The sequence below is a fragment of the Mycobacteriales bacterium genome (assembly GCA_040902655.1).
Taxonomy (GTDB): domain Bacteria; phylum Actinomycetota; class Actinomycetes; order Mycobacteriales; family SCTD01; genus SCTD01.
The window spans coordinates 131,810-189,480 of record JBBDWV010000005.1; the positions used below are offsets into that span (position 1 = coordinate 131,810).

The following is a 57,671-nucleotide window of genomic DNA, read 5'->3' on the forward strand; positions in this document are numbered from 1 at the left end:
GCCCGTCGTCGTGTCAGTCGACGTAAAGCCGGTCCGGGAAGACCTCGGTCACCACTGGCAGCGCTGCGTCCGTGACCTGCTCGAGCCACCGCCGCAGGGCGGGCTCGTCGGCCGCCTCGACCAGCCTGTCCAGCAGCAGCAGTCGTTCGGCCGTCTCGCGGCGCACGACGTTCAGCTCGCGGACGCGGTCGTCGATGCGTCTGGACAGGCTGGTGATCTGGGCGACCTCGCTCTCGATGCCCCACACGAGGCCGCGCAGGTCGAAGGTCAGCGTTGCCGCCGATCCCTCGCCTGGTGCCTCCGCCATGCGTCCACCGTTTCGCTCGTCGCCTGCATCCTCGTGGACCGTACGGCGGCAGTCGCGGCCGTACGGCCAGCGACACGGCTCGGCGGCGGGTGAGCGGGGTCGCACAGGCCCAGTGCAGCCCGGAGCGGAGGCGGGGAGATTTGAACTCCCGATGGGCTTGAGACCCAAACCGCATTAGCAGTGCGGCGCCATAGACCGGACTAGGCGACGCCTCCCCGACGGCCTCGCGACCGTCGGCAGGCACTCTACCGAACGGCGGCCGGGCTGCCGAAGGTCGCAGGGATCCGGACGCCCTCCGGCTGCGTCCCACCCCCAGCCGACTCCCGGGGGTTCCCATGCCAGCTCGTTCCCACTCCGCCGCGGCCGGCGTCGTCGCCGCGGTCCTCGCCGCCACCGGGGCGCTGACGCTGCTGCCCGGCGCCGCCCCGACCGCGTCGGCGCAGGACCTGGTGCCGTACGCCTCCTGCGCCGCGCTGCTGGAGCACTACCGCGGCGAGCTGGAGAAGACGGCGACGCCGTGGGGCTTCGGGGCGGGCGGAATCGGCCTGTTCGACTCGGCCCGCAGCAGCGACACCGCGGCTCCGGCCGCCGCGGCACCGCAGCCGGTCGGCGCGGAGGCCGGTTCCGCCACGGGCGGTGTGGTCGGCAGCGGACCGACCGGCACCAACGTGCAGGAGCGCGGCGTCGACGAGCCGGATCTCGCCAAGATCTCGGGGAACCTGCTGCTCGCCGTGGCCGAGAACCGCCTGCAGGTCCTGCACACGGGAGCCCGGCCTGAACTGCTCGGCAGCGCGCCGCTGGGCCGCGATGCGTGGGGCGCGGAGCTGCTGGTCGACGGCGACCGGGTGCTTGTGCTGGTCCCGCAGGGCGGCTGGTCCGGCCGCCGCGGCTTCTCCGGCGGCGTCGGTCCCCAGCCCGGCAGCACGACGGCGCTGCTGTTCGACCTGTCCGAGCCGGCCACACCCCGGCTGCTGGAGCAGCTGGAGCTGGACGGCCGCTACCTGTCGGCCCGGCTCTCGGACGGCGCCGTACGCCTGGTGACCACCTCGGCACCGGCCCCGGCCGCGACGCAGCCGGTCGCGCCGTACGGCCAGGAGCAGCAGGCCACCGCGCTGGCGGCCAATCGCCGAAAGGCCTTGCAGGTGGGGCTGTCCGAGGTGCTGCCTCAGATCGAGCGGCGCACCGCCGGCGGGATGGTGCTGACTTCCGGCAACGCCGTCGGCTGCGGGCAGGTCCGCCACGCGTCCTCACCACAGGGCTCCAGCACACTGCTCGTCACCACCCTGGACCTGCGTCGCGGCCTCGAGCCGCGGGACACCACCGGCGTCACCACCGACGGGGATCTGGTGTACGCGGCGGCGGACCGGCTGTATGTCGCGACCAGCCGGTGGGGGACCACGCCCCAGCCGGTCGAGGACACCCGGCCGGCGGACACCGCCACCGCGGGCGTCGAGCAGAAGGTGACCACCGAACTGCATGCCTTCGACACCACGTCTGCCGACCGCACCGCGTACACCGGCAGCGCCTCCGTCCCCGGCTATGTGATGGGCCGTTGGGCGCTGTCGTCCCACGACGGGCACCTGCGCGTCGCGACGACCAGTGCGCCGCCCTGGGGCGGTGGCGCCCCGACCGAGTCCGGCGTCACCGTGCTCGAGGAGCGCGACGACGGGCTCGTCCAGGTCGGCCGGCTGCTCGGTCTGGGAGTCGGCGAGCGGATCTACGCGGTGCGCTACTTCGGCGATCTCGCGACGGTGGTGACCTTCCGCCAGACCGACCCGCTCTACGTGCTGGACCTCGGCGACCCACGGGCGCCCAGGAAGCTGGGTGAGCTGAAGATCCCCGGCTTCTCGACCTACCTGCACCCGGTCGGCGACGACCTGCTGCTCGGCGTCGGGCAGGACGCGGACACCAGCGGCCGGGTCACCGGGATGCAGGTGTCGCTGTTCGACCTGTCCGACCGGAGCACGCCTGTCCAGGTGGACCGGCTGGGGCTGGGGCAGGCCTGGTCCCCCGCAGCGGAGGACAGCCGCGCCTTCGGCTTCGACACCGGCAGCGCGACGGCGCTGCTGCCGCTCAGCACCTGGGACGCGAGCCCGACCAGCGAGGCACTCGGCATCCGCGTCGACGGCCACCGCCTGAGGGAGGCCGGGCGGCTGGTGGTCCGGGCCGACGCGCCGGCGGAGCGGGTGCTGCACGACGGGGAGCACGTGTACGCCGTCAGCCGGCGCGGGGTCGTCGCCGGCGCGATCGCCGACTTCGCGCGCACCGGGGCCGTCGACTTCGCCCGGTAGAGGGGGCCGGTTACCGGCCGGTAGCAGCGGCGCGCGACCATGGACGGACGCGGGCGCGGTCCGCGCCCGCACACCATCCCCCGATCTCGCCAGGAGCACCTTCGTGTCCGACATCAGCTTCGACGGCCGGGTGGCCGTCGTCACCGGGGCCGGCGGCGGCCTCGGCCGCACCTACGCCCTCGAGCTCGCCCGCCGCGGTGCCGCCGTCGTGGTCAACGACCTCGGCGGCAGCGTCAACGGCCAGGGCGGCGACTCCACGGCCGCCCAGCTGGTCGTGGACGAGATCGCCGCCGCGGGCGGCGACGCCGTACCGAACTTCGACTCGGTCATGACGCCCGAGGGCGGCGCGAACGTCGTCAAGACCGCGGTCGACAACTTCGGCAAGGTCGACGTCGTGGTCAACAACGCCGGCTTCCTGCGGGACAAGAGCTTCCTCAAGCTCACCTGGGAGGACCTCGACGCGATTCTCGACGTCCACCTCAAGGCGGCGTTCTACGTGAGCCAGCCGGCCTTCGCGATCATGAAGGAGAACGGCTACGGCCGCTTCGTGTTCACCGCCTCCAATGCGACGTTCGGCAACTTCGGCCAGACCAACTACGCCGCCGCCAAGATGGGCCTGGTCGGCCTGTCCAACACGATCGCGGTCGAGGGCGCCCGCGCCGGCATCCTGTCGAACGTGATCATGCCGGTGGCGAAGACCCGGATGACGACGGAGCTGCTCGGCGACTTCGCCGACTACCTGGCGCCGGAGCTGGTCACGCCGATGGTGACCTACCTGTGCAGCGAGGCCTGCACCACGACGCACGGCGCGTACTCCGCGGCCGGCGGGCGCTATGCCGCGGTCAACTGGACGCTGGGCCAGGGCTGGTTCGCCGGCTCGGGGGTGACCCCGACGGCCGAGGACATCCAGGCCCACCTCGACCAGATCCAGGATCGCGAGGGCGCCACCGTCCCGAAGTCGACCACCGACGAGATCGTCGCGCTGAACGACATCTTCACCACGTAGGCCGGCGGGCACCCGGTCCCTTGCGTCCTGCAGGTGGGGCAGACCCAGCGCTCAGCTAGCAGGACGCAAGGGTTCAGGGCAGGAGTACGCCGGGGTTGAGGGTCCCGCGGGGGTCGAGCGCGTCCTTGATCGCCCGCATCGCGGCGATCTCGGTTGCGCTGCGGGACAGCGGCAGCCAGCGGACCTTGGCGCGGCCGACGCCGTGCTCCGAGCTGATCGACCCGGACAGCGAGGCGACCAGGCGCAGCACCGCATCGGTCACGTCCTCGTCCCGCGAGCCGGCGCCGAGGACGTTGACGTGCAGGTTGCCCTCGTGCACGTGTCCGAAGACGATCAGCTGTGTCTGCGGTGCGACGGCCGAGACCGTCGGCGCCAGCTGCGAGACGAGCGTCGGCAGCGACCGGAGCGGCACCGACACGTCCAGCTTGACCGGCACGCCCTCGGCGTTGATCGCCTCGGTGTGCTGCTCGCGGTAGGCCCACAACGCGCGCTGTCCGGCCACGTCGGTGGCGACTGTCGCGTCGAGCAGCCCCTCGGCCTCCCCGACCGCCTCGACCAGCGTGTCCGTGGGATCCACCCGGTCCGCGCACTCGAGCAGCAGGTACGCCGGGTGCTCCACATCGAACGGCGCCGGCAGACCGGAATGCTTGCGTACCAGAGCAATTCCCTCGGCGAACAGCAGCTCGGCGGCGGACAGCGAGGGCAGCCGGTCACGCAGGCCGGGCAGCAGGTCCACCGCCGCCTGGGTCGATTCCAGCGCCAGCAGCGCGACGCACCGCGCGACCGGCCGCGGCACCAGCCGCAACCGGACCTTCGTGACGATCCCGAGGGTGCCCTCGCTGCCGGCGAGCAGCCCCACCAGGTCGTAGCCGGTGCCGTCCTTGAGCAGCCCGGCCATCCGCGAGACCACCGAGCCGTCGGCGAGCACCGCCTCCGCCCCGAGCAGCTGGGCGCGCATCGAGCCGTAGCGCAGCACCCGGATCCCCCCCGCGTTGGTCGCCACCAGCCCGCCGACGGTGGCCGAGTCACGGGCGGCCAGGTCGACACCGACGTCCAGGCCCGCCGCGCGGGCCTGCGCCTGCAGCGCCGCCAGCGTCACGCCCGCGCCGGCGGTCACCTGCGCGGCCGCGACGTCCACCTCGTCGAGCTGGTCCAGCCGGGTCGTCGAGAGCAGCACCTCGCCGCCGGCGGGGACGCCGCCGCCGACCAGCCCGGTGTTCCCGCCCTGCACCACGACGGCGACGCCCGCGGCGGCGCAGGCGCGCACGACCTCGGCGACCTCGGCGGTGTCACGCGGCCGCACCACGCAGCCGGCCCGGCCCGAGAAACGGCCCGTCCAGTCCTTTTCGTACGACGCGGTCAGCTCGGGGTCGAGCAGCACGTGCTCCGCGCCCACCGCCTCCCGGAGCGCGTCGAGGGGCAGGTTCACGACAGGACGCGCAGGCGTACGGTCTCCGGCAGTGCCCGCAGCGCCCCCGCCAGCGGCTCGATGGCGGCGGCACCGACGTCGGTGACGACGTAGCCGAGCGAGCCGGCGGTGGCGAGCAGCTGGCCCTCGATGTTGATGCCGTGCTCGGCCAGCAGCGAGGTGACGGTGGCAAGGACGCCGGGGGTGTTGAGGTGCAGGTGCAGCAGCCGGGTGCCGCCCGCGCGGGGCAGCGCGACCTGCGGCAGGTTGACGCTCAGCGCGGTGGTGCCGTCGGCCGCATAGTCGCGCAGCTTGCCCGAGACGAACGCCCCGATGTCCTGCTGCGCCTCTTCGGTGGAGCCGCCGACGTGGGGGGTGAGGATGACGTTGGGCAGCCCCCTCAGGTCCGAGACGAACTCCTCTCCGGCCTTCTTCGGCTCCACCGGGAAGACGTCGACCGCCGCGCCGGCGATGTGGCCGCTCCCCATGTGCGCCCGCAGTGCCTTGTGGTCGACCACGAAGCCGCGGGACAGGTTGAGGAAGATGCTGCCGGCGCGCATCCGGGCGAACTGCTCCTCGCCGAACAGGCTGTTGTTCGAGACCCGCCCGTCGACGTGCAGCGTGACGACGTCGGACTCGGCCAGCAGCTCGTCGAGAGTGCCGCAGCGGCGGGCGTTGCCGAGCGCGAGCTTGTCGGTGGTGTCGAAGAACAGCACCGACATGCCGAGCGCCTCCGCGAGCACCGACAGCTGACTGCCGATGTTGCCGTAGCCGACGATGCCGAGCCGGCGGCCGCGCACCTCGTGGCTCCCGACTGCCGACTTGTCCCATCGGCCGGCGTGCATGTCGGCGTTCTTCACGGTCAGCCGACGGGTCAGCGCGATGATCTCCGAGAGGGCCAGTTCGACGACGCTGCGGGTGTTGGAGAACGGCGCGTTGAACACCGCCACCCCCCGCTCGGCGGCGGCGGCCAGGTCGATCTGGTTGGTGCCGATGCAGAAGGCACCGACCGCCAGCAGGTCGGGCGCGGCGTCGAGCACCTCAGCGGTCAGGGTCGTGTTGGAGCGGATGCCCAACAGCCGCACGCCGGCGACCCGCTCGGCCAGCTCGTCCGGGCCGAGCGCGCGGTCGAGCCGCTCGACGTCGTAACCGGCATCCTTGAGGGTCCAGGCGGCGTCGGAATGGATGTTCTCGAGCAGCAGGGCGCGCTCGGGCGCGGACACGTCACTCCAGGGGGTCAGGCGGCGGGCTCCCAGGCTACCGGCGCCCGGTTCCGCAGCCGGCTACCGCAGCGTGAAGTCCGCCGTCGTCGTCTGGCCGTCACTGACCGAGACGTTCTGCGACTTGGGCTTCAGGCCCGGGGCGGAGGCGGTGCAGGTGTAGCTGCCGACCGGGACGGAGCCGATCGCATAGGTGCCGTCGCCGGCCGTGGTCGCCGACCCGCCCGGGCCGCAGTCGACCGTGGCGCCGGAGACCGGAGACCTGTTCTTGCCGTTGCCGGAGGTGACCGTGCCGGCGATCGAGCCCGAGCCCACCGGCTCCGGGTCGCTCGTGCCGCCGCTGCCGCCGCCCATCGCGCTGCCGAGGTTGACGATGCCGACGTTGTTGCAGTTCCCGCTGCCCTGCGCCGTGTTCACGAGCGCGCTGCGCGCCTGCGAGGCGGACAGGGCCTTCTTCCAGATCAGCATCGCCGCGACCCCGGAGACGTGTGGGGTGGCCATCGAGGTGCCGCTGATCGAGCCGTAGGTGTTGCCCGGGAAGGTCGACCAGATGTGGCGGCCGGGAGCGGCGATCTCCACGTCGCTGTTGCAGGTGCTGAAGCTGGACCGCTTGCCGTCGGCGTCGATCGAGGACACCGACAGAACGTCCCGGTGGTACGCCGGCCAACTCGGGGTGCTGTCACCGTCGTTGCCGGCGGCCGCGACGAGCAGCGTGCCGCGCGCGTAGGCGTCGCTGAGCACCTTGTTCAGCGCATCGTCCTCGGGGCCGCCGATGCTCATGCTGATGATCCGTACGCCGGCCTTGTGCGTGCTGAGGTAGTCGACACCGGCGACGATGTCGGCGTAGAAGCCGACGCCCGCGGCATCCAGCCCCTTGAAGATCGCGAGCGGGGCGTTCGGGGCCACGCCCGCCACACCGATCCCGTTCGCGGTGTGCGCCGCGATCGTTCCGGCGACGTGGGTGCCGTGCAGGTTGTCGTCCGAGCAGGTGCCCTCGACGATGATCCCGGTGCCGCTGTTCGCGGTCGCGCAGACCTTCGTGCGGTCCAACAGGTCGATGTGGGTGCGGTCGATGCCGGTGTCGAGCACGCCGGTGAGGGTCCCGCCGGTCGTCTCGAGCAGGCCTACGCCGAAGGCGAGGTCCCAGCCCTCGGGGGCGTCGATGTCGACGTCCGCAACACCCTTGACGAGACTGCCGGTCACCGGCTGCCCCGTGTTGTGCAGCCCCCACTGGTCCGGGAACAGCGTGTCGTCGGTCTCGATGGAGAACCTGTGGTTGAAGTCGGTGTAGGCCACGTTGGGGTTGCCCTCGTAGCGGGCGGCGACCTCGACCGCGTCAGCGCCGTCGGGGAGCTTCACCACGTCGAGGTTCAGCCGCGGCATCGTGTTCTCGACCCGGGCGCCCTCGGCCCGGTGCGCGTGCTCGCGGGCCGCACCCGGCGTGCCGGGGTCGAAGGCGACCAGCAGCCGCGTCCCGTCGTAGGAGCCGGACGGCCGTTCCGGACCGGCGGCAGGCGGACCGGCGGCGAGCGCGGGTGTCACCGCCACCGCAAGGCTGAGCAGGCCGGCGAGCAGGCTGGTGCGGCGGGACAGCGTCATGCACGGGCTCCAGGAATCGGCGACAGCGGTCCCGCGGGAGATTCGACGCGCGGAGCCGACATCCTGCCCAGCCCGCCCGGTGGACCGCGACATGCCGGAACCGCCCGGAGCACCAGCAGCTCCGGGCGGTTCCGTGTGCAGAAGGTCAGGAGATCTTGATCTTCACCGGCACGACCGGGGTCTGCGTCTCGGTCGCGGTCGGCAGGTCGGCGACCACCTTGCCGACCTCGGTCACGACCGGGGCGAGCGACGGCACGGCGGGAACGCTCGGCACGGTCGGCACCGGCCGCGGCTGCGGGCTGGTGGTGGCCTTCGGCGACGGGCTCTGGGACGGCGCCGGGGCCGGCGAGGAGGCGGCCGGCGCGGGGTCGCTGAGGGTCGGGGCGAGGAAGGAGCTGCGGGCGACGTTCCAGTGCGTCTGCAGGTAGCTGCCCTTGGGGGCGGCGGTCGAGTAGTAGTCGTTGTTGCGGCAGTCGAGCAGGTGCGCCCGGTCCTTGGCGCAGACCGCCTTCTGGGTGCTGCCGGCGGTCCGGTCGTTGTAGCACATGACCTCGAGGCCGTCGTTGCAGTGGAAGCCGGCCGTGGCGTTCGGCGCCGTGCGCTGCACCCCACCCAGCATGTGCACGACCTCGTGCGCCTCGACCTTGCCCCAGCAGGAGCGGTCGACCCGGGCGTAGCTCGGCAGGCCGTTGTTGTTCAGGTTGTCCAGGCCGGGCTTGTCGTCGGCGTACGTCGTCGCGATGCCGCAGTAGCCGGTGGTGTCGGCCCAGATGAGGTACTTCGAGCCCTTGGCGTCCAGGCCACGGGCCTGCATCGCGTCGATGGTGGCGCGGAAGGAGCTGAAGGCGGAGTCGGGAAGCGCGATGTTGAGGACGGTCAGGCTGCACGAGGAGCCCGAGGTGGTGGCGAAGCGGACGTGCCGGCGACCACCGGTGACGGCGGCACTGGCGTCGAACGTGCTGCTCACGCCGGCCGCCCAGCTGCGGATCGAGCCGACCGAGGCGGAGTAGCGGTCTGCCGCGCTCTGCGGGCGGGCGTAGACGGCGCGGACCCGGTTACCGGAGGTGCCGTCGCCGTAGCAGCCGATCGTGCCGGTGCTGCCGGTCGACCCGCTCGAGGTGCCCTCGGCGGTCTCGCCGGCGTGGCCGTGGCTGGCGTGGTCGTGCGGGGCCGGCTCGGCGTCGGCGCCGTGCATGCAAAGCGGCACGTTGCGGGCGGAGAGTTCGCAGTCCAGGCCGGCGGCCTGCTGCGAGGTCAGCAGCTCGACGGCCGCGGCCGGCACGTCGGCAGGCAGGGCCCGCGCCTGCTGCACCGTGGCCGGCGCGGCGAGGGCGGCGGCGGAGGTGGAGGTGGAGGAGGTGGCGGTCGTCAGCGACGGGCTGCCGGACACCGGGGGGAGCAGGACGAGGGCGGCAACACCGGCCAGCGACGTCGTCAGGGAGAGCAGGGCAACACGGGCAGCGACACGGGACATCGGAAACTCCAGGAGATCGTTGGTAGCCCGGCTGCCGGAGGTGCGAATACACCGAAGACCCGTGGCTTTGCGGACCCGCCTCTCGACGGGGGTGCCTTTGTCTGATCCGGGGCGACCTGTCCGCCGGTTGCTGTGGCGGTGGGTGGTGGTCGTCCGTTGCAAGGTGTTTCGGCGGCAGGTGCCCTGTTCTGGAACCGGTGGAGCCCCGTCCGGAGGGGGTGGCGCCGGGACTGCTCCGTCACCCGATCGGGTGACGGAGCAGCGCCGGGCGCGGCCTGTGCACGTCCTCACGAGCCGGGCCGACTGCGCCGTCCGGCCTAGTCACCACGGCCGGAGCGGTCACCGGGTGGGTGGTGTCGGCGTCCGGAATCCACCCCCGCGACCTAGTCACCTTTCGGCCGTTCGGAGCAGTCCCGCTGCTGTGTTCGCCTCGTTTCCGGTGAGGTGGCAGGCTGCTCAGGGAAACCGGGGGAGAAAGGCTGGTCGTGGAGGATCTCGATGGGGCGCCGGCGGGGCCCTCAGGTGCACCGAAGGTGCCCTCGGTCGCGACGGCGCAGGACGGGGCGCGCGCCGTCCTGGACGCGCTGCGTGCGCCGGTGCTGTTGCTGGACGGACGCTGCCTGGTGACGGCCGCCAACGGCGCAGCGGGCGAGCTGCTGCAGCGTGAGGTGAGCGGGCAGCCCGTCGAGGAGGTCCTCGTCTCCCCCGACGCCCTGCGGGGGGCCCGCCGGGCCGTCGCGGAGGGGGCGTCCTCGAGCTGCACCGCCGAAGCCCTGCTGCCCGACGGGTCACGTCGCGCGGTGGCCCTCCACATCGCCCCGCTGCGCCTGTCCGGGGAGGTGGACGGCGCCGTCGTCACCGTCGAGCGGCTGGCCGGAGGCGAGCCGGCCTCCGACGCCGCCTCCGAGGCCGCAAGCGGGACCGGGAGCGGCGCCACTGCCGCAGCCGGGAGCGGCGCCACTGCCGACGCAGCCCGCGGGTCCGCAGCGGCGGCCACGACTCCGTCCCGGTCCGGGTCGGCCGCTGTACCGGCGCCCGCAGAGGTCGAGCTGGCCGAGGAGCTCCGGCAGGCGCTGAACGGCGACGAGATCGTCCTGCACTACCAGCCGATCGTCCGGCTGCACGACCGCAGGCCGATGGCGGCCGAGGCCCTGGTGCGGTGGGACCACCCGCGCCGCGGGCTGCTGCGGCCGGTGGACTTCCTGGACACCGCGGACAGCGCCGAACTCGCCGGGCCACTGGCGGCCTGCGTCCTGCGGCAGGCCGCCCACACCGCGACCACCTGGAGCCGCACGCTGCGCAGCACCCCGCCGATCCAGATCGCGGTGAACCTCTCCGAGCGCCAGCTCCTGCAGCCCGACATCGCGGCGCTCGTCCGCGAGGCGCTCACGGTGGCCGACTGCCCGGCGGAACGGATGCTGATCGAGGTGGCGGAGGGGGCGCTCCTGCAGGATCCCGAGGCCGCAGGAGCCGCCCTGCGTGCCATGAAGGAGCTGGGGGTCGAGATCGCGGTCGACGACCTCGGCACCGGCAGTTCGGCGCTGTCCTACCTCAAGCGGTTCCCGATCGACCTGGTCAAGGTGGACCGGTGGCTCGTGGCAGGACTCGGCACCGACCCCGAGCAGAGTGCCGTCGTGGCAGCCCTGGTGTCGCTCGCCCAGGCCATCGGCGTGCGGTGTGTGGCCGAGGGCGTCGAGACCAGCGACCAGCTCGACGTCCTGCGCCGGCTGGGTTGCGAGCTCGGCCAGGGCTACCTGTTCAGCCGGGCGATGAACGTGAACGCGGCCACCGACTGGCTGGCGCGTGCGGTGTCACCCCGCGAGACGTCGGCCCGCGCCAGGAGTGCAGTGGAACCGGCGACGGTGCAGCGGATCCTGGACCTGCAGTCCGACGGGGCCAGCCTGCACACCATCGCGGCCCGGATCAACGCCGAGGGGCACCGCAACACCGACGGCCGGCGCTGGCACCACACCTCGGTCGCGCAGCTCATCGCCGGGCACCGCTTCCCCGGCATGAACGTCTGACCGACTCCGCCGACGGCCCGGCCGACTGAGCCAGCCTGGTGATCCACGCGAGGTTCAAGGTGGATCCGGCGCGCGGAACCACCTCGAGGTTCGCGTGGATCACTACTCGGTCGACGCAGCCGGCGGAGACGAGCCGAGGCGGCCGCCGCGGCACGGCCTGCCGTCCGTACCGTCGGGGTCGATGCAGGAAGCCGGCCGGATCAGGACGTCCGGTGTGCAGGCGGGTGCTGGTCCGCCTGCGCCCGCAGCGCCACCTCCAGCTCGAACCGCGCCTGCGGGTCCTCCAGCACCTCCCCGAACATCTCCCGCAGCCGCCCGAGCCGGTAGCCCACCGTCTGCGGGTGCACGTGCAGCGCGGCGGCGACGTGCTGGCGCTCTCCCCGGTGCTGCAGCCAGGCCAGGAGCGTCTCGGCGAAGCGTTCCCGCGAGCTGTCCCGCAGCGCGTCCAGCGGCGTCAGCCGGGTCGCCACCAGCACGGCCACCAGGTCGGGATCGCGGTGCACCACCAGATCGGCGAGGTGCTCGTCGGCGAACACCGGCCCGTCCCGCACGAGCCCGCGGATCAGCAGCGCCGACGCCTGCTGCGCCAGCCGCAGGCTGACCGGCACCGCCACCCAGGGGCGGCTCGGGCCGACCCCGGCCCGCCAGCCGCGCAGCGCCGTACGCAGCGTCTCGCGCGCCGCGGGCCGCGCCGGCGCGGGGAGCAGAGCCACCACCTCCCCGCCGTACGGCGCCACCAGCGCGTCGGGACCGAGCCGGGTACGCAGGCCGGCTGCGTGTTCCTCCTCCACGACGACGGCCGCGAGCTGCTCGGGCAGCACCCATCCGGCGGCGGACGCGGCCGCAGCCGCCGACGGCGCGTCGCCGGTGCCGGAGAGCAGCAGCGTGAGCAGCTCGCCGCGACGGCGGTCGGACTCGCCGGCCCGGCGCGACTGCTCGGCGGCATATCCCTCCGCACTGACCGCCGAGAGCTCGTCGATGTAGGCGAACACCGACTCGGCCAGCGGCATCAGCAGGCCGGGGTCGATGTGGGCGGCGAGGTCGGCGAAGCGACGGAAGGCGACCCGCGCACCGACCCGGTAGGCGGCCAGCAGGGACTCCAGGCTGCGCCCCTGCAGCAGCTCACCGCGCCCGAGCGCGAGGTAGACGTCCCGGTCCTGCGGCGCGAGTGCCGGGCTGTCGGTGCCCGGCAGGTCGAGGAAGCGGCCCAGCGCCACCTCCACCCCGGTGCGCACGCCCTGCCCGAACCGGCCCTCCAGCGGCCGGGCATAGCTCGGCACCTCCGACGGGATGCTGGTGACGACCTCGTCGACCACCTCGGGCAGGAAGGGCCGGACGCTGTCGCCGAGCCCGGGCGGCAGGCTCGACCAGGGTGTGGAGACGGCCATCGTCCTCCTCCGGCAACAACAACGGCACGGACCGCGCGGGTGGCGACCCGGCAAAGCATGCCCTGGACGCCGGGGTTCCGGACGCTAGGGCCCGAGACGCTAGGAGAGCGGCAGCACCTCGACCTCGGCACCGGCCGGCAGGTCCGCGCCGGGGGGCACGACCGCGAGCGCGTCGGCCAGCGCGGCCCCCCGCAGCATCCCGGCGCCGGCGTGCGGCACCGGACGGGCGCACAGGCCTTCCAGCCGGACCGGGACCAACCGGGTGCCGGCCTCGGCCGCCGGCACCGCCTCGTCCAGGACCGCCGCACGGCGGACCAGCGTGCGCCCGCCGAGACCGGCCAGCAGCGGCGCGAGGACCGTCAGCGTCGCGACCAGCGCCGCGAGCGGATTGCCGGGCAGACCCACCACGAAACGGCCGTCGGACAACCGGGCCAGCAGCTGCGGATGGCCCGGCCGGCAGGCGACCCCGTCCACCAGCAGCCGGGCGCCCAGGTCCTGCACGACCCCGCGCAGGTGGTCGGCCGGGCCGACCGAGCTGGCCCCCGTGGTCACGACGACCTCCGCGTCCGCCGTCGACACCGCGTCCCGGAGCAGCGCCCGGTCGTCGCGCAGGTGGCTGCGCCCGACCAGCTCCCCGCCGTGGGCGGCGACCAGCAGCGGGAGCTGGAGCCCGAGCGCGTCACGCACCCGCCCGTTTCGCGGTCGCCCGTCCAGCAGCAGCTCGTCGCCGGTCACCAGGCCGACCACCCGCGGCCGCGGCCGAACTTCCAGGGTGTCGTGCCCGCAGGCCGCCGCAAGGCCCAGCACCGCCGCGGTCACTGCGGCCCCGGCCGGGAGCAGCGCCTCCCCCTGCCGGCACTCCTCGCCTGCCCGCCGGATGTGCCGGCCCGGCGCGACCACCCCGTGCAGCATGTCAGCGCGCGGGACATCACCGCGGGGAACGTCGCGGCGCAGCTCGGCCAGCTCGACCTGCAGCACGGCAGTCGTCCCGGGTGGGACCGCGGCGCCGGTACCGACCGCGACCGCCGTGCCGGACCGGAGCCGGTCCGCCGAGCGCTCGCCGGCGAGCACCTCCCCCACGACACGCCAGGGGCCGTCACCGGCCACCGCGAAGCCGTCCATCGCGGAGGTGTCCAGGGGCGGCAGCGGGCTGAGCGCCACCAGCGGAGCGGCCAGTGCCGTCCCGGCGCACGCCTCGAGTGGTCGGCGTACGGCCGGCAGCACCGGCCCGGCCTCGAAGGCGTGGCGTCGCGCGTCGTTCCAGGACAGCGCGGGCTCCGCGCCTGCCTGCCGCCGGTGCCCCGCCACGTCCCTCCTCGGTCGCCCGGCTGATCCGCGGAGTCTAATCCGCGCCCGGAGGACTACGCCGCCGGCGGCGTCGGTTGCCCCTGGACGACAGGCACGTCCGCGTACGGAGAGCGGAGGACGCATGAACCGTCGCAGGAAGGCCACCGGCCGGGGCTGGTTCGAGCGGTTCGTCTTCAGCGTCATGGGCCCGCCGCAGGTGGGGGACGTCAACGCCCCCGTGACGGTGCCGCCGGACCCCGGGGCGACGCTGTGCCACAAGTGCCGCCGGCCGTGGGACGATCACGAGATCGTGCGCACCGGGAGCATGACCTATGCCAGGTGCCCCTGACCCAGGGGCGTGGTCGTCTGCAGGTCCGTCCGGGCCGGGCAGGACCTCCTGCCGCCACCCCTGCACCGAGGAGATCGACGTGAACCGACTTCTGACCGCCGCCGCCCTCGCCGGCACCCTCGCCCTGGCCGCCTGTGGCGGGTCCGCCGAGGAGACCGCCTCCTCCCCCGAGACGCACGCGAGCGGCCACAGCGGCAGCGCGGCGGCGAGTGCGGACTTCAACGACGCCGACGTCAGCTTCGCCACCGGGATGCGCCCGCACCACGCGCAGGCGATCGTGATGAGCGACCTGGTGCTGGCGACCGACCCGCCCGCGGAGGTGGCCGAGCTCGCGCGGCAGATCAAGGCGGCGCAGGACCCGGAGATCGCCCAGCTCGACGAGATGCTCGTGACGTTCGGCTCACCGCCGGCCGGCGCCGGCCACGAGATGCACGGCGGCGGCCACATGGGGATGCTCAGCGACGAGCAGATGGCCGAGCTGCGGGCGGCCAAGGGCAACGACGCAGCGCGGCTTTTCCTGCAGGGGATGATCGCCCACCACGAGGGGGCCATCGAGGCCTCGGAGACCGAGCTGGCGGAGGGCAGATACGAGCCGGCCAAGGAGCTGGCGCGCAGCATCGCCGAGTCCCAGGCCGCGGAGATCGAGACGATGAAGCAGATGCTGGAGAAGCTTCCCGCCTGAGGTCGTGTCCCGCCGCTCAGCGTGCGGGCTCAGTTCTCGCAGGCGATGCCGTCACCGTCGCGGTCGGACTTGCTGTTGGCCTGGTAGAGCGCATCGTCGTAGTGCGGTGTGTGCCTGGTGGCGCCGCCCTGGTTGGTGGCGCCCTGCCGGGCGACGCCGCCGCGGTAGTCCCGGCGCAGCTCGGTGCAGTTGGCGTACGCCTTCGCCCCGGCCTGGTTCGCCGAAGGCGCGGGCGCGGCCGTCCGCGCCGGCTGCTGCGCCGGTGCCGCCGGTGCCGCGGGCTGCGCCGGTGCCATGGTCGGGTTCCCGCCCGCGGGGACGTCCTGGCCGGGACACCCGCCCAGGACGCGGGCGATGGCCTCCCGTTCGGCCGGCACGACCCACAGCCCGTACTTCGCCTTGACCGCGACCTGGCGCGCGACCATGGGGCAGCGGAAGCTCTTGTTCGGCGGCAGCCAGGTCGCCGCGTCGCCGTCACCCTTGCTCATGTTCGCCGGGCCATCGACGGCCAGCAGGTTGAGCGGGTCGTTGGCGAAGGCGAGCCGCTTGCCCGCCGGCCAGGACTGCGCGCCCTTCTGCCAGGCGTCCGACAGGGCGACGACGTGGTCGACGTGCACCTCGTCGGCGGCGGACCTGTCGAAGGCGATCGCGCGACCTGTCAGCGGATCCGCGAGCCGCCCGGTCAGGACGACACAGTCCCGCGTCCCGGCTTTGAAAATCGTCGCGGTCAGATCCCGGCCGAGGATGTCGTTACGGGTGTCGCACCCGTTGCGGTCGGTGTCGGCCCACCGCTGGCCGAACAGCGCCCGGTCGTAGCCGGTCCGGGGCGCCCGGCCCTGCACGGTCAGGCTGCCGAGCACGGCGAGCGCCGTGGCCCCGTCCCGTGCCCTCGCCTGGGCGACGAGCAGGTCCGTCGTCGGCGGCGTCGGCCCGGCGGCCGGCGACACCGGTAGGGCCGCCGGTGACACAGCCGCCGGTGACACGGCCGCCGGCGAGACGGCTGGTGGGGCAGCCGCGCGTCCGACGGACGAGACGTCGGCGGCCTCCCCGGCTGCGGTCACGCAGCCGCTCAGCAGCAGCGCCCCCACCGCGATGCGGGCGGAGGTCCAGTACAGGTCAGGCACGGCGGGGCCTACGGGCGTTCTCCGACGGGTCGTCGTACCTGATCATGCCCGTCCTTCGGGAGTCGGAGTGAGCCTTCGGGAGTCGGGGCGAGCCACCAGCACACCCCATCCCGGTCGGCTGCGGAGCCGTTCACCTGTAATCGTCCGTACCGGTGTCGTCCGGCCGGCACCCTTACTGCGCGTTGACCTTCCCGACCTGGCCGCGCTCGATGAGGATCACCTGCTCGTTCCCGGACAGCGCGGCGGTGTCCAGCGGCGCCGCCAGGGCAATGATCGCGGCAGCGACGACCGCGGGGCGGCGGACGGCCGCCGCCAGCCTCGCCCCGAGCGGCCAGGCCTCGGCAGTCGTGGAGTGACCGGCCTGCAGCCTGCGCGTGCCGGCCTCGATCAGGGGCACGAAGGCGCAGACCACGGTCAGGCTGGCCAGGATGGCAACCTTGATACCGAACTCGGCAGGCTGGAGGGCGATGAGCCCGGCTGCCACCGCGGCGACGGCGGCGCCGTAGACGACGCGGCCGGTCGGCGCCTTCGGGGCGGTCTGCGGGTCCGACATCATGAAGAACACGAAGACCAGCAACTCCGGCGACAGGGCGATGTTCAGCCAGTAGGACAGCCCGCCGATCGGTCCCTCGTGCCAGAGGGCGATGAAGCTGCTACCGGTCAGCGCCAGGACCGCGATCAGCAGGCCGAAGGTGACCAGGAAGGACGCCGCCATCGGGATCATCCGGACCGACCTCAGGATCCAGAAGGCGCCGAGCAGGATGACGCCGTAGGCCAGCACGACTCCGAGGACGTTCGGGCCCCACCACAGGTACTGCGCGAAGACGTGGTTCGGCCCGACCACCAGCAGGACCCAGACGATGCCGATGTTCGACGGGTTGAACAGATGGCGGCCCTGAGGCCGCAGCAGGTGCTTGGTGAGCAGCGCGATCAGCCCGGCGAGCAGGAACCACTCGATGCCGTTGAGGCTCCACCAGTCCCCGGGACGGGTGCCCGAGGCCCGCAGGATGAAGGCAATGCTGCTGCCGGTGAGGATGCCGCTGGCCGGCCAGGCCAGCGTGCGCAGGCTGCGGAAGGTGAGCACCGACTCCACGAGGCCGCAGGCGACGATGGTGATCACGATCTGCGCGATCGACACCTTGAAGTCCAGCAGCGTCTGCCCGAGGACGTGCAGCGTCAGAATGACGGCCGACAGCTTCAGGCGCGGATCCCGCCGGTTGGGCAGCACCACCGGGATCTGCTCGCCGCGCCAGGTGATCGACAGCGGCTCGAGCGTCCCGGCCGCGGTGCCGGCGGTGGCCGGCGCGGGGGCGGTGGTCACGCCGGCTGCAGCCGCGCCGCGGCGTAGGCGTTGCTGGTCAGCTCGCACCAGATGACCAGCGAGCGGTAGCGCGTCGGATCGAGCCCCGCCGGCAGCACGAAGTTGAGAGCGCCGGCCGTGACGTCCAGCGAGGCGAGGGTCGGTGACCTCGCGTCGCGGATCTGCTCGGTGGTGCGCGGTGCCTCCAGGGTGCTGAGCTGGAGCTCGAGGTCGACGTTGGCGGTCACGAAGAAGTCCTCGAGCCGCAGGGCATACCTGCCGTCGGGCAGCCGGTAGATGGTGGCGCTGCCCGTCCCGACCTGGTCGACCCGGTAGAACGATCCGCTGACCACAGCGGCTCCCGGGGCGCCCATCCCCGGCAGGGGCGGCTCGACCAGCGGGACCTCGACCTGCTGCTCGACGTGCAGCTCCCACGGTCCGTCGGCGCTCACCTCGAGCCGCACGCTGCCGGTGTCGATCCCGTAGCCGGGCTCACTGGACGGGCACGCGGTGTCGAGCACGGGCCGCTGCTGGCCCGGGGCGCGGACGAGCATGCGCCCCGTCGAGCAGCTCGCGGTGACCCGGTACTGGATCGCTTCGGCGTCGATGGTGACGGCCGGCGTGGTGGTCGAACCGTCCCCGCTGAGCGTGGTCACCCCCTGCCACCACGGCTGGGAGCGCAGCACCGACTGCGTCGCCACCGAGGCGCCGGGATCTCCCGCGTCGCTGCTCCGGCTCACCGCCGCCGGTCGCGGGGTCGGGGTCTCGGAACCGAAGACCTGCTCGCGCAGCCCGAGGACGTTCCCCCCGAACATCGCGCTGACGACCACCGCGAGCAGCCCGACCGAGGAGGCGACCCGACGGAGGCCGCCTGCCGGGGCACTCCCCGGAGCTGTCACCACCGGGGGCACGCTCTCGCGAAGGTCGCTGTCCTGGGCCACCCCCCGATGGTGTCACGATCCGGGCTCGGTACGGACCGCTCCGGCCGCCGTGACCGGTGGGTGGCAGCCCAACTCCTCCGCGGTGATCTCCTCCAGCTGACGACGCCGCGTCTCGACTCCGACGAAGACCAGGGCGAGGGCGCCGAGACCGAGGGGTACCGCACCGAGCAGCGCGGTCCTGGCAATGGACGGCGGTGTCGTGCCGGCGACGACCAGGGCGAGGATGCCGACCCCGCCGAGCTTGCTGGCACCGGCGGCGAGTCCCGTGCCGCGTGAGCGCACCCGGGTGGGAAAGCTCTCGGACGCGTACGCGAGCAGCGCCGCCAGAATCGAGCTGATCCCGGTGATCGGCAGGACGAGCAGGAGGTAGAGACGGAGCCGGTCGTCGGCCACCCCGTCACCGAGGACGACGAGGCACCCGAGCGATGCTGCGGTGAGCAGCCCGAGCAGGATCATCGTCTTCTTGGCGCTCCAGAACCCGTACATCCAGGCGATCACGAACGTCAACGGAAACCCGAGCAGAGCGGAATCGCGAAGGATCGTGGCGGACGTCACCTCGGAGAAGCCCAGCTGCTGCAGGTTGGACGGGATCCAGAGCTGGAACCCGAAGGTCACCAGCCCGACCCCCAGCCCGAACAGCACCACCACCGCCGACAGCCCGGTCAGGGGCGACCGGAACAGCTGCGTCCAGCCACCGCGCAGGCCGTCCTCGATCCCGAGCTCGGACCGGTCCTGCTGCACGACGGCGGCGCCGTACCGGACCAGCACCGCCCGGGCCTCGGCGTCCCGGCCGTTCTGGATGAGGAACCTCGGCGACTCGGGGATCCACCGGTTGAGCAGCAGGAGCAGCACCCCGGTGGGCAGCCCCAGCAGCCAGAGGATGCGCCAGCTGTAGGTCGGCGTGAGCTCGGCCGCGAGCCAGCTGACCACGATGTAGGCGCCGGCGACGTCACCGCCGATCAGCACCATGAGCCAACCGCGGTGCCGCGCCGGGATGGCCTCGGCCAGCAGGGCGAAGGTGATCGGGAGCATCCCGCCTGCCCCCAGTCCCATCACGAAGCACATGAGCAGGTTCCAGCCGAAGCCGGGCATCGAGCCGCAGACGGAGGTGGCGATGAACAGGATCGCGGCCAGCAGGATCGCCGGGCGACGGCCCACCCGGTCGCCCAGCCAGCCCCAGATCAGCGAGCCCAGGACGGTTCCGGTGATGCCCGCGAAGGGGAGCCAGGCGACCGGGACCGTGCCGGCCGGGTTCAGGGCCGAGCGGAGTCCGTACTCCGCACCCATGCCGGGGAGCACGAAGCCGAGCGTCACCGGCTTCATCACGTCGATGGTGACCGCTGCCGACAGCACCAGCAGCAGCGCGATGTGCGTGCGGGAGAGCGGGGCGTCGTCGAGCGGCTTCACCCGGAGCGAGGCAGCCGCCGGCCGCACCCGCGAGCGGGGCGGCAGCAGGCCGTACAGCGTGGCGGCCAGGCCGACCAGGATCAGCGCCATGCCGGCCTTCATCGGGCCGTCGAGCGGCATTCCGGCCAGCCGGTAACCCATGTCGGCGGCGCCGAGGTACATCGGCAGGTGCAGGAGCACACCGAGCGTGACGGCGGCGGCGCCCGCCCAGAAGGCGGCCGGGGAGGCGAAGGTGATGCCACCCTGGCGTGCTGGTGACCCGGCGCCCTTCATCCGGATTCCCCTCCTCGCCCGGGCAGCGTGCAGCGGCCGCCGTGTGACGGCAAGGTAGGAGTCTGCGCGGGAAAGGTCCACCGATCCGGCAGGGGGCACGCGGGTCCGTGGGCACGCAGGTCCGTGGGTCTCAGGACCCGCGCCGACAGCGCCGGACGTGCGACCCGAAGTCCCAGTCCGCGAGGAAGTCCGCAGCGGCGGCCCTGCCGGCGTGGTAGAGCCGGTCGGCCGTGCCCCTGTCGAGATCGAAGTCGACGACGGACACACCGTCGGTCGGCACGAAGACGGTCCGCTCCACCGTGCAGGGGTCCTCCAGGTACGAGCTGCCCTGGTCGGTGAGCAACGTGTCCAGCGCCGCCAGCCCGATCCCCACCGGCCCGTCCACCTCGCGGATCACCGAGGGGCTGGGCGGCTGGGTCGTCAGCCGTACGCCGAACGTCGGCCAGCGCGGGTCGATCGAGTCGGGCCGGTCGAACAGGTCGACGGGGAAGGTCGAGAGCAGCCCACCGTCCACCCAGGTCGCCTCGCCGCGTGACGTCGGCTGCCGCACCGGACGGAAGAAGAAGGGGATCGCGGCGCTGGCCCGCACGGCGCGCGCCACGGGCAGGTCGTCCACGCCGTACTCTGCCAGGTCCCACGGCAGGCGCACCAGGCGCTGGCGGGACAGGTCCGAGACGGTCACCACGAGCCGGTACGCCCGCTCGGCCGGCAGTCCTTCGGCGGCCGGGTCCGCCACGGGGATCCGCAGGTCGCCGAAGGTGCGGATGCCCAGCTCCCCCAGCACCCCGGTCAGGAAGTCCTCCAGGTAACGCCCCTCGTAGAGCCCGTCGTGCACGAGCAGGGACAGCGCCCGGCCCAGCAGGGGCAACCGGCCGAGCCCGCAGGGGTCGCGGAAGCGCCGGTAGTCCAGCGAGCGCACCAGGTCGGTGAGCCGGTCCACCGGCTCACCCGCCGACTGCAGTGCCGCTGTCAGCGCGGCGACGACCGCGCCCGCCGACGATCCGGCCAGTCGCGGGAAGGTGTAGCCGGCCTCGGCCAGCGTCGCCACCGCGCCCACCAGACCGATGCCCTTGACGCCGCCGCCCTCGAGGACCAGGTCTGCCTGCACGGTCCGCACACTATGGCTCCCAGCGGGAGCGTAGGCGCGGGAGGAGCGGGAAGGCCGGCGCCATGAGCACTGGAGATCTGCTGCTGGACCTGCGGTCGGACGAGGGGGCGGCGCTGCTGTTCGTGGCGCTGCGCGGCGACTTCTGACCCTTCTGCTGCGGCCAGGCGGTCCGTCTGGCGAACACCTTCCCCGAGCTCAGCCGGCTGGGGGCCGAGGTCGTGCTGGCCTCGGTGGACCCGCCGGCGGCGCAGTGGGCGATGAACCGGACCTGGCACCTGCCGTTCCGCTGGGTCAGCGATTCGGACGGCACCCGGCTCGCCATCCCGTTGGAGATCTGGAACCCCGACGAACGCAGCGGCCTGTTCCACCCGCTCGTCACCCTCGTCGCGCCCGACGGCCGGCGGCTGGTCGAGCACCGCTCACGTGACTTCGTGGACCGGGCCGACGACCAGGACGTGTTCGACGCGCTGCGCGAGCTCGAGCTTCCGGCCCGCGCCGAAGCCGCCCCCTGGGATCCGGGCCTGGTCCCGGAGCCGACCCCGAATGCGTTTCGCACCGACGCCTTCGGCGCGTACTTCCGCGGCATCCGGTCGGCCAGCCGGGCTCTGACCGGCCGGATGCGCGACGAGCAGGACGCCGGCGAGCTGCGGCGCACCGGCCGGATGGCGGAGTCCTTCCTCGAGTCGTGGCAGGAGCGACGCGACGCGCACGCCCCGCCGTAGGCGCGCAGACCGACGTAGCAGCGGCTGCCGCGCGGGCCGACCTTCCGTCACAGACCCCGGTCGGCCTCGAGCAGCCGCAGCCAGACCTCGCTGAGGGTGGGGAACGCGGGCACCGCGTGCCACAGGGTGGCGAGCGGGACCTGGGCGACGACGGCGATCGTCGCGGCGTGCAGCATCTCACCCACCTGCGGCCCGACGAAGGTGGCACCGACGATCACCCGCTGCTGCTGGTCGATCACCAGCTGGGCCTTGCCGCGGGAATCAGCCGCCACGAGGGCGCCGGCGGCCACGGCGGCGGTGCCGTACGTCACCACCTTGACGTCCAGACCCGCCTCACGGGCCTGTCGCTCGGTCAGCCCCACGGCGGCGATCTCGGGGTCGGTGAAGACCACCTGCGGCACTGCCCGGTGGTCGGCCCAGGCGGAGCCCTCCTTTCCGGCGAGGACATCGCCGACCTGACGGGCCTGGTACTTGCCCTGGTGGGTCAGGAGCGCACGGCCGTTGACGTCACCGGCGGCGTAGAGCCAGCCGTCCTCCACGGCGGTGACCCGCAGCTGGTCGTCCACCTCCAGCGGACCGCCCGGAGACAGGCCGACCGCCTCGAGGCCGATGTCGTCGGTGTTGTAGGCGCGGCCCGCCGCGACCAGCACCTCGTCGCCCACCAGCACCGTCCCGTCGTCGAGGGTGAGCCGCACCGGACCGTCGGCGCCCTCCCTCTCGGCGCGCTCCGCACGGCGCCCGGTCAGGACCCGGATGCCCTCGTCGGCGAAGACCTCGGCCAGCACCTCGCCCACCCAGGGCTCGTAGTTCGACAACAGCCGGTCGGCCATCTCGACCACGGTGACCTCCGCGGCCCCGAGCCGGCGGTAGGCCTGCGCCATCTCCGCGCCCACGACACCGCCGCCCAGGACCAGCAGCCGATTCGGGATCTGCTTGGCCGTGGTGACCTGCCGGTTGTCCCAGGAGGTGATCTCGCGCAGCCCCTTCACCGGTGGCGCCGCGGCGCGGGTACCGGTGGCGACGACCACGCCGCGGCGCGCCGTCAGCCGGCTGACCGTACCGTCCGGAGCTGTCACCTCGACCTGCCGGGGACCGGCCAGCCGGCCGGCGCCGCGGACCAGCGTCGCGCCGACGCTGTCCAGCCAGCCGGCCTGCGAGCTGTCGTCGAGGTGGCTGATGACGTCGTCGCGGCGGGCCAGCACGGCATCCACGTCGACGTCGCCGGTGACCGCTCCGGCAGCGCCGGGCAGCCGCTTCGCCGCCGCCAGCGCGTGCAGCGGCACCAGCAGCGCCTTGCTCGGCATACAGGCCCAGTACGAGCACTCACCCCCGACCAGCTCGGCCTCCACGACCGCGCAGGTCAGTCCGTTGTCCCGGGCGTACCAGGCCACGTTCGTCCCGGTCGATCCGGCGCCCAGCACGATCACGTCGTACTCGTCGGTCATGCGACCTCGCCCTTCTCGCACGTCGGCGACGGTCGCCGACATTGTGACCGACGACGGCGTCGGCCGCAGGCCACGATGCCCGCCGCGGTCCCGACCCAAGACGAGACGGCATCTCAGGTGGCGGAGCCGGCGAGCAGGTCGCGCAGCGCGTGCCGGCAGGGTCGGGGACGGGCTGCCGGTCAGCCCCTCCCGTGGGTGACGTCGGCGAGCAGGTCGGCCCAGGCCTGCCGCTCGCGCTCCGGCGCGACCATGTCCCGCCGGGCCGCGACGTGTCCGGCGAGGTCGGCGAGGAATGCGTCGTCGTCGGCCGCCCGCTCGAGCAGCCGCGCCAGGCCGGCCGCGTCGCCGACGTCGTGGTAGCCGGGGTAGTCGGGGCCGAGCAGTCCGATCGAGCCGTCGATGCGGGTGGACAGGACCGGCGTGCCGGTCGCCAGCGCCTCCGACACGACGTTGGCGCCGCCCTCGAGCCGTGAGGTCAGGACGAGCAGGTCGCTGTCGGCCAGCAGCTGCAGCGCCTCGGCCCGCGGCACGTCGCCGCGCCAGCGGTACCGGGGCTCCCCGGCCGCCTCCCGCGCCGCGCGTTGCGCCGAGCCCGGATCGATCTCCGCGCCCAGGTGCGTGACGCGGACCGGCGACGACGGCGGCAGCAGGCGCAGCGCCTCGACCACGAGGAACGGGTCCTTCACCGCGCGCAGGTGCGCCAGGAAGACGACCTCCAGGTGATCGCTCCGGGGCGCCCGGCGCGGCGGCCCGACGACCGACTGGTGGATGCAGCGGGTCCGGGCGTGCAGCGACGCGGGCAGGACGTCGAGCGCCTTGTCCTGCAGCACCACCAGGGCGGTGGCGGCCTGCAACGCCTGCTGGGCCTCCGGTGACTCCGGGAGGTCCTGGTAGAGGTCCGTGCCGGTCAGCGCGAGCACGACGGGGCAGCCGGGATGCGCCTGCCTGAACGCGCGCACCGCCGCGGCGCCGCGGCGCGCGTGCAGGGCGACCAGCAGGTCCGCGGGCAGACCCGACCAGGCGGTGGTCACCGCCACGGTGTGCCCGAGCCCGCGCAGCAGCGCCTCCCAGCGCTCCGCGGTGACCCGGTTACCGCTGTGCGACCGCGGCGGCGCCGGGGTGACGATCTCGACGTGCACGACGTCAGCGGGCGCAGGTACGGAACCCGGCGAGCACGTCGCGCCGGCCGGGCTGGAAGTAGTTGCGATAGGACACCCGGACATAGCGGGCGCGCGTCGCCCAGGACCCGCCGCGCAGCACCTTGCGGCCCTCTGAGAACCACGGCACGGAGTTGTCGCCGTACGCATCGGACTCGAAGTTCGGGTACGGCGAGAACGTGGAGGCCGTCCACTCCCACACGTTGCCGAACATCCCGCGGACACCGAGGGCACTGTCGCCCTCCGGATGGGCCGCCACGTCCACGGGACCGTCGGCCCGCCACTCGAGATTCGCGTGGGCGGGTGTCGTCGGCTGCTCCCCCCAGGGGTGCGGACGCCGGGCGTCGGTGAACGACCCGCTGCCCGGTCCGGCGCCGGCGGCGACCTCCCACTCGACCTCCGTCGGCAGCCGGCGGCCTGCCCAGCGGCAGTACGCGTCGGCTTCCCACCAGCAGACATGGCTGACCGGGTGGTGCGGCTCGAGGTCGACGAAACGGTCGAAGTGCCTGCGCTGCCAGCCGCTTTCGCCGCGGCGCCAGGAGACGGGAGCGGTGGCACCGGAGTCCTCCAGCCAGGCGGCGCCGGCGCCCCACAGCTCCGGCCGGTTGTAGCCGCCGTCCTCGACGAATGCCGCGAACTCCGCCTGTGTCACAGCCGCGCGGGCCATCGAGAACGGCACCACCTGCACCGGGTGCGCCCACTTCTCGTTGTCGTAGGCGAACGGGTCCGCGCGCAGCGCGCCCAGCAGGTGCGTCCCGCCGGGGATGTCGACGTCGCCGGGCAACGCCCCGGCGTCGGCCGGCGTGGTCGACGTGCCGCTGAGGCCGGGCAGCTGCGGGGACGGGTAGCCGAGGGTCTGCCGCGTGTAGGTGATCGCCTCGGTGTGGACGTCCTCGTGCAGCACGGCGTAGAGGGCCAGGTGGCGCACCACGTCGGTGCACCGCGGATCCAGCAGACGGGCGACGGTGCGGTCCCGGACCTCGGCCATGTAGGCCAGCGTCTGCTCGCGGGTCGGCAGCACCAGCCGCCACCGGGTGTCGTGCGGGATGGCGCCGGAATCGTAGACGGCGTCGGCATGCGGCAGGATCGGCGGCTCCTGCAGCGCCTCGCGCAGGACGAACCGCTCGGAGAACCACGACAGGTGCCCGATCTCCCACAGCAGCGGGTTCACCGTCGGGAGCAGCGGTCCCATGAGCTGCTCGTCATCGAGGTCGGCGACCAGCTCCATGGTGCGCTGGCGGGCGTCGCAGACCCACTCGGACAGCTGCTCAGCCGTCAGCGGGTCGGGGCCGGACAGGTCAGGGCGCACCGGGCTCCTCGGTCGAAGGGGGGCCGGACGCCCCCGCCGTAGGCTAGGACGAACCTCGCGAAGGAGCCCCATGACCTCGGCCGACCGACGCCGCCTCACCGAGTTCAGTCACGGAGCCGGTTGAGCCTGCAAGCTCGCCCCGGGCGAGCTGGCGCAGGTCCTGCGCCGCCTGACACCCGTCACCCACCCCGACCTGCTGGTGGGCTCGGACACCGGTGACGACGCCGCGGTGTGGCGGCTGTCCGCCGACCGCGCCCTGGTGCTGACGACCGACTTCATCACCCCGGTCGTCGACGACGCGCGCACGTGGGGGCGGATCGCGGCGGCCAACGCCGCCAGCGACGTCTACGCCATGGGTGGCACGCCGTTTCTCGCGCTGAACCTCGTCGGGTGGAACACCGACGAGCTGTCGGCGGACCTGCTCGCCGACGTCCTGCTCGGCGCGCAGGACGCCGGCGCGGACGGCGGCTGGCTGACGGTGGGCGGGCACACCGTCGACGACCCGGAGCCCAAGTTCGGTCTCGTGGTCGTGGGCGACGTGCACCCGGACCGGATGCTGACCAACGCCGGGCTGCGCCCCGGGCAGGCCCTCGTCCTCACCAAGCCACTCGGCATCGGGGTCGTCAGCACGGCCCTCAAGCGCGGCGCGGCGGACGAGGCAACCGTGCAGGCGGCGGTCACCTCGATGACCCGGCTCAACGCCGCCGCCGCCCGGTCGGCACTGGCGGCCGGTGCGACCGGCGCCACCGACGTCACCGGCTTCGGGCTGCTCGGTCACCTGGGCCGGATGGCGACCGAGTCCGGTGTCGACGTCGATCTGCACGTCGACGACATCCCGCTGCTGCCGGGTGCGCGGGAACTCGCCGAGCAGGGCTTCGTGCCAGGCGGCTCACGGCGCAACCTCGACTGGGCCGGCGCACAGCTCGATGCCGGCAGCACCGACGAGGTGCTGGTGCTGCTGCTCGCGGACGCACAGACCTCGGGTGGGCTGCTGTTCGGTGCCGATCCCGACGCGGCCGGGCAGGCGGTCGCCGAGCTGCGGGAGTCCGGACACGACGCAGCGGTCGTGGGCAGGCTGAGCGGGGGTACCGGGAGGGTCCGGCTCCGCTCCGGTCGCTGACAGCTCTGCGACCTCGCCCCCTGCAGGTCCAGACGGCCCTGCGACGCGCCCTGCCCAGGCCGGGCCCACCCGCGCCCCGACATGTGCCGCACAGCGGCGTGTACACCACAGGTCAACATTTCCGCTTTCTTGACCTGTGGTGCACGCCCTTCGACAGCACACCCGCTCCGGGCCGCACGCCGTGTCGACGACCGGGCAGCCGCCGTTGCCGGCGGGTGCCGCGGAGTGCCGTGAACCGGCTGCCGTCGAGCCTGGTGAACCGCCTGCGGCCCGGGCCTCAGTGCTTGTCGCGACGCAGTACCCCCGCCGGCCGAAGTCTGCGGAGCATCCGACGGGTACGCGCAGCACGCCGACCCGGCCGGCCGGGCCGGCGCCTGCCGGGATGACGGGCCCGCTCCACGAGCCGCGGCGCCAGCGGCCGGCGATTCCCGCCACGGCGCCGACGCGGCAGCTGGCCGCGGCGGCGACCGAGGCGCACGAGACCCGCCGCCGTCGGCACGGTCGGGAAGCGCACGCAGCTGGCCATCAGCACGCTGAGCAAGCCGGCTCCGAGCAGCACCGCCAGGCCAGGGGCCCACAGGGCGAGGAACATGAGCAGGACACCGGCGGCGGGGGTCGGCAGCCCCACGAAGTGCGCCTGCTGCTGCACCAGGGGGAAGCGGGCCAGTCGCCACGCCCCGGCCAGCAGAAAGCTGCCGGAGGCCACCGCTCCCGCCACGGGGGCATCCCGCTGTACGACGGAGTACAGCGCGAACGCCGGCACCACGCAGAAGCAGAGCAGGTCGGTGAGCGAGTCCAGCTGCGCACCGAAGGTGCGGTCGCCGCCGGCGCGCCGGGCCAGCGCACCGTCCACCCCGTCGAGCACCGCGGCCAGCGTGACGAGTAGTGCGGCCAGCGCCAGCTGGCCCGAGACGACGAGCAGGGCCGCGAAGCCCGCCAGCAGGCTGACGCTGGTCACGGCATTCGGCAGATTTAGGTGCTGGCGCACGACGGTCTACCGCTCGCGCAACCGGGCGAGGGGTGTCACTCCGGCGTGCACCCGAGTGCCGCGGGAAACGAGGACTTCCGCCGTCCCCGAAGGCAGCAGCACATCCGTACGTGACCCGAAGTGGATCAGCCCCAGCCGTTGTCCCGCCACGACGTCGTCACCGACCTTCACCCAGTTGCTGATGGTGCGGGCGAGCGCTCCGGCCACCTGGACGACCACGACGGGTCCCGCCGGGCCGTCGAGCAGCAGCCGGTTGCGGCGGTTGTCCTTCGCCTGGCTCAGCAGGGCCGGCGCGAAACCCTGCCCCAGCCGCTCCATCCGCTGCACCCGTCCCGGAAGGGGACTGCGGTTGACGTGCACGTCGGTGAGCGACAGGAAAACGGTGACCCGCGTCGCACGACCTCCCGGCAGCCACGGCTCCTCGACATCCTCGTCCACCCCGGTGACGAACCCGTCGGAGGCGGCGTAGACGAGATCAGCGTCCTGTGGCAGCGGCCGCTCCGGATCCCGGAAGAACGCGAGCACCGCTCCGGCCAACCCGACCGGCAGCCAACCGCTGCGCCGGCCGGACAGCAGCAACGGCACGCCCAGCGCGAGTGGGGGCAGGGCGTAGCGGCGCGCGAGCGTCCAGGTCAGCCGGCTCACGTGGTCGACCCTGGGAATGCCCCGTCGCCTGCAGTCCGGGGACCCCAACAGGCGTAGAGGAAGGCCGGCGGCGCGTTGAGCAGGCACACCCGCCTTCGCACGCTGTCGAAGAGCCGGGACAACTCCGAGGCGATGGCCGGTGAATACTGCAGCACCAGCAGCACACCCCCGGGCGCCAGCGCCTGCGCGGTGCGCTCCAGGATCGTTCGGCCGGCCCCCGCCGGCAGCGAGGTGAACGGCAACGCGGACACGACCACCTGCGGGCGCTGCCCCTCGAGAACCTGCTGCAGGTCCTCGGCCGAGCCGGTGACCACCCGCAGCCGCGGGTCGGGAAGCTTGTCGCGGACCGCCGCCGCGAGCGACGGGTCGATCTCGAAGGAGATCAGCCGCGCTCGCGGCCCCAGCCGCTCCAGCACGGCTCTGGTATGCGTCCCCGTGCCCGCCCCCAGCTCCACCACGAGCTCGGCGCGGTCGAGTTCAGCCAGGTCCAGCATGTCGTCGACCGCCCGGCGCGACGTCGGGAGGAGCGCCCCCACCCGCCGTGGATGAGCGACGAACGAACGCAGGAAAAGCAGTCTCTCGGACACTTCTTGGGCAGCAGTCACCGCCTCATCCGACCACAGCGACGCCGCCGGCAACACCTCCGGCGGGTTTTGGCGGCTCTCGCAGGCCTGCGCACCGGGCTCTACCCTCGGCCCATGGCCACGATTCTCAGCGTCCGCGACCGACTGAAGCGGCAGATCGGCGCGCTGAGCCTGATCCGCCAGAAGCAGGCGACCCTCAACGACATCAGCGTCTCGGCGGCGGTCCAGGCGGCGGGTGAACTCGGCTCCCGGGCACTGAACGTGCCGGTACGAGTGATCCGTGAGGAGCACGACGATCTCGTGATCGTCGGGCTGTCCGTGTCGGCCGGCGGCTACGAGAAGGAGCAGGTGTTCGTCCCGACGACACCGATGACGAACGACCAGTACGACGACTACCTCGAGTTCCGGTCAGCCCTGGGGCCGACCGAAGCCCTCGCGACCGTGCTCGCCGGCTGAGGGACCCGCACGGATGTCGATCGCGACCTGATCGGACGGGTTCCTGCTGGTTACGAAGTCGGAACTGTCGGGTCCTGGTAGCTGCCGCGCAGGTTGAAGACGGCATCGGAGAAGACACCGAGCTCGGCACAGTTGTCCGGATTTCCGGACACCGTCTCGTTGTCCAAAGTCCCTGCGAGACAGGTCAACTCACCCTTGAACGACCCCTCGCCGCTGATGTCTGCGAACCTCCCGGTGCCACCGGTGATCTGGAAGGTGCCGTCCCTGAGCTTCATGCTGTTCAGGGACTTCCCGGTGAAGCTCGCCTGGTAGTCGACGAAGATCCTGTCACCTTCGATCGTGTGCTCGCCGTCCTCGTCTTCCTCGCAGTAGATGATCATGAGGGTTCCCTCGACGGTGCCACCTTCGCCGGAGGTCTCGGTGACAGTGCCCTCCAGGTAGTACGCCGCCGGCGCGGGGGACTCGACATCGGGGTAGCCCTGCCCACCGAGGATCAGGCTGGTGTCGTTGAACGGCAGGTCGAACTCGCACGCAGCGGAGGAGTAGCTGAAGGTGTCGCCCTCTTCGAAGTCGTACTCCAGCGGCGTGGTCCCGAAGAGCGTCGGCTTCCCGCTGGGCGTGCCGTACTGCGAGCTGTGCGCATGCCCCTCCTGTACCGCGAACCTGCCTCCGGTCCCGTCCTGCTGATCCTGTGACTGCTGACTCGCGGTCGCCGGGGCCGTCGCGAACAGCGAGGCGACCAGCGTCAACCCGAGGATCAAGGGCAGCTTCTTCATACGATCGTCCTTTCGTATCGATGGGGTGCCGCGGCCGCGGTCGGCTGCGGTGCTCGCCGCCGGCGGCATCCCGTCCGGCAGCAAGATCCACATCCCCTCCCCGTCGACTCCCGGGCAAAACAAGGTGTTCTGCACACCTACCGCCTGCGCCGCGCTGCTGGCGACGCTGGATGTGGCGCCCAGGGCGCTGCCGGGCAATCGAGCGCCGTCCGGGGGCTGCCTGGCCTAGCCCTGGGCCGGGGGCGGGGCGACCCGCGTCGACCAGGCGTACCGACCGCCGCCCTGCTGCTTCGCGCGGTACATCGCCGCATCGGCCTCCTGCAGGAGCGTCTCGGCGGTCCCCGTTCCGTCGTCGGTGGACACCCCGATGCTCGCGGAAACGGTCATCCGCTGGTCCCGCAGCAGGAATCCGGCGCCCAGCGCCTCTTCGATACGCCCGGCTATGGCCAGTGCGTCGGCGGCCTGGGGCAGGTCCTCGCACAGGACCACGAACTCGTCGCCTCCCAGGCGGGCGACCAGGTCCTCCGGGCGCACCCCCTCCCGCGTGCGTGCGGCGATCAGCCGGAGCAGCTCGTCACCGGCGGCATGCCCGTGCCTGTCGTTCACGAGCTTGAACCCGTCGAGGTCGACGAAGATCACGGCGAGCAGGCCCTCGCGGCGGCGCCGCCGGGCCAGGGCGAGGTCGAGCCGCTCCAGCAGGAGCGTGCGGTTCGCCAGGCCGGTGAGCGGGTCGTGCCGGGCCTGGTGGATGAGCTCGGCCTCGAGCCGCTTGCGGTCGGTGATGTCGCGGACCATGCCCGTGAACAGCTGCCTGTCGGATCCGACCTCACTGACCGCCAGCTCGATCGGGAAGACGCTGCCGTCCCGGTGCAGGCCGGCGACCTCCCGGCTGCTGCCGATGATCCGGCCTTCTCCGGTGCGCCGGTACCGTCCCATGGCGCCGTCGTGCTCGGCCCGGTACGGCTCCGGCATCAGCAGCCGGATGTTGCGGCCGATCAGCTCGTCCGCCGGGTAGCCGAACATCGTCTCGGCCGCCCGGTTCGCCGACTGCACCCTGCCGCCGCCGTCGATGGTGATGATGCCGTCGACGGCGGTCTCCATCACGGCCTGGACCCGCTGCTCGCTGGCCAGCAGCGCCGCCGTGGTGGCCTCCTGAGCGTCCTGCGCTGCCCGCAGCTGCTGCATTCTCTGGTGGAGCTCGGCCTCCACCAGCTGGGCCCGCTGCTGCCACCCGTCGCTGCTGTGCTCGCGGCCGCGCTCGCGCACGTAGTCGGTCACGTCCTCCACGCGCTGCAGGAGCAGCTCAGGTCGCCCGTCCGCCGCCAGCAGGGGGGCGCTGATCAGCGACCAGTACCGCTCCACGACCACGCCGCTGCGCGGGTCGAGGACGTCGTACTTGTACAGCGGCAGGACGTCCGGTCGGCCGGTGTCCAGAGCCCGCTCGAAGGAGAGCTCCAGAGCGTTGTGCCCGTGCTCGTCCAGGGTCCCTGGCTCCGGTGGGAAGACCTCGAAGACCGGGCGGCCGAGGAGGTCCCTGCGGTTGCGGCCCAGCAGCTGCAGGTAGGCGTCGTTCGCCTCCACGATCACCAGCTCGGGGCTGATGACCAGGTACGCCGTCGGCAGCCCGGCGAACAGCCGTGCGAAGTCCACGCCGGAGGGCTCAGCCGCTGCGCGTTCGGCTCCTGACGACATGCTGCTGATATCTCCCCAGGACGTGCGGCAACAACCCCGCAGGCCCGTCGCGGCACCGTCTGTGCCGGCGGCGCCCGGTCGACCGCACTAGTCGGATCCGACCATCTTTGTCCCAGGCGAGAAGTTGGGCACGGCCCGCGCCGATGAAGGGTAGAGATTCACACCTGTGATCCTGGGAGAGAGTGGAGGTGGCACCGTGGTCGGCACGTCTTCCGGGCCCGGCCCGCCGTCCGCGTCGGACGGTGTCGAGGCTTCCTCGGCGGACTGGCGTGCCCGCCCAGGCCACGAGCGGGAGCTGTTCACCGCCGTCTTCCACGCCACGCACGAGGCCATGATCGTCACCGACGTGCGCGGAGTGGTCGTGGAATGGAACCCGGCGGCTGAACGCCTCTACGGCTACAGCTCGCACGAGGCGATCGGGCAGAACGTGTCGATGCTGTACGCGCCCGAGCGGCTGCCCGCCCTGGCCGCGCTCGTCGCGGACGCCCTCGACACCGGATCCACGTCGATCGACCAGCCGATCCTGCGCAAGGACGGATCCACGGTCCACGTCTCCGGCAGCGTCTCGCGGATCAACGACGTCGCCGGCCTCCCGACAGCACTGGTCGGGATCACCCGGGACGTCAGCGATACCGCACGGCTGACCCAACAGCTGCGCGAACAGGCCGAGCACATGGCACACCTGGCCCTGCACGATCCGTTGACCGGCCTGGCCAACCGCAGCCTGCTCAACGACCGGTTGACCCGTGCCCTCACCAGCCGCCGCAAGCCCCGCGTCAGCCTGCTGCTGCTGGACCTCGACGACTTCAAGTCGGTGAACGACGTGCACGGACACGCGGCCGGTGACCAGCTGCTGGTCGAGGTGGCCCGGCGGATGAGCGACTGCGTGCGTGCGGAGGACACCGTCGCCCGGCTCGGTGGCGACGAGTTCGCCTTCCTGGTCGAGGACAGTGACGCCGAACCGATGGCCCAGCGGGTGCTGGAGCAGCTCGCCCTCCCGGTGTCGATCGAGGGTTGCCGGGTCGTGCCGAAGGGCAGCATCGGCATCGCGCACAGCGAACAGAGCAGCGAAGCCGAGACGCTCCTGCTGCACGCCGACATCGCGATGTACGCGGCGAAGGCGGCCGGCAAGGGCCGCTTCGCCCATTTCGACCCGGCCATGGCCGAGACGGTCCGGGAGCGCGCGGCGCGGCGCGACCTGCTGAGTCAGGCGGTGGCCAGGGGCGAGGTGGTCGTCCACTTCCAGCCCGTGATGGACGTACACGCCGAATGCCTCTCGCGCCTCGAGGCGCTGGTCCGCTGGCAGCGCCCGGAAGGGCTCGTGCCGCCCTTGGAGTTCCTGCCGATGGCCGAGGAGACCGGGCTCATCATCGGCATCGGTCAGGAGGTGCTTCGGCAGGTCTGCGACCAGCTGCACGACTGGCTGGCGGCTGACCGGCGACGGTCGGTGGCCGTCAACGTCTCGACCGTCCAGCTGAGGGACGGGGACTTCCCGGCCGACGTCCAGCGCCTGCTGGCGGACTGCGACGCGCGGCCGGAGCAGCTCGTCCTGGAGGTCACCGAGTCCCTGTTCCTGGAGCAGACGCCGGCCCTGGTCGAGCAGCTGGTCGCCCTGCGCGCGCTCGGCGTGCGGGTCACCATCGACGACTTCGGCACCGGCTACTCCTCGCTGGGGCGGCTCCAGGCCCTTCCGGTGGACTCCCTCAAGATCGACAAGTCGTTCGTGGACCGGATCACCACGGGCGAGGAGGACCTGCCGATCCTGACCTCCATGCTGGTGATGGCGCACAACCTCGGCCTGGAGGTCACGGCGGAAGGCGTGGAGACCGCGGTGCAGGCCGAGCGGCTCATCGCCCTCGGCTGCGACTACCTGCAGGGTTACCACTTCGCGCGACCGGAGCCGGTGCAGGCGGCCTTGACCTCGGCCTCGGACCAGGCGGTCGCGAAGCTGACCAGCATCATCGGCAGGCCGATCGAGCACCCCGTCGTGCTGCTCGTCGAGGACTCCGCCAGCTTCCGGTCGCTGGTGCGCAGGACGCTGCTCCCGCTGGGGTTCGACCTCGACGAGGCGGCCGACGGTGCCGAGGGCCTGGCCCTGGCCGACGAGCGCACCCCCGACTGCGTCATCGTCGACCTCAACCTGCCCGACGTCGACGGCGTGGACGTGGTCCGCGCCCTGCGGGCGCGACCCGCTCTCGCGGCGACCGCCATCGTGGTCCTGACGGGTATCGCCCAGCGTGACAGCAAGACCGCGGCCTTCGCGGCGGGCGCCGACGACTACATCGTCAAGCCCCTGATGCCGCAGCACCTGTCCGCACGGCTCCGGGGTGCGATGAAGCACGCCCGGCGCAACGCCGCTGCCAAAGGAAGGACCTGACGGGCAGGGAGCGACCGTGGGCCGGCGGCGCCGCTCCGGCCGGGGCGCGGGCACGCACGTCCACCCTGCCTCGACCCGCGCCGACACCGACACCGGGGGTCAGCCGCGCTGGCTTCCGGGCGTAGCTCACCCCGTCGATCAGCCGGCCTGGTCGGCCCGCCGCCTGCGAGAAAAGATCAACAAGATCAGCCCGCCGAAGGCGAACGCCGCCGCCACACCGAGAAGCAATGACGGCAGCTTGATTCCCGACAATGGCGACGCTTCGTGGCCATGCAGGACCGTGGCCAGGTAGGTGTCCTCCGTCGGCAAACTGAAGGTGCCGCTGCGGGAGTCGGGCCACACGACGAAGGTCGTGGTGTCGCTGGAGGCGACACCTATCGGGGCCCGGAGATCGTACGACAGGTTGAGAGCGAAACCGGAGTTCTGGTTCATGGTTCGATCACTCACCCGCACGTTCTCGCTGAAGGTCTTGCCCCCGTCCGACGAGAACGCGGAGTAGACGTCCCAGCACGTCTGATCGGTGCGCCTGGTTCCGCCCCGCCCCTCCGGGTTGTAGTAGGCGTCGGTTCGCATGTCGTACCAGGCAACGTCAACCCTGCCGCTGGGCGCCACACTGATACCGGCGATGAACTGGTCGTAATTGGGCTGGCGCTCGGGGTCGTCGTCGTCGTTGATCTTCAACCGCTCACTCCACGTGTCGCCGCCGTCGGTGGAGGTCATGGTGAAGATGTCGCGGTTGTCGCGGGGGTTCGGCAGGCTCGACTGGCTCAACTCGAACGCCAGGTGGATGGCACCGGAGCCGGCGTCGATGGCGACCTCCGGGATGGTCAGGCAAGGGATGCATGCCAGTCCGCCGTCATCGACGACCGATGCTGTCCAGGTCTCGCCGTCGTCGGTGGTCTTGGACATCACCAAGCGCGCGCCCGCCCCCGGCTCGTTGGCCGCCGGCGGTGCATCGGTGGGATTCGGGAGCAGGTCAGGGGCGTCCGGGTGGGCCGACGCCGGCCGACACAAGGCGGGCTCCCCGGTCGGCTTCGGGAAGTCCGGCTGACTGGGAGTGCTCACACCGCCACCCCGCGGCCGCTCCTTGGTGAAGGCGTAGAGGGCGCCGTCATCGGGGCCGAAGGCCATGGCGGGTGCGTCGGAACCCGGCAGGTCGCTCAACGCGAGGCTGGGCGCGATGTTGTCCATCGGCTTCGGGAAGGTGCGACCTCCGTCGGTGGAGACAGCCACGACGCTGCGCACCGGTGGCGCGGGTGAGACCGTCTCGCCGACCTCGACGCGGAAGCCGACCGCCACGCGGTCCGGATCAGTGGGATGAGCAGCCAGACGGGCGTAGTTGAACCGCTCGATGACTTTCGCCTGCTTGCCGTCGTACAGGGTGAAGTCCCGCTTCTCCGGCTCCGCCACCACGACGAAGTCCCAGGTGCTGCCCAGGTTGCTGCTGCGGGCCAGGTAGCCGGTGGTCGGACCGCGGTTGGTGGCCGTATCAGCTCCGGTCGAGGCGAAGTACAGCGTGCCGTCGGCACCGAACGCGGCGTCCATGAATGCTCCGAAAGCCGGGCGCGTGCACGCTGCGAACTCCGGCGGGACCGGGTTGGACTTCGCCTGCGCCCACGTACGGCCGGCGTCGCGGCTGACATGGATCAGGCATGTCGAGTTCAGGAAATCGGCGTGCGCAACGACCAGGGTGTCCGGCTCTTTCGGGTGTATGAGGACCTGGCTGTTGGTGTAGCCGCGGTCAGGCCGCATGTCCTGCGTGATCTGCACGGAGGGGGAGACGACGGGCCGGTCCTCGCTCTGCGCTCCAGCGGGGCTGACGCTGACGATCGTCGCGGCTGCTACCAGCGTGGCTACGCCGCAGGCAGGGAGCCTGTTCCGACGGGTCTGCGTACGGCGCTGTCTCACCTAGCGTCTCCCTCATCAACAGTGATCACCGGGAGCCGCCGACATTTGCGTGCTGTGCGCGTGCCGTCAATACGTGCGTGCGACACCTACCGCGACTCCGCCGGACCGCAGAGCGTCAGTGCCGTGACTGTGCAATTGCTGTCATGCACCTCGATGAGGGTCGCCGCCTTCCTCCGTACAACTCTCAGAGGTCGGTCGCGTCCAGCGCCGCCGCGACGATGCTGTCGCTGTCCAGCCCGTGGTACCGGTAGGTGTCATCCAGGTCCCCCGACTGCCCGAACCGGTCCACTCCCAGGGGCACCACGGTGCTGCCGTGCACTGTCCCGAGGAACGCCAGAGTGTGTGGGTGCCCGTCCAGCACCGTGACCAGCGGACGCGCCCGGCTGATCGGCAAAACTTGCTCGAGGATCCAGCTCGGCCCGTCGTGGCGGCCCTGGCGGGCACGCAACGCCTCGAACAGCAACCCGGGGCTCGTCACGCAGATCACGTCCGCGCCCACCTGCTGTTCCTCGAGACGCTCCGCCGCCTCGAGTGCCTCGGGCAGCACCGCCCCCATCGCCGCGATGGTCACCTGCGGGTCGGCGGAGCGCCGCAGCGCGTAGCCGCCGGCCACGACCTGCCGACGCCGCCGCTCCCGGGCAGCCGGGTCCCTCGGCACGGCGGCCAGCGACTGGTCGACGGACCGGGTGGACAGGCGCAGGTAGGTGGACGTGCCGTCCGGGCGGCCGAGCCGTGCCAGCCCGTCGAGCAGGCACCATTCGCTGTCCATCGCGAAGGCAGGCTCGAACGCGACGCAGCCTGGTTGCTCGAGCCCGATGGAGGGCGTGGTGATGGACTGGTGGGCACCGCCCTCCGGGGCGAGCGTCACACCGGACGGCGTCCCGACCAGGATGGATTGCCCGCCGGCGTAGATGCCGAAGGACCACGGCTCCAGGGCCCGCGCGACGAACGGGTCGTAGAGGACCCCGATCGGCAGCAGCGGCGTCCCCCACCTGCTCCAGGTCGCACCCAGCTCACCGACGAGCCCGACGAGATTCGTCTCGGCGATGCCCAGCTCGATGTGCTGGCCGGTGGGGCGCTCCCGCCAGTGCAACAGCGTCTCGGGGTCATCGGCGAACCAGTCGGTACGCTCGCTGCCCGACCAGACGCCGACCTTGTTCAACCAGCCTCCCAGGTTGGTCGACGAGCTGACGTCGGGGCTGACAGTGACCACCCGCCGCGCGGCCTGCGGGGCTGCCCGGCTGAGGTCGAGCAGCGTGCGGCCGAGCGCGGCCTGGGTCGTCGCCATCCCCGTCGGGGTCCGGCCGAGGTCGGTCGGAACATCGGGCGGAGCCGACAGCTCGACGGCTTCCCGGTGCAGTCGTCGGGCGGCGCCGGCACACACCCGTTCCTCAGGGCTGCCGGGGGCGAACCTGGACCACGGGTACTCGAGCACCGTCCCGCAACGCTGCGCGAGCTCCCGCATCTGCTCCTCCGTCAGCAGGGCAGAATGGTTCTGCGGGTGGCCCTCGCTCGCCAGGCCGTTGCCCTTCACGGTGTACGCGAAGACGACCGTAGGGCGGCCGTCGTCGATCTGCGCATAAGCCTCCAAGAGCGCGCCCAGGTCGTGACCGCCCAGATTACGAAGCGCCGCGTGCAGGTGCCCGTCGTCGATGCTCGCCAGCAGCTCCGAGACCGCCTGCCGATGTGGCCCGGTGCCCGGCAGCCGCTCGCGCAGGATGTCCGGGCTGACGCGCAGCAACCGCTGGTACTCGGGGTTGGTCATCTCGTCCAGGCGAGCCCGCAGCGCATCCCCCTGGGGGCGGGCGAACAGCTCCGTGAGCACCCGGCCGTACTTGACAGTGAGCACCTGCCAACCGGCGGCGTGGAACATGCCTTCCAGCCGGGGCGCCGCGATGTTGGGGACGACGCGGTCCAGCGACTGGCGGTTGAGGTCCACCACCCAGACGAGTTCCCCGAGCTCCGCCACGGCCGGGTCCAGGATGGCCTCCCACACGGCGCCCTCGTCCAGCTCCGCATCGCCGACAAGCGCGTACTGCCGGCCCGTCGTACCCGGGCCGGACACGCCGTTGGCGTAGCGCCGGGCGATGGCGCCCCAGATCGTGGCGGTCGCTCCGATGCCCACCGAGCCGGTCGAGTAGTCGACCGGGTCAGGGTCCTTGGTGCGACTCGGGTAGCTCTGCAGACCGCCGAACGAGCGCAGCGTCCCCAAGTGCTCCTCGTCGAGCTCGCCCAGCAGGTAGTTGATCGCGTGCAACACCGGCGACGCGTGCGGCTTGACCGAAACCCGGTCGTCGCGCTGCAACTGCACGAACCACAGGGACGTCATGATCGACGTCATGGAGGCGCTGGAGGCCTGGTGGCCGCCCACCTTCAGCCCCGTCGGGTTGGCGCGCACGCGGTTGGCGTGGTCAACGATCGAGGTGGCCAGCCACAGCACGCGCCGTTCGACGGCGGCGAGCGCATCGAGGTCGATGCCGCGGTCCGGAACGGAAAGGCCGCGGGTCGTGAGGGTCATGCGCACTGGCTCCTGACGTGCCGAAGGTGAGACGGTTGCGGGACCAAGGTTGTACCGGACCGGCGGATGGTCACCAGGCCCCCTGCCCCTGTCAGGCGAACAAGCCGCGGATGTCCTCGGCCGTCAGCGCGCCACCCGTCATCGCGTCGTCGTCGACCACCTGGGCGAACAGGTCGCGCTTGCGCTGCTGCAGCGCCACCACCTTCTCCTCGATCGTCCCGGTCGCGACCAGCCGGTAGACCATCACCGTCTTGTCCTGGCCGATCCGGTGCGCGCGGTCGACCGCCTGCGCCTCGGTCGCCGGGTTCCACCACGGGTCGAGCACGAAGACGTAGTCGGCCTCCGTCAGGGTCAGCCCCACCCCGCCGGCCTTCAGGCTGATGAGGAAGACTGGGGCGTCCCCTGAGGTGAATTCAGCGATCCGCTTCGGCCGGTTGCGGGTGCGGCCGTCGAGGTAGCAGTGGCCGATGCCCTCCTGCTCGAGCCGGGACCGGACCAGGGACAGGAAGCCGGTGAACTGGCTGAAGACCAGCACCCGGTGCCCCTCGTCGACCACCTCGCGCAGCTGCTCCATCAGGACGTCGATCTTGCTGGACCGGATCCTGCCGGCGTACTGGTCGTCGACCAGGGAGGGGTCCAGGCTCAGCTGGCGCAGGAGGGTGAGGGACCGGAAGATCTGGAACCGGTGGCGCTGCAGGTCGTCCAGCAGGCCCAGCACCCGCTGCCGCTCGCGCTGCAGGTGCTTGTCGTAGACCTTGCGGTGCTTGGGATTGAGCTCCACCTCGAGGACCTGCTCGACCTTGGGCGGCAGGTCGGTCGCGACCTGGTCCTTGGTCCGGCGCAGCATCAGGGGTCGGATGCGCCGGCGCAGAGTGGCCAGCTGCTCAGGTGAGGAGCCGCTCTCGATCGGCCTGCGGTAGAGGTCGGTGAAGGTCTGCGGGTCGGGGAACAGCCCGGGAGCCGTGATGGACAGCATCGACCACAGGTCCATCAGCGAGTTCTCCAGCGGAGTCCCCGTGATCGCCAGCTTGAACGGTGCCGGCAGCCGCCGGGCGCACTGGTAGGTCTTGGCCTGGTGGTTCTTGACGAACTGCGCCTCGTCCAGCACCAGCCCGCTCCACGTCAGCCCGCGGTAGGTCTCCTCGTCGATCCGGAAGAGGGCGTACGAGGTGACGACCAGGTGAGCTCCGGCCGCCTGCTCGGCCAGCACCCGGCCGCTGCGGTGCTCGGTCTGCGTGATGGCCACGACGGCCAGGTCGGGGCAGAAGCGCTCGGCCTCGCTCGCCCAGGCGGCCACCACGCTGGTCGGCGCGACGATCAGCAGCGGACCAGCCTCGCCACCGAGGGTGCCCTGCTCGTAGGCACGGGTGGCCATCGCGAGGGTCTGCAGCGTCTTGCCCAGCCCCATGTCGTCGGCCAGGATCCCGCCGAGCTGGCAGTCCCAGAGCAGCGACAGCCAGTGGTAGCCGTCCAGCTGGTAAGGCCGTAGCGTCGCCTGCAGCTTCAGTGGCGGCTCGGGACGCGGCAGCTCCTCCAGGGCGAGCAGGCCGCCGACCGTACGGGACCAGCGCTCGCTCTGGTGCTCCACCACGCCCAGGCCGGCCAGCTCCTCCCACAGCCCCGCCTGGTAGGGGGTCACGCGCAGGCCGGTGCTCTCCCTGTCCTGCAGCGACCGGGCCTCCTCGATGATCCGGCGCAGCGCCTGCAGCTCCGGGTGGTCCAGCCGGAACCAGGTGCCGCTGTCCAGGATCAGCTGCTCCTCGTCCCGCGCGAGAGCGGTGATCAGCGGGCTGAGTGGCACGGACTGCCCGGCCACGGAGACCTCCACGGACAGGTCGAACCAGTCCGGGTGCCCGTCGGCCGCGTCGGAGGCGGACACCACGATGAGCGGCGTGTCCTCGGCCTCGAGGTACTCCGCCGGGGTGCCGGTGACGTGCACCGTGACGTTCTCGTCCTCGAGCAGGGCCGGCAGCGCCTGGTCGACGAAGCGCGCGGTGGCGAGACCGGTCAGCAGCGCGTTCGCCGCCGGGCGACGCCGGCCCTCGTCGACCTCCCACAGGCCTGGGAGGTTCGGCAGCTCGGTCAGGGCGGCGAGCAGCGCCCGCTCGGCAGCAGCGTCGCGGACCACCTCCGCGGCGCCGTCCTCCTGCGCCGCGTCCAGCGGCACGCGGACGCTCTCCCCCTCGGCGGCGTAGCTGAACGACCACTGCAGCGCCGTGCGGTGCCCCGGCTGGAAGTCGACAGCGAGCGCGAGGCTCGGGGGCTCGATGGTGGGCAGCTCGACGCTGCCGTCGCGGCTCTCCACCGTGACCCGCTGCCGGAGGGCTGGGTAGTAGCGGCTCAGGAAGCGCGGAGCGTCGGGAGCAGGCACCCGCAGCGCCCCCGAGTGGAGCAGCCGCGAGGTCCCGTCGTCCAGCGGCTGGGAGAACGGTGCGAGCAGCAGATCCTCGGGCGCGTCCACGAACAGCCCGTGCGCGGGGCTCCCGACCAGGCGCAGCCGGCTGTCCGGCAGGTCGGGCTCCCCGACCACCCGCACGGTCGGGACGAGGTGGAGGTCGGCATCCGGCTGGTCCCGCCGGACGTCGAGCAGCACCACCGCCGGCTCGGCCGACAACCGCACCGACTGCTCCGGCTGCGTCCCGACCAGCGCGATACCCGCCTCCTGCGCCTCCGTCAGCAGCCGCCACCCGCTCGGCCCGAGATCGTCGAGGTGGACCGACACGTCGCTGTACGGCGAGTAGTACGACGCCTGGCGCCCGCGGAAGGCAGCCAGGATGGAGCGGGCCACCGCCTGCTGCTCCGGTCGTACCGGCGCCGACCCGTAGGTGCTGTCCAGGTCGCGCCAGGACATCCCGGTCCTCACCCAGCGGCCGGCCTTGCCCGGTCGGACCGGGCGCAGCCGCAGCCGCGCCGGCGCCGTACCGACCACCTCGAGTTGCAACCCGAGCGGGGGGATCGTGGACGCGCTGGCGACAGGATGGACGACATCGGCGAGCTGGCTCTCCCAGGAGCTGACCGGAGCAGGAGCTCCCGACAGCCGGTCCCTCGTGGCGAGCAGGACGGCGGCGACGTGCTTGCAGTCGACCTGAATCGGGCAGGTGCAGTGCCCCGTCCAGTCGACGGAACCGCCGCCCCGTCGCACCTGGTGCGCCCGGACCAGGGTCGAGTAGCTGCGGGAGCGGCTGCCGCGGACGGTGGCGTGCAGGACCAGACCCTGCGCCCGCGTCTCCACGCTCTGCACGGCGCGGTCCCGCGCGTAGGCGGCCCCTCTGGCCCAGGTGTCTGCTCCCAGCCTGACCCGCAACGCCTGGTCGGTGCAGCCCCCCAGCCAGGACGGCGGCGGACCCTCGTGGAGGACCTTCACACCAGCTCCCCAACCCTGTGTCTGGACCGCTCGGCGGTCCGCTCGTTGACGGCGGTCACGCTACGGCGTCGCTCCGACAGGATCTGCCTGCCACGCCGTCGGGCCCTGGTCGCCGCGCATATCAGGGCAGCAGGGGACTCCGCGCTCCCGCGGCCGATCGCCTGGATCCACTCGGCGACGCAGCCCAGGAACAGCACGGCGCCGGGCGTCATCCCGGAGAAGTTGCTAGGAGGAGCACCTATCTAGTACGCCGAGCACGAGCGATGACGAGCACGCTGAACAGAGCCAGGCACGCCCCCATGACCAGGAAGAGCGCGTCTCCTTCTGCTGCAAGGAGGAACAACGCAGCAGCAATGAGTCCCAAGCCGCCGACGTGATAGTTCTGGAAGCGCCAGAGGGCGCGGAGCCAATCGCGCCCGTCGCCGCTCATGGACGCACCCTAGTGCCGGCTCTGTGACGACGCCGCAGCCACCTCACGCGCTGGGTGCAGCAGAAGAGCACCCATGAGGTCCGACCACGACAGTTCTCGGTGCCAGCAGCGCCCGCTTGTGCGGGCCGCTGGCACCAAGATGGCCCGGCCCGGCCCGGCCCGGCGCCGCCCCGGTGCCCGACGTTCTCGGTGCCAGCACCGCCTGCTTCGAGCACAGGCGTGGCACCGAGATGGATCGAGCAGCCCGGCGATCGGCCCGGCGGCAGCAACCGCACGGTAGTGGCGGTTCTGCTCACTGCCGGCGCCAAGTGGCCAGAACAGCCGCCAAGGACACCTCTCGTGGGACGGCTCGTCGGCAGTTGATCTTCTGGTTGCTGGATTCGCAGCAGACGCGCCGGCGTGTCCGCTGCCGATCCAGCAACCAAAAGATCATCCAGGCGTGAAGATCTTGGTCATGTCGCGCGCTACTGGCGGCTCTGCGGCGGTGCCGGTGTCGCCGCACGATCTGACTGGACGATCAGATCGGTGAAAGCAAGAGCCGATGTCAGGGTTCAGAGATCAGGGAGCTGCACCGTGCGAGAACTTCAGGGAGCTGCGACGCCGGTACGGCCGGGGACCACAGGAAGCCCTGCGCTTGCTCGCACCCCAGCCGGCGCAGGGCGGTGTACTGCTCGATCGTCTCGACCCCTTCGGCGATGGAAGTCGTCCCGACGGCTTTGGCCAGGCTGATGACGCTGTTGCAGATGGCGTCGTCCGCGATCGTGACACCGATTCCAGAGACGAAGGTCCGGTCGACCTTGAGCGCGCTGATGGGGTAGCGGCGGAGGTAGAGCAGTGAGCTGTAGCCGGTCCCGAAGTCGTCGACCGAGATGCGCACTCCGAGATCAGAGAGGGCGTCGAGCACCGCTCCGGCCACGCGGGTGTCCTCCATGACCGTGGTCTCGGTGACCTCGAGCACCAGCCGCTGGGCTGCCAGGCCGCTGTCCTTCAGGGCCTGCCGGATGTTGTCCAGCACGTCGCAGTGAGTGAGCTCGCGGGCAGAGAGATTGACCGCGACATGGAGCCCCGCCAGCAATCCGGTCCACGACGCGGCCTGCCGACAGGCGCGCTGCAGGACCCAGCGCCCCAGCGGGACGATCAGCCCGCTGGACTCCGCAACCGGGATGAACCGGTCGGGGCCGATCAATCCGTGCTGAGGGTGCTGCCAGCGCACCAAGGCTTCGACACCGACCGCCTGGCCGGTCGTGAGGTCCACGACCGGCTGGTAGTGCAGAACCAGCTCGTCGTCGGTGAGGGCCCGCCGCAGGCCGGTCTCGATGGCGTTTCGTTCCTCGATGTCCTGACGCAACTGGGCGGTGAAGACCCCGACCTGGGCACCGCCGCGCTGCTTCGCCTCGTACATCGCGGCATCCGCCGCCTGCAACAGCTCCTCCGGACTCTGCGGAGCCCGTCCGACGACGACGCCGACGCTCGCACTCACCGTTACGCTCGCCGAGCCGAGGTCGAAGGATCCGGACAGAGCCGTGGACAGCCGGTCGCTGAGCAGCTCGGCCTCGGCCGGATCGGTGAGGTCCTGCCAGACGACGACGAACTCGTCCCCAGAGACCCGCGCCAGAGTGTCAACGGCCCGGATCTGGCGCTGAAGTCGGCCAGCGACCTCGACGAGCAGGGCGTCACCAGCCGGATGCCCGTGGTTGTCGTTCACGCGCTTGAAGTGGTCGATGTCGATGAACGCGACGGCGACGTGGGTTCCGCGCCGGGCGCTGTCCGCCAGCGCCTGCCTGAGCCGGTCACCGAGCAGCAGCCGGTTCGGCAGACCGGTGAGCACGTCATGCAGCACCTGGTGGGACAGGGCCTGCTGCACCTGCCGCATCTCGGTGACATCGACGTGGGTGATGACCGCACCCGGACTCCCGTCGATCTCCGCGGGAGAGATCCGCACGCTGAACCAACGCTGCTGCGCACCGACTCGGGCGCACGGGTACTCCCGCTGGTAACGCTGGACGCGCCCGGCCAGCACGTCCCGGAGACCGGCCGCAACCTGCTCGGTCTCGCCCGCGCCGGGGAGTACGGCAGTGAGCTGGCCGACTTCCAGGTAAGGCCGTCCCTCCCCGGAACGCTCCGGCCGGTGGCCGAAGCCGGTCGCCAGGGCACGCCAGGCCTTGTTCACGGCCACGATGCGGCTGTCGGATCCGACCGCGCAGGTCGGTGCCTCCAGGGCATCGAGCAGGGCCAGCTGCAGCTTCACGTGCGCCGCGCGCTCGACCCGTTGTCGCTGCATGGCATGCAGGACAGCGGTCGCCAGTCGCGGCCCGTCGTGCTGACCCTTCACCAGGTAGTCCTGCGCGCCCTGGGCCAGCGCCGTCATCGCCAGGATGCTGTCGTCGCGACCTGTCAGCACGAGCAGCGCACTGGCCTTGTCCCGGTCCCGGACCGCCTCCACGACGGCGAGTCCATCGGCGTCGGGGAGTGCAAGGTCGGCCATCACCACGTCGTAATCCTGGCGCTGCAGGTGCTCGCGCGCCTGGCGCAGAGTGGTGCAGGCGGTGACCCGGGTGCCCGGCAGCTCGTCCTCGAGCAGGGCCTGCACGAACTCGGCGTCGGCTTCGGAATCCTCGATCAGCAGCAGCGTGATCTCACTGTCACGGTCGAGCCCGGCAGCGATCTCACCGTACGAGGCAGTCATTCGCGTGGCAGTCGTACGAGTCCGAGCCAGAAGTCCTCGATCGACTGCACGACGTGGACGAACTGGTCGACGTCGACGGGCTTGGTGAGGTAGCAGTTCGCGCCCAGGTCGTAGGTCTTGACCACATCGGCCTCGGCCGCCGAGGTGGTCAGGATCGCCACCGGGATTCGTCGCAGCGCCTGGTCCGCCCGCATCGCCGCGAGCACCTCGTGCCCGTTCATCTTCGGCAGGTTGAGGTCCAGAATCACCAGGTCCGGCCGGGCCGCGCCCGAGTGCGGGCCCTGCCGGCGCAGGTAGGTCATCGCCTCCGCACCGTCCCGCACGACCGTGACCTCGTTGGCGATCTTGGCTTCGGCCAGCGCCTCCAGGGTGAGCTCGACATCGGCGACGCTGTCCTCGACCAGCAGGATCTGCATCAGCTGGGCGGTCGTCACGACCGCTCCTCCGGCGTCGACTGTCGGCCCTGTCCGGGCGCGACCGGCAGGCTGAGGCCGAAGCGGCTCCCCCCCAACGCCGAGTCCTCGACCCAAGCGTTTCCGCCGTGGCTCTCTGCGACCTGCTGAACGATCGCCAACCCGATGCCGGTGCCCTCGTAGTCGTCACGGGCGTGGAGGCGTTGGAACATCCGGAACACCCGCTCGCGGTACTGCGTCTCGATGCCGATCCCGTTGTCATCCACCACCAGGTCCACCCACCCGCCGCGCACCGTCGCACTCACCACGACCCGCGGCGCGACGTCCGGGCGGTGGAACTTCAGACCGTTGCTGATCAGGTTCTGCAGCACGCCTGTGACAGACACGGCATCGGACCAGACCACCGGGAGCTCGCCGACCTCCACGGCATCGACACCCAGCTCCGCAACGACTCGACGGGCCACCTCCTCCAGGTCCACCGCCGAACGATCCCGGTCCGACCGCAGGAAGCGCGAGTACTCCAGCAGGTCGTCGATGAGCCGGCGCATCCGCGCCGCACCGTCCACGATGTGGAAGACGTACCGGCTGCCGCGCTCGTCCAGCACCTCGGCGTACCGCTTCTCCAGCAACTGCACGTAGCCGGTCATCACGCGTAGCGGCTCGGACAGGTCATGCGAGGCGACATAGGCGAACTGCTCGAGATCACGGTTGGACCGGCTCAGCACGGCGTACTGCTTCTCCAGATCGCGATGGGCGTCCTCCAGCTCGGCCGTCAGCCGAACCCGCTCGGTCACGTCCTCGACACTGGTCGCGAGGCCGGTGACGTCACCGGCACTGTCACGCAACGGCGACACCGTCACCGACACCGCAACATGTCGACCATCAGGCCGCTGGTGCCAGGTGTCAAAGCGCTCCACCCGCTGTCCGGACAGCGCCAGATCACGAACGTGACGCAGCTGCGCGGCGGTCTTCTCCGGCAGCAAGTCGGCCGTCGCCCGGCCCAGCATGTCCGCGGATGCGCAGCCGTAGAGGCGCTCCGCCCCTGCGTTCCAGCTCGTGATCCGGCCCGACAGGTCCTCGCTCAGGATCGCATCTGCCGACACCGCCACGACCTGGGCCAGCAACTGGGCATCCGCTGACGCCGTCGTCATCTCCACCACGAACCCCTGACCTCAGTCGCGTCAGTTTGGCAGAAGAACGGGCGCTGCGACCGGCCTCGCACCACTTTTGACGAAAAGGAATGGGTTGCCCTGGTCAACACAGGCCAGCACGAGAGACCCAACTGCGCGGAGGTTAGGTGCCTCGTCCTGACATGCCGAGTGCCGCAGGTCCTCGACCGGCGTCGGGCCCGTGGCGGCCTTCTTGCAGGGCGGCATGGGCTCCTCATCGACGTCGTGTCGTGGGCGCCACGACCGGATCCCAAGAAACGTTGTAGGTCAGTCGGCGACCTACAAGCAAACAGGCACTTCGCTTGTAGGTGACCGTAGGAGGTGGTCAGTCGACGTCGAGGGCCGCGACGATGTCCGTAGCGACCACGATGCGTGTCAGAGCGTCGGCCAGGAGGGCTCCACCGTTCCCGCCGCCGTGGCGGGTGCGGTCAAGAGCCACACGAACGTGCGGGCCACCCGCCGATCCCCAGCTCCGGCTGCCTGCTCGCGCAGCCAGCGGTCGAGGTCGGTCTCACCGGAGTCCAACGCGCTCAGGTGATGCCGGGCAGGGTCGAGCGGCTCGGAGTGGAAGATCACCCGTCAGCGGCGGACGACGCGCTGGGCCCGCTGCGCTGCCCGGGTCAGCGCGGCGTTCGCCTCCGCGGGCGCGTCGAGAGCCGCGAGGAGATCGTCGAAGAAGTCGGCCGGCACCGCGGTCTGGACGTCGTGGTCGCGCAGTACCTGCTCGGCGCGCTCTTCCACGGCCGAACGGACGAAGTCGCTGACCGGGGACCTGCGCCAATTCAGCCGCGCGCTCCAGTCGCGCCTTGCTCTCAGGCTTGAGCCGAACCTCGAGCCGTACCGTCGCGGCCATCGCCACCCCCTCATGTACGGGCAAATGTGCGCCCTGGCCTGCGACGTCGCCCAGGAGCGGCGCGCCCTGGGGATGCGCGAGGACCAGGTCATGCTGGCCGACCTCGCCTGACCTGAGGCTCACCGGCCGCCGCCTCCCAGCGGGACTGCCACGACTGCCTGCACCTGATCCTCGCCGCAGCGTCCTCATCTGCTCGAGAGGGCTCCACCGCGAGAGGTACGGCAGCAGGTCTTCCCACCGGAGGACCGACGCGTGACACTGACCTCATGGCGTTGACCCTCGCCGTCCCTCGTGCTGCATGCGACCACCGTCCTGCTTCTCCTGACTGGCGCCTTGCTGGCGCTGCGGTACAGGCGGGTGCTGGTGGTTCACGTGCCGGTCGCCGTCGAACCGGCGGTGTCCATCGGCGTCTACGTCGTCGTGGTTCCGCCGAACCTCATCGGATACGCGCTGCTGGCGACCAGGTCACGGCATCGCGACGTGGCGTCGCCGGCGTGACGCCACGGAGGCGCTCGTCGCCGGCGCCAACCGTGGCGCCGTTCCACACCGCCCGCGGCCCCTGCAGCGGCTTTGCCACCTTGTCGACGGCGACCGATGATGATCTGTTATGAGCCGGTGCCAATTCATCCCGCCGTACCTCCTCGAGCGGGTGGCCTTTGCGCACGTCGACGACGACGTCGCGCGATGCGGCCAGGCCACATTGGCCGTCGACAACGCCCTGCGAGCCCGACGCAGCGTCACTGCCGCCGCGACCGGCACCGTGCATGCACCGGCCCCGCCCAATTCGTGGGTGATCTTCTCCGCCGACAACACGGCGACGCTGCCCGGGCGCGCTTTGCGCAGCGCCGGCGACCCGCGCACCGGCGACCTGGCCGTCGACGAGGCGTACGCGGGGGTGGAGGCGTCTCTCGAGCTCTTCGACGAGGCGCTCGGCCGCAGCTCCTTCGACGGGCGCGGTGCCACGGTGCTCGCCACGGTGCACTACGAGAGGAACTACGACAACGCCTTCTGGGACGGCAGGCAGCTCGTCTTCGGCGACGGAGACGGGCGGGTCTTCGACCGGTTCACCAAGCCGATGGACGTGCTCGCCCACGAGTTCACGCATGCGGTGACCCAGCACACCGCCGGCCTCGTCTACCAGGGTCAGTCCGGGGCGTTGAACGAGCACATCTCGGATGCCTTCGCCTCCTGTGTGAAGCAGCGTGTGCTCGGTCAGCGAGACCCCGCCGAGGCCGACTGGCTCATCGGCGAGGGGATCTTCCTGCCCTCGGTCAACGGTCGCGCGCTCCGTTCGATGGCGGCCCCGGGAACGGCGTACGACGACCCGGTCGTGGGCCGCGACCCGCAGGTCGCGCACATGTCCGACTACGTGCACACCCGCGACGACAACGGCGGAGTGCATCTCAACTCCGGCATCCCGAACCACGCCTTTCATCTGACCGCGACCCGCTTGGGCCGTCCGGTGTGGGAGCAGGCTGCCCAGGTCTGGTACGCCGCGCTGACCTCCGGGATCGGCCCGGACGCCGACTTCGCGAGGTTCGCGACCGCGACGGCCGCGGCGGCGCGACGTCTCTCCCCCGGCGTCGAGGAGGCCGTAGCCGACGCCTGGGCCGAGGTGGGCGTCGTGCCCGCTCGGGGTCGGGTCGCACCTGACAGCCCCAGGGGTACGGCCCTCGCCACGGGTGACGCTGTGGTGGCGGTGCGCCGCACGGGTGGCTTCGCAGGCACCGCCTTCAGCGGCGAGCTGCATCTGGGCGACGATCCGCGCACACCCGAGGTCGAGCAGCTGCTCCACCGGATTGACCTGGACCGGCTGGGAAGCGAGCAAAGCCAGCCGGACCGTTTCGTCTACTCATTCTGGCTGCGTGGTCGCGAGGTGACCGTCACCGAGCAGGCGCTGACCCCGGAGCTCTCCCGGCTGGTGCACCTCCTGCTGGACGACCGGAGCTGGTGACGCCGTCGGACGCTTCGATGTATACCGACGCCGACTACGGGCAGGTTCCCGCCGGTGCAGCAGTTCCTGATGACGAAGCTCGGCGCTATCAGGGCAGATCACTCAGCACCTTCCGGGCGGGGGAGGCCGAAATCGATGGCGATCCAGCCACTCCGTATCCGCCACAGCCTCGTCTGCCGGGATGCCGTACACCTCGGCCAGCGTGTGCAGCCCCAGCCCCGCGCCGCGAAGCAGTGCTGGGACCTGACGGCGGCCCAGGCTGCGGTCCAGGAACAGGTCCGGCAGGCCCTCCGGGTGGCCGGCCGACATAGTCAGGCGGCGATGCGGGTGGCGATTCGGACGGCGTCCTCGAGCTCCGCACGCGGCACCCCGTACTCCTCAGCGACGACGTCCAGCGGCTCACCAGATCGGAACAGCGCCAAGGCGTCTTCGAGACGGGCCCCGCCCCGGGCGAAGATCGGCTGGCCGAAGCCGCGGTCCAGGTCGACCACCACCTCCGCCACCTCGTACGCCGGGAGCCGGATGAGCTGCACGTAGCCGTCGTCGGCGAACTCGAGCCGGCGCAGGTAGGCCTCGACGACCGAGTGAAACACCCGCTGATCGCTCCGCACCACCACGAGCTCTCGCGCCGCACGGGCCGCCTCCGCGTCCTCGCCGGTCTCGCCGGTCTCGCCGGTCTCGCCGTAGTCGTACAGCACCTCGGCGCCGTCGGTGTACAGCCGGCTCGAGGCCAGCGCGTGCTGCAGCCCCAGCACCTTGTCCAGCCGGGCCAGTGCCGGCCGAATGCGCTGAAGCGGCACGCCCGCACGCCGCATCGCGGTGAGCACGAGCCCCTCCGCCAGCCCGACGAAGGGGATGACCGGGCCTCGTCCCGGAGACGGGACAGTGGTGAGCACCGGGAAACCGGTCACCGCCGGTCGTCCCTTGCCAGCGCGCCGGTAGCCCTTCGCCCACGTCGCCAAGGTGGAGGCCGGGACGTCGAGGTAACGCGCTGCCTCCGCCACCGTGTAGAGCAGCGAGGAGAACCGGTCGAGCGCGGAGGGCGCATCGCCGAGGAGAGCGGTCATGATGGTCCACCTCCTGACTCCGGCTGTCCCTCCATCTTGTCCCACGAGCCACCGACAACGGCAGCGCCCGGGCCGTACGAGGTCCACGAAGTGCAGCGATGTGCATCATGATTCACACCGTTATGGAACAACCGCCGCGCCCAAGCAGGCACTCAAGGACGTGCTGGTCGGGCGCAGGACGGTTGACGCGCCGCCTATGGGAGCACAGAGGCCAGACACCACGGAAACGGCAGTACGAGCGGCATCGCCCCCCACGAGCACCGTTCCCAGGAGCGCCCACGCTTCCCGAGACGTTCGGCAGGTTCAGGCCGAACACCCGACACCCTTTCGCTCTCGGAGCACCTCCCGCGACGCCGCAGAGCCGCGACTACCCTCCGTGCGTGACAAGATCTGCCTGGCCGACCGGGGAGCGGCCCTGGACAGTTCGCTCTCGGACGTGATCAGTACTTCTGAAGAATCAGCAGACCGGTAACAGGAGGACTGAGTGCGGATCGGCATACCCCGGGAGTCGCGGCCGGGCGAGAGCCTGGTAGGCGGCACCGCGAAGAGCGCCGCCCAGCTCGTCGACCTGGGATACGAGGTCGTCGTGGAGGCCGGGGCCGGCCAGGCCGCCGACCAGCCGGACGAGGCCTTCGCGGCGGCCGGTGTGCGCGTCGTCGGCAGCGCCGACGTCTGGGCCAGCGACATCGTGGTGAAGGTCAACGCCCCGACGCCGGAGGAGGTCGCGCGGCTGCGGCCCGAGGCGACCGTGGTCGCGCTCATGGCGCCGGGCCGGAGCCCGGAGCTGCTGGAGCAGCTCCAGGAGGCCGGCGTGACCGGCCTGGCGATGGACGCTGTCCCGCGCATCTCGCGCGCGCAGTCCATGGACGTGCTGTCCTCCATGGCGAACGTCGCCGGTTACCGGGCCGTCATCGAGGCGGCCCACGAGTTCGGCCGCTCGTTCAACGGGCAGGTGACCGCCGCCGGCAAGGTCCCGCCCGCGCGGGTCTTCGTTGTCGGGGCGGGGGTCGCCGGGCTGGCCGCGATCGGTGCCGCCGGCTCCCTGGGCGCCGTCGTCCGGGCGTTCGACGTGCGCCCTGAGGTGGCCGAGCAGGTGCAGTCGCTCGGCGGCCAGTTCGTCACCGTCGAGATGGAGCAGGAGACGAGCACCGATGGCTACGCCAAGGAGATGACGACCTCCCAGCAGGCGGCCACGGCGGCCCTGTACGACGAGGAGGCGAGGGCTGCCGACATCGTCATCACCACCGCTCTCATCCCGGGCCGGCCGGCGCCGCGGCTCATCACCGCCGAGACCGTGCGCGGGATGCGGCCCGGCTCGGTCGTGGTCGACATGGCGGCCGCCTCGGGCGGCAACGTCGAGCCGTCGCAACCGGACCAGAAGGTCGTCGAGAACGGCGTGAAGGTCCTCGGCTACACCGATCTGGCCGGAAGACTCGCGGCGCAAACCAGCCAGCTCTACGGCACCAACATCGTGAACCTCTTCAAGCTCCTGACCCCGGGCGGCGACGGCCGGCTCGTCCTCGACATGGACGACGTCGTGCAGCGCGCCATCACCGTGGTCCTGCGCGGCCAGGCGATGTGGCCGCCGCCGCCGGTGCAGGTCAGCGCTGCCCCCCCGGCGCCGGCATCGGCCATGACCTCGCCGGCCGCCGACCCGGCGGCAAGCGACCCGACGACGACCGCCCCGGGGACCAGGACTCCGCGGGGCGTGTACGCCGCAGCGCTGGCGGCGGTGCTGTTCGCCGGCCTGGCCGCCTTCTCGCCGGACGCCTTCCTGTCCCACTTCACCGTCTTCGTTCTGGCCTGCTTCGTCGGCTACTACGTCATCTCCAACGTCGCGCCGGCGCTGCACACGCCGCTGATGAGCACGACGAACGCCATCTCCGGGATCATCCTCGTCGGCGGCATGCAGCAGGTGGGCAACACCGACCCGGTGGTTGCGGTGCTGGCCGTCATCGCCGTCGTCTTCGCCAGCATCAACATCTTCGGCGGCTTCCTGGTGACGGACCGGATGCTCAACATGTTCCGGAAGGCCTGACCCGTGACCGAGTTCCTGACATCGGACCGGCCCACCGGGATCGTCCGGGCCGCTTACCTCATCGCAGCCGTCCTGTTCATCGCCGCCTGCGCCGGGCTGTCGAAGCACGAGACCGCCAGGCGGGGCAACCTCGCCGGCATGGCCGGCATGGTCGTCGCGCTGCTGGCGACCCTGCTGGTGGTGGCTCGCCAGGCCGAGCTGCCCGACCCCGACGGCCAGTGGCGCGGCCTCGGCGCCACGCTCGGGCTGATCGCCGCGGCGGTCCTGGTTGGCGCCGCATTCGGTGCCTGGCGGGCCCGCACGGTCCCGATGACCGGCATGCCCGAGCTGATCGCGCTGTTCAACGCTTTCGTCGGGATCGCGGCCGTGCTCGTCGCTTACAACAGCTACTTGCAGCCCGGCGAGCTCGCCGGAGGGTCCGAGGGCATCCACCTCGTCGCGGTGTACCTCAGCGTCTTCATCGGAGCCCTGACCTTCACCGGGTCGATCGTGGCCTACCTGAAGCTGAGCGGGCGGATGAAATCCACCCCGCTGGTGCTGCCTGCCCGCCATCTGCTCAACCTGGTCGTCCTGCTCGCGTCCGTCGGCCTGATGGTCTGGTTCCTGCTCGACCGCGAAGAGTTCAGCACCGGCATCGCCGAGGGCGTGGGTCGAGGCGTCGTGCCGCTCGGCGTCATGACCGTGCTGTCGCTCTTCCTCGGCTTCCACCTGGTGGCTGCCATCGGCGGCGGCGACATGCCGGTCGTGGTGTCGGTCGTGAACTCCTACTCCGGATGGGCGGCGGCCGCCGCCGGCTTCACGATCGGCAACGACGTGCTGATCATCACCGGCGCGCTGGTCGGGGCGTCCGGCGCCATCCTCAGCTACATCATGTGCCGCGGCATGGGCCGGTCCTTCCTCGCGGTCGTCACCGGCGGGTTCGGCTCTGACGGCGACCTAGCCGGGGAGGCTCGGGACTACGGCCAACACCAGGAGATCCAGCCGCAGCAGGCCGCCGAGCTGCTCGGCCAGGCCAAGTCCGTCATCATCACCCCGGGTTACGGCATGGCCGTCGCTCAGGCGCAGCACCCGGTCGCGGAGCTGACGGCGAACCTCCGGGCCAAGGGCGTCAATGTCCGGTTCGGCATCCACCCCGTCGCCGGCCGTCTCCCGGGCCACATGAACGTCCTGCTCGCCGAGGCGAAGGTGCCCTACGACATCGTCCTGGAGATGGACGAGATCAATGAGGACTTCGACCGGACGGACGTCGTGCTTGTCATCGGCGCGAACGACACCGTGAACCCGGCCGCGAACGATGAGCCCGGCTCGCCCATCGCGGGGATGCCGGTGCTCGAGGTCTGGAACGCGCGCGACGTCATCGTCTTCAAGCGGTCGATGGCGACCGGCTACGCCGGCGTGCAGAACCCGCTGTTCTTCCGCGACAACACCAGGATGCTCTTCGGGGACGCGAAGGAGCGCGTGCAGGACATCGTCAACAGCATGGTCTGACCGCGAGGAGAACACGCCTCGGGGCGGTTGCCGGACGCTCTGGACAGGGTCCAGGTGGTTCCACGCTCCTGCTGGGCGGCTCCTGGATACACCCGACTTCCGCCAGCGGAGCGTCGCCTCCGTGAGGGCGCGAAACACCCCAGGTACTCCAAGCTGGGGACTTCTGCCCCGGTTGCCCTCGACATAGTGTTCGGCGCCGGCCCTACGCGAACCCGAGCCGCACGCCACACGCTGCGGCCGGCCTCCGCCGCGCGAAGTGACACAGTGAACTCCGGCAGGAGACACGGCTGCAGGCGGTACCACCGACGGCTGCCCCTACGTTCGCGTCGACACCATCGAGACGGCGATTGCCAGCGTGGAGGGGAACTACGAGGCGAGCAACGGGTGGGTGGCTCCTCCTGGCTACCTCGTGGGCTACGAAATGGCCGCCGAACAGTTGAGGCACGGCCCCGATGTCGTTGCTGAAGCTGTCAATGCGGCGGTCAAAGCGCGGGCAGGGTTGGTTGAAGGCGGGCGGCAGGGCGAAGGCCCGGCTCCTCAACGTCGAGGCCATCTGCTCAAACAGCGTTGAACATCGCCGGCGCGCCGAACAACGAAAGGTGGGCGTAGCGGGCCCTGAGTCTGTCGTCGTGGAGCGACATCACGAGTCCCGAATACGAGGAGTGGGAGACCGACAGGCTCGTCGTCGACACATCGAAGTTGACCGCTGCGGAAGCGGCCGACGTAGTTCGTGTCGCTGCGATTGCATGAACAGTCAACCGCCCTGTTCTGCCGGTGTGCCACCGGAGCAACCGCCTGCTAGCTAGGGGAACTGCACGATGGTGCCGTCGGGGTACGTGTGGGGCTTCCGCTGGTTCGGGCTGCTGATCCGGCCCGCCTTCTGCAGAGGCACTAGCGTCTTGGTCTTTACGTGGCTGCTGTGAAACGGCGTCGCCACCACGACATGGTCGATGACGGTCTGGATGGGCACGGCTTGCCCAGCGAAGTGCTCGCAGAGGTGGTCCTGCAGCGGCTGCGTGTCGACGTCGTTGCCGAACAGCACGTCCTGGCCGGCGAAGCGGTCCTCGAAGGTGAAGTTGCCCGACGGGGCGACCCGCCACATGGCCTGCTTCATGCGGTCCAGCCCGAGGGGCTCGCGGGTGCAGTAGAACAGGTCGTAGACACGCTTGCCTCGGTCCTCGTACATGGCGAACGACTGGATGTAGGGGAATCCGCAGACGTCGTGCAGGCGCTGCTTGTAGAGGTCGTGCAGGTATCGACTGCGCGCCGCGCCCGACAGGCTGGCGGCGCTCTTGTAGTCGTCGTTGCCGAACAACGCAGTGAGCCGGTCGTCGATGTTGCCGGCGCCGCACCAGCGCAGGACGGCATCGTGCGCGAAGTAGATCAGCAACTCGCACATGGGGGATTTGGTCAGGCGCTGCACCACTTCCAACGGGGTGTACTTCACACCGACCGGGTCCACGAACGCGAACGTCGGGGCGAGCCGGCCACCGGACGCGTCCAGCTCGTCGATCATTTCGGTCGTCAGCGTCACGAACGTCTTGTTGTCGACGTGGACGCTCACGTTCTTCGGCCAGGGCTGGTGCGCGGCCACGTAGTCGTCGACCAGCGTCTGCAGGTGCTCCGCGCACCCCGCGTCCTGTTCGTTGAACAGCAGGATGAACTCGGTGCGGTCCATGCGGTCGAACACGTTGTGCTCGACCAGGGCTTTGAGAGCGATGAGCGGCGAACCGTCCTCGCCACCTTTGTACCGGCCGGGGCCGCCGAACGCGTCGTAGTAGACGAGGCGGTTGTGCCTCGTCGTGTTCATGATCGCGTACCAGGCGCCCATGTAGTACCGGAGCAGCTCGTGCTTGGCGCCGGTGTGAGGCTCGCGCTCCCACAGCTCGACCGGCTTGCGCTTGCCTGGCGGCATCTGCAGTCCCCTCCGGCCGCAGTGACCCCTCGCGGCGACGGCGCGAGGCTAAGGGCCACGACCACCCGTGGCCGCCGCGACGCGCGGGAAGCGGCCTGTCGGGGGGTCCGCTTACAGTCCAGGCGTGGCGGACAAGAGTGCGATCGAGTGGACCGAGGCCACGTGGAACCCCACGACTGGCTGCGACCGGATCAGCGCGGGCTGCGACAACTGCTACGCGCTGACCCTCGCCAAGCGCCTCAAGGCCATGGGCAACAGCAAGTACCAAGCCGACGGCGACCCCCGCACGAGCGGGCCCGGCTTCGCCCTCACCGAGCACGAGGACGCACTGGCGATCCCGTTTGGCTGGCGCAGCCCCCGAACCGTCTTCGTCAACAGCATGTCCGACCTGTGGCACGCGCGCGTGTCCGACGAGTTCATCGGACGGGTCTTCGACGTTATGAGGGCCACGCCGCAGCACACCTACCAGCTGCTGACCAAGCGGCCCCGCCGGGCAGTGCGCATGGCCGGCGACCTGCCGTGGCCGGCAAACGTATGGCTGGGGGCCTCGGTCGAGTCGCAGGCGACTGCGTGGCGAATTGACGACCTCCGCCGGGTGCCTGCCGCAGTCCGGTTCGTCTCCGCCGAACCGCTGCTCGAAGCCGTCACGCTCGACCTGGCTGGCATCTCTTGGCTTATCGCCGGCGGCGAATCCGGGCCAGGGCACCGGCCCTTGGACGAGGCCTGGGTCCGCGGCCTGCGCGACCAATGCGCCGACAGCGGGACGTCGTTCTTCTTCAAGCAGTGGGGAGGACACCGCCCTAAGTCCGGGGGGCGCAGCCTCGACGGACGCACCTGGGACGAGATGCCCCCGCTGGCTGCGGCAAGCCCCTAAGACGGCATCTCGCCGCAGGCGGGTGCGGCCCGTCGGCAATCGTCATCGTCATCGGCCGGATGGGCCGAGGTGACAACACTCGCTGGGTTGCCGCGTGTGCGTGACGTGGGCGGGTGTAGGCACCCGCTGACCGCTACTCGCGGACGGTGGGTCAACCGCGAGGAACCGGCATTACCCTTGGTACATGGCCTACAAGCCGTCGATGCAGGGCCCCACAGAGGGAGAGCCATTCGAGTCGGCGCGGCGCGTGGCAGAGGCAAGCCGCAGTGCTCTTGCCGACGCAGACATCATCGGTCTGCCCGAGGACGAAGCGCGGAGACGCGTAGAAGCGGCAGGGCTCCACTTCCGTCCAGTAGGCGCCGGGGACGTGATGACGGCCGATCTCTCGCTGACTCGCGTGACGGCGACCATCGTTGATGACCGGGTGCACGAGGCGCGCGTCGGCTGACGGATGGGTGCCCCTAGGAACCGAGCAGAAGCGCGGGTCTTGCTCGCGGCGCCCGGCAGCGGAAACGCGGTTACGCAGCAGCCGAGA

General features: G+C 71.6%; 46 protein-coding genes, 1 tRNA gene and 1 riboswitch. Of the genes, 15 read left to right on the forward strand and 32 right to left on the reverse strand.

What is annotated here, in order from left to right; translation table 11 throughout:
• Positions 1–13: 13 nt before the first annotated feature.
• Together WD794_01780 and WD794_01785 are read right to left on the reverse strand one after the other, a co-directional pair.
• Positions 14–307, reverse strand: a complete 294-nt coding sequence (locus WD794_01780; protein MEX2289041.1) for a hypothetical protein — start codon at positions 305–307, stop codon at positions 14–16.
• 125 nt (positions 308–432) lie between these two features.
• A tRNA-Ser gene (locus tag WD794_01785) sits at positions 433–522 on the reverse strand.
• Positions 523–642: 120 nt separating this feature from the next.
• Here WD794_01785 and WD794_01790 point away from each other — a divergent pair.
• Both WD794_01790 and WD794_01795 read left to right on the forward strand, forming a co-directional pair.
• A complete protein-coding gene (locus WD794_01790; protein ID MEX2289042.1) occupies positions 643–2,598 on the forward strand; it encodes a beta-propeller domain-containing protein in 1,956 nt (651 codons plus the stop codon).
• 103 nt (positions 2,599–2,701) lie between these two features.
• Complete coding sequence (locus WD794_01795; protein MEX2289043.1) at positions 2,702–3,604, forward strand: SDR family NAD(P)-dependent oxidoreductase; 903 nt, start codon at positions 2,702–2,704, stop codon at positions 3,602–3,604.
• Between the two features lie 73 nt (positions 3,605–3,677).
• Here WD794_01795 and WD794_01800 read toward each other — a convergent pair whose 3' ends face one another.
• The 4 genes from WD794_01800 to WD794_01815 form a co-directional block, all read right to left on the reverse strand.
• Positions 3,678–5,033, reverse strand: a complete 1,356-nt coding sequence (locus WD794_01800) for an FAD-binding oxidoreductase (GenBank protein MEX2289044.1) — start codon at positions 5,031–5,033, stop codon at positions 3,678–3,680.
• Complete coding sequence (gene serA / locus WD794_01805) at positions 5,030–6,235, reverse strand: phosphoglycerate dehydrogenase (protein MEX2289045.1); 1,206 nt, start codon at positions 6,233–6,235, stop codon at positions 5,030–5,032. Before serA ends, WD794_01800 begins: the two co-directional genes overlap by 4 nt.
• Positions 6,236–6,295: 60 nt before the next feature.
• A complete protein-coding gene (locus WD794_01810) occupies positions 6,296–7,831 on the reverse strand; it encodes a S8 family serine peptidase (GenBank protein MEX2289046.1) in 1,536 nt (511 codons plus the stop codon).
• A gap of 145 nt (positions 7,832–7,976) precedes the next feature.
• Positions 7,977–9,305 (reverse strand): hypothetical protein, encoded by a 1,329-nt coding sequence (locus WD794_01815; protein ID MEX2289047.1) that lies wholly within the window; start codon positions 9,303–9,305, stop codon positions 7,977–7,979.
• Between the two features lie 18 nt (positions 9,306–9,323).
• A riboswitch (cyclic di-GMP riboswitch) is annotated at positions 9,324–9,411 on the reverse strand.
• A gap of 427 nt (positions 9,412–9,838) precedes the next feature.
• Here WD794_01815 and WD794_01820 point away from each other — a divergent pair.
• Entirely contained in the window at positions 9,839–11,329 is a 1,491-nt protein-coding gene (locus WD794_01820; protein ID MEX2289048.1) for an EAL domain-containing protein, read from the forward strand.
• 200 nt (positions 11,330–11,529) lie between these two features.
• On the opposite strand, the gene WD794_01825 is transcribed toward WD794_01820, so the two are convergent.
• Positions 11,530–12,717: a helix-turn-helix domain-containing protein gene (locus WD794_01825; protein MEX2289049.1), complete on the reverse strand. Its 1,188-nt coding sequence runs from the start codon at positions 12,715–12,717 to the stop codon at positions 11,530–11,532.
• Between the two features lie 99 nt (positions 12,718–12,816).
• Positions 12,817–14,025 (reverse strand): molybdopterin molybdotransferase MoeA, encoded by a 1,209-nt coding sequence (locus WD794_01830; GenBank protein ID MEX2289050.1) that lies wholly within the window; start codon positions 14,023–14,025, stop codon positions 12,817–12,819.
• A gap of 121 nt (positions 14,026–14,146) precedes the next feature.
• Here WD794_01830 and WD794_01835 point away from each other — a divergent pair, with 121 nt between their 5' ends.
• Entirely contained in the window at positions 14,147–14,353 is a 207-nt protein-coding gene (locus WD794_01835) for a hypothetical protein (protein MEX2289051.1), read from the forward strand.
• A gap of 79 nt (positions 14,354–14,432) precedes the next feature.
• Positions 14,433–15,035 carry a DUF305 domain-containing protein gene (locus WD794_01840; protein ID MEX2289052.1) on the forward strand — a complete coding sequence of 201 codons (603 nt, stop codon included), beginning with the start codon at positions 14,433–14,435 and terminating at the stop codon, positions 15,033–15,035.
• 29 nt (positions 15,036–15,064) lie between these two features.
• On the opposite strand, the gene WD794_01845 is transcribed toward WD794_01840, so the two are convergent.
• The 5 genes from WD794_01845 to WD794_01865 form a co-directional block, all read right to left on the reverse strand.
• Positions 15,065–16,159, reverse strand: a complete 1,095-nt coding sequence (locus tag WD794_01845) for a DUF1524 domain-containing protein (GenBank protein MEX2289053.1) — start codon at positions 16,157–16,159, stop codon at positions 15,065–15,067.
• Positions 16,160–16,331: 172 nt separating this feature from the next.
• Positions 16,332–17,480, reverse strand: coding sequence for an RnfABCDGE type electron transport complex subunit D (locus WD794_01850; protein ID MEX2289054.1), 1,149 nt, complete (start codon positions 17,478–17,480; stop codon positions 16,332–16,334).
• Positions 17,477–18,400: a DM13 domain-containing protein gene (locus WD794_01855; GenBank protein ID MEX2289055.1), complete on the reverse strand. Its 924-nt coding sequence runs from the start codon at positions 18,398–18,400 to the stop codon at positions 17,477–17,479. Before WD794_01855 ends, WD794_01850 begins: the two co-directional genes overlap by 4 nt.
• 12 nt (positions 18,401–18,412) lie before the next feature.
• On the reverse strand, positions 18,413–20,080 hold the full coding sequence (locus WD794_01860; GenBank protein ID MEX2289056.1) for an MFS transporter: 1,668 nt from the start codon (positions 20,078–20,080) through the stop codon (positions 18,413–18,415).
• Positions 20,081–20,210: 130 nt separating this feature from the next.
• Positions 20,211–21,197, reverse strand: a complete 987-nt coding sequence (locus WD794_01865; protein ID MEX2289057.1) for a patatin-like phospholipase family protein — start codon at positions 21,195–21,197, stop codon at positions 20,211–20,213.
• Positions 21,198–21,406: 209 nt separating this feature from the next.
• Here WD794_01865 and WD794_01870 point away from each other — a divergent pair, with 209 nt between their 5' ends.
• The gene (locus WD794_01870; protein MEX2289058.1) at positions 21,407–21,910 is read left to right on the forward strand and encodes a hypothetical protein; all 504 of its coding nucleotides are present in this window, start codon (positions 21,407–21,409) and stop codon (positions 21,908–21,910) included.
• A gap of 47 nt (positions 21,911–21,957) precedes the next feature.
• On the opposite strand, the gene WD794_01875 is transcribed toward WD794_01870, so the two are convergent.
• From WD794_01875 to senA, 3 genes are all read right to left on the reverse strand, one after another.
• Positions 21,958–23,355 carry an NAD(P)/FAD-dependent oxidoreductase gene (locus WD794_01875; GenBank protein MEX2289059.1) on the reverse strand — a complete coding sequence of 466 codons (1,398 nt, stop codon included), beginning with the start codon at positions 23,353–23,355 and terminating at the stop codon, positions 21,958–21,960.
• A gap of 179 nt (positions 23,356–23,534) precedes the next feature.
• Positions 23,535–24,494: a selenoneine biosynthesis selenosugar synthase SenB gene (gene senB / locus WD794_01880; protein MEX2289060.1), complete on the reverse strand. Its 960-nt coding sequence runs from the start codon at positions 24,492–24,494 to the stop codon at positions 23,535–23,537.
• Positions 24,495–24,498: 4 nt separating this feature from the next.
• On the reverse strand, positions 24,499–25,821 hold the full coding sequence (senA, locus tag WD794_01885; GenBank protein MEX2289061.1) for a selenoneine synthase SenA: 1,323 nt from the start codon (positions 25,819–25,821) through the stop codon (positions 24,499–24,501).
• Positions 25,822–25,891: 70 nt separating this feature from the next.
• On the opposite strand from senA, the gene selD reads away from it, so the two are divergent.
• A complete protein-coding gene (gene selD / locus WD794_01890; GenBank protein MEX2289062.1) occupies positions 25,892–26,941 on the forward strand; it encodes a selenide, water dikinase SelD in 1,050 nt (349 codons plus the stop codon).
• A 277-nt stretch (positions 26,942–27,218) separates the two neighbouring features.
• On the opposite strand, the gene WD794_01895 is transcribed toward selD, so the two are convergent.
• The 3 genes from WD794_01895 to WD794_01905 are packed head-to-tail and all read right to left on the reverse strand — an operon-like array spanning position 27,219 to position 29,110.
• Positions 27,219–27,929 carry a CDP-alcohol phosphatidyltransferase family protein gene (locus WD794_01895; protein ID MEX2289063.1) on the reverse strand — a complete coding sequence of 237 codons (711 nt, stop codon included), beginning with the start codon at positions 27,927–27,929 and terminating at the stop codon, positions 27,219–27,221.
• Between the two features lie 6 nt (positions 27,930–27,935).
• Positions 27,936–28,574, reverse strand: coding sequence for a phosphatidylserine decarboxylase (locus WD794_01900; protein MEX2289064.1), 639 nt, complete (start codon positions 28,572–28,574; stop codon positions 27,936–27,938).
• Complete coding sequence (locus tag WD794_01905) at positions 28,571–29,110, reverse strand: methyltransferase domain-containing protein (protein MEX2289065.1); 540 nt, start codon at positions 29,108–29,110, stop codon at positions 28,571–28,573. The genes WD794_01900 and WD794_01905 overlap by 4 nt, the downstream gene beginning before the upstream one ends.
• Positions 29,111–29,272: 162 nt before the next feature.
• On the opposite strand from WD794_01905, the gene WD794_01910 reads away from it, so the two are divergent.
• Positions 29,273–29,614, forward strand: coding sequence for a hypothetical protein (locus WD794_01910; GenBank protein ID MEX2289066.1), 342 nt, complete (start codon positions 29,273–29,275; stop codon positions 29,612–29,614).
• 50 nt (positions 29,615–29,664) lie between these two features.
• On the opposite strand, the gene WD794_01915 is transcribed toward WD794_01910, so the two are convergent.
• Together WD794_01915 and WD794_01920 are read right to left on the reverse strand one after the other, a co-directional pair.
• Positions 29,665–30,390, reverse strand: coding sequence for a hypothetical protein (locus WD794_01915; protein ID MEX2289067.1), 726 nt, complete (start codon positions 30,388–30,390; stop codon positions 29,665–29,667).
• A 225-nt stretch (positions 30,391–30,615) separates the two neighbouring features.
• A complete protein-coding gene (locus WD794_01920; protein ID MEX2289068.1) occupies positions 30,616–32,040 on the reverse strand; it encodes a diguanylate cyclase in 1,425 nt (474 codons plus the stop codon).
• A gap of 238 nt (positions 32,041–32,278) precedes the next feature.
• Between WD794_01920 and WD794_01925 the strand changes: the two genes are divergently transcribed.
• On the forward strand, positions 32,279–34,459 hold the full coding sequence (locus WD794_01925) for an EAL domain-containing protein (GenBank protein MEX2289069.1): 2,181 nt from the start codon (positions 32,279–32,281) through the stop codon (positions 34,457–34,459).
• 138 nt (positions 34,460–34,597) lie between these two features.
• Here WD794_01925 and WD794_01930 read toward each other — a convergent pair whose 3' ends face one another.
• From WD794_01930 to WD794_01970, 9 genes are all read right to left on the reverse strand, one after another.
• On the reverse strand, positions 34,598–36,211 hold the full coding sequence (locus WD794_01930; GenBank protein ID MEX2289070.1) for a sialidase family protein: 1,614 nt from the start codon (positions 36,209–36,211) through the stop codon (positions 34,598–34,600).
• Positions 36,212–36,551: 340 nt separating this feature from the next.
• Positions 36,552–38,885, reverse strand: a complete 2,334-nt coding sequence (locus WD794_01935; protein ID MEX2289071.1) for a transketolase C-terminal domain-containing protein — start codon at positions 38,883–38,885, stop codon at positions 36,552–36,554.
• A 91-nt stretch (positions 38,886–38,976) separates the two neighbouring features.
• The gene (locus WD794_01940; GenBank protein MEX2289072.1) at positions 38,977–42,249 is read right to left on the reverse strand and encodes a DEAD/DEAH box helicase; all 3,273 of its coding nucleotides are present in this window, start codon (positions 42,247–42,249) and stop codon (positions 38,977–38,979) included.
• A gap of 238 nt (positions 42,250–42,487) precedes the next feature.
• Positions 42,488–42,679 (reverse strand): hypothetical protein, encoded by a 192-nt coding sequence (locus WD794_01945; protein ID MEX2289073.1) that lies wholly within the window; start codon positions 42,677–42,679, stop codon positions 42,488–42,490.
• Between the two features lie 544 nt (positions 42,680–43,223).
• Positions 43,224–45,365, reverse strand: a complete 2,142-nt coding sequence (locus WD794_01950) for an EAL domain-containing protein (protein ID MEX2289074.1) — start codon at positions 45,363–45,365, stop codon at positions 43,224–43,226.
• Positions 45,362–45,799 carry a response regulator gene (locus WD794_01955; GenBank protein MEX2289075.1) on the reverse strand — a complete coding sequence of 146 codons (438 nt, stop codon included), beginning with the start codon at positions 45,797–45,799 and terminating at the stop codon, positions 45,362–45,364. Before WD794_01955 ends, WD794_01950 begins: the two co-directional genes overlap by 4 nt.
• Positions 45,796–46,929: an ATP-binding protein gene (locus tag WD794_01960; protein MEX2289076.1), complete on the reverse strand. Its 1,134-nt coding sequence runs from the start codon at positions 46,927–46,929 to the stop codon at positions 45,796–45,798. Before WD794_01960 ends, WD794_01955 begins: the two co-directional genes overlap by 4 nt.
• Positions 46,930–47,322: 393 nt before the next feature.
• Entirely contained in the window at positions 47,323–47,472 is a 150-nt protein-coding gene (locus WD794_01965) for a hypothetical protein (protein ID MEX2289077.1), read from the reverse strand.
• 54 nt (positions 47,473–47,526) lie between these two features.
• On the reverse strand, positions 47,527–47,814 hold the full coding sequence (locus tag WD794_01970) for a DUF1778 domain-containing protein (protein MEX2289078.1): 288 nt from the start codon (positions 47,812–47,814) through the stop codon (positions 47,527–47,529).
• Positions 47,815–48,172: 358 nt separating this feature from the next.
• Between WD794_01970 and WD794_01975 the strand changes: the two genes are divergently transcribed.
• Positions 48,173–48,298: a hypothetical protein gene (locus tag WD794_01975; protein MEX2289079.1), complete on the forward strand. Its 126-nt coding sequence runs from the start codon at positions 48,173–48,175 to the stop codon at positions 48,296–48,298.
• Between the two features lie 109 nt (positions 48,299–48,407).
• The gene (locus WD794_01980; GenBank protein ID MEX2289080.1) at positions 48,408–49,754 is read left to right on the forward strand and encodes a protealysin inhibitor emfourin; all 1,347 of its coding nucleotides are present in this window, start codon (positions 48,408–48,410) and stop codon (positions 49,752–49,754) included.
• A gap of 311 nt (positions 49,755–50,065) precedes the next feature.
• On the opposite strand, the gene WD794_01985 is transcribed toward WD794_01980, so the two are convergent.
• Positions 50,066–50,821, reverse strand: coding sequence for a DUF433 domain-containing protein (locus tag WD794_01985; protein MEX2289081.1), 756 nt, complete (start codon positions 50,819–50,821; stop codon positions 50,066–50,068).
• Between the two features lie 484 nt (positions 50,822–51,305).
• Between WD794_01985 and WD794_01990 the strand changes: the two genes are divergently transcribed.
• Both WD794_01990 and pntB read left to right on the forward strand, forming a co-directional pair.
• Positions 51,306–52,859, forward strand: coding sequence for a Re/Si-specific NAD(P)(+) transhydrogenase subunit alpha (locus WD794_01990; protein ID MEX2289082.1), 1,554 nt, complete (start codon positions 51,306–51,308; stop codon positions 52,857–52,859).
• 3 nt (positions 52,860–52,862) lie between these two features.
• Positions 52,863–54,347, forward strand: coding sequence for a Re/Si-specific NAD(P)(+) transhydrogenase subunit beta (gene pntB, locus WD794_01995; protein ID MEX2289083.1), 1,485 nt, complete (start codon positions 52,863–52,865; stop codon positions 54,345–54,347).
• 802 nt (positions 54,348–55,149) lie between these two features.
• On the opposite strand, the gene tcmP is transcribed toward pntB, so the two are convergent.
• Positions 55,150–56,262 (reverse strand): three-Cys-motif partner protein TcmP, encoded by a 1,113-nt coding sequence (tcmP, locus tag WD794_02000; protein ID MEX2289084.1) that lies wholly within the window; start codon positions 56,260–56,262, stop codon positions 55,150–55,152.
• A gap of 124 nt (positions 56,263–56,386) precedes the next feature.
• Here tcmP and WD794_02005 point away from each other — a divergent pair, with 124 nt between their 5' ends.
• A complete protein-coding gene (locus WD794_02005; GenBank protein MEX2289085.1) occupies positions 56,387–57,136 on the forward strand; it encodes a phage Gp37/Gp68 family protein in 750 nt (249 codons plus the stop codon).
• Between the two features lie 184 nt (positions 57,137–57,320).
• Positions 57,321–57,584: a hypothetical protein gene (locus WD794_02010; protein ID MEX2289086.1), complete on the forward strand. Its 264-nt coding sequence runs from the start codon at positions 57,321–57,323 to the stop codon at positions 57,582–57,584.
• Positions 57,585–57,671 lie beyond the last annotated feature (87 nt).

Coding starts and splice junctions, on each gene's coding strand:
- WD794_01780 (MEX2289041.1), bottom strand. CDS start 307: ATGGCGGAGGCACCAGGCGAGGGATCGGCGGCAACGCTGACCTTCGAC.
- WD794_01790 (MEX2289042.1), top strand. CDS start 643: ATGCCAGCTCGTTCCCACTCCGCCGCGGCCGGCGTCGTCGCCGCGGTC.
- WD794_01810 (MEX2289046.1), bottom strand. CDS start 7,831: ATGACGCTGTCCCGCCGCACCAGCCTGCTCGCCGGCCTGCTCAGCCTT.
- WD794_01815 (MEX2289047.1), bottom strand. CDS start 9,305: ATGTCCCGTGTCGCTGCCCGTGTTGCCCTGCTCTCCCTGACGACGTCG.
- WD794_01825 (MEX2289049.1), bottom strand. CDS start 12,717: ATGGCCGTCTCCACACCCTGGTCGAGCCTGCCGCCCGGGCTCGGCGAC.
- WD794_01835 (MEX2289051.1), top strand. CDS start 14,147: ATGAACCGTCGCAGGAAGGCCACCGGCCGGGGCTGGTTCGAGCGGTTC.
- WD794_01860 (MEX2289056.1), bottom strand. CDS start 20,080: ATGAAGGGCGCCGGGTCACCAGCACGCCAGGGTGGCATCACCTTCGCC.
- WD794_01875 (MEX2289059.1), bottom strand. CDS start 23,355: ATGACCGACGAGTACGACGTGATCGTGCTGGGCGCCGGATCGACCGGG.
- WD794_01910 (MEX2289066.1), top strand. CDS start 29,273: ATGGCCACGATTCTCAGCGTCCGCGACCGACTGAAGCGGCAGATCGGC.
- WD794_01915 (MEX2289067.1), bottom strand. CDS start 30,390: ATGAAGAAGCTGCCCTTGATCCTCGGGTTGACGCTGGTCGCCTCGCTG.
- WD794_01930 (MEX2289070.1), bottom strand. CDS start 36,211: ATGCGGCCTGACCGCGGCTACACCAACAGCCAGGTCCTCATACACCCG.
- WD794_01935 (MEX2289071.1), bottom strand. CDS start 38,885: ATGACCCTCACGACCCGCGGCCTTTCCGTTCCGGACCGCGGCATCGAC.
- WD794_01945 (MEX2289073.1), bottom strand. CDS start 42,679: ATGAGCGGCGACGGGCGCGATTGGCTCCGCGCCCTCTGGCGCTTCCAG.
- WD794_01950 (MEX2289074.1), bottom strand. CDS start 45,365: ATGACTGCCTCGTACGGTGAGATCGCTGCCGGGCTCGACCGTGACAGT.
- WD794_01960 (MEX2289076.1), bottom strand. CDS start 46,929: ATGACGACGGCGTCAGCGGATGCCCAGTTGCTGGCCCAGGTCGTGGCG.
- WD794_01970 (MEX2289078.1), bottom strand. CDS start 47,814: ATGAGGGGGTGGCGATGGCCGCGACGGTACGGCTCGAGGTTCGGCTCA.
- WD794_01980 (MEX2289080.1), top strand. CDS start 48,408: ATGAGCCGGTGCCAATTCATCCCGCCGTACCTCCTCGAGCGGGTGGCC.
- WD794_01985 (MEX2289081.1), bottom strand. CDS start 50,821: ATGACCGCTCTCCTCGGCGATGCGCCCTCCGCGCTCGACCGGTTCTCC.
- tcmP (MEX2289084.1), bottom strand. CDS start 56,262: ATGCCGCCAGGCAAGCGCAAGCCGGTCGAGCTGTGGGAGCGCGAGCCT.
- WD794_02010 (MEX2289086.1), top strand. CDS start 57,321: ATGGCCTACAAGCCGTCGATGCAGGGCCCCACAGAGGGAGAGCCATTC.